The organism is Brachybacterium sp. p3-SID957 (assembly GCF_025144775.1).
Lineage (GTDB): Bacteria > Actinomycetota > Actinomycetes > Actinomycetales > Dermabacteraceae > Brachybacterium > Brachybacterium epidermidis.
Genome location: NZ_JALXKT010000018.1, coordinates 1 through 46,638 on the forward strand (window position 1 = coordinate 1; position 46,638 = coordinate 46,638).

The following is a 46,638-nucleotide window of genomic DNA, read 5'->3' on the forward strand; positions in this document are numbered from 1 at the left end:
TCTGACCAGTCTCCCTGCCCGCGACCGCGGGCAACAGGACGACTCTCAAAACGACTGGACCTACGAAACGGGGTCAGCCCACACCTACCGGGTACAGGGCTTCTTGGCAATGCAGTGGAACTCTTGAGCTACCCGGCACTTGCTTTTGCAGCACTGGCCACAGGGGCCACTCTTCCCACGCGACTCGGCCAGAAGAACGACCTTTCTTACGGAGTCTACGTGTACGCCTTTCCAGTACAACAGATTCTGGTCATCATGGGCGTACACCACTACGGGTGGCTGTCGACCGCCTTGGCCTGCCTTGTGTGCACCATCCCATTTGCAGCCGCTTCGTGGTACTTTGTTGAAAAACCCGCCATGTCGCTGAAGCGGCTAATCAGCAGCGGCCATCCCGAGCCATCTTCCGCACCCCAGCAACGGAGAGCGCAATAAGCAATCGCGTTCACACAGTGGAGCGTGGCGTCATCGAAAACTGTGTCAAGCAATCGCTCCAAGCAGCCGCCAGTACACAAATACGTCTCACTCAGAGCAGATCGTCCAGGTCCTCGGCTATGGAGTGCCACATCTGCTGTGTACTGCATTCGCTCTCAACGAATATCCTTGCTCGATTCGCGCGGGCACGGGTCTCCTTTTCATTGCTCAATGCGGCAATGACTGCCTCGCGCCAAGCCGCCGCATCCCCCACAGGCGGGCACAAAGCATTGTGTCCATCGATGAAGTACTCCGACATCGCCTCGGTCCCGGTCACGATGACACCGGCGCCGGCAGCACTCGCTTCCAGCGCCACACTCTGCCCGGTCGGGTAAGCGAGCTCACGCGTGGGCACTGCGACAACACGCGCGCGGTGCAGCAATGATCGATACTTCGTATGAGGCACCTGCCCCAGGAAGTCGACGTTACTGGGAACGCGAAGCCCTTTGATGTTCGCGTGCTTGGCGACCAGCGTCAGCCGCACGTCCAGGCCCTCGATGGCCTCGAACAACGTGCCGTAGTCCCTGCCTCGATCGTGTCCCACAGCAAGCAGGTCGATATCGCGTTCGACCCCTCGGTCACGGTAGAAGTCGACATCGATGCCGTAACGAACCGGGATGACACGGTCCCGATCGATGCCATGTTCCTCGAAGATCCCCACTTGGTTCTCGCTGAACACATACAGCCTGTCGATGCCAGCAAGGCGAGCAACTTCTCGACGAACCTGCTCCGAACCTCCTGACCGCAGAGTCTCCCCTGACCAGCAGGTGAGCGCAACCACCTTCGATCGACGTAGCGGCGGGATCCCTCGGCGACGCAGAGAGGCGACAGCGAATGCCTGTGGCTCAAGCATTCCGATGACTACATCAACAGCCTTCATCTGCTTGACGAACGCGCCCGGAGCAGGGATCGGGTACCCGAGTCGGTGCTCCACCACGTTCCTCAGTTTCGTCCCCACCGGGCCATGGACCGGCCGCTCGAGATGCTTCAGCCGCCATGACTGCTCACGCAGATGCTCAATGCCATAGGGAAGCGCGGACGGGCGAGACCCCGCCTTCCATGCCTCCTCCCATTGGCGGGCCGACTGATCTGTGAGTACGAGGGCGGTGCGAGCCACATTGCTACTCAATCCGACTCCCTCCTCGATCGCAGCGGCCAGCGCTCGACTATCCAACGTCGAACCCGGTAAAGGGTGTCGAGTCTCGCGTCGAGCCAGCCAAATCGCCGCAACAGTTGTCGATTTCGTCGCCGAAGAGTGAGGATCTCATCCCAAAGGACGTCGATGTTCTGGACTGTGAACTCCGGACTGTTCCGCGACAGTTGCGCGTACGTTTCCACCATCTTCGTCATACGAGCACCGAACCCGTGGTTCATAGATCCGCTCGTCTGCCGGTAGAAGAACTGGATCGACTTGTCTTGAGCGAACTTACCGCCATGCGCGGCGATCCTGAGCCAAAGGTCATGGTCCTCTCGACCATGTCGAAACTTCTCGTCATACCCGCCCATCGCGTCAAATGTGCGCGCGCGAACCATGGCTGCGGCGTAGACGCTGTTGTCGAGAACAAGACGACGCGCTTCGAACTCGGGCAGATCCCAAGTTGAGTTCACCAGGCCGAACAGTGCTGCTCGCGTGTAGGCCACGTCAACCTCAGACCTGTGATCGAGAATTCTAGAGGTGAGTTCGATATAGCGTGGCCCCAGAATGTCATCATCATCAAAGAATACAAGATAGTCCGTTGTTGCTGCAGTGCGCCCGCTGTTGCGCGCCCCCGCCAGGCCGCGATTCTCGATGCGATGGAGTGTAGCCCCGTACTTCTCCGCCAATCCAGGGAGTTCGATCCTCACCTGTTCATCGTCACTGCCGTCATCAACAATGATGACTTCGTCTACCGGCCTCGTCTGACCCGCGATTGACCTCAGGGCGTCTTCGAGAAAACTAATCCTGTTGTGTACACAGACTATGACTCCGATGCGCGTAGCGACATTGTGCACGCTTTCCGCCTTCCGCCAGTTTGATCAAGCTTTATCTGATTACAGCCCTTAGCCCTGATCCCGTTGCTTCCTCTGAAGAATGAACCGCACCCCCGCCTGGGCATCGCGTCGAATAGGGGGGATCACGAGCGTCGCTCCACAGAGCACTCCAAACACTGCAATCAACATGAGCATTGATGCAAACTGGTTGGTCGGCACACCGATCAACTCCGCGATGATGAACGTCAGAGTGATGCAGACCAGGCCTGCGAGCCCAGCACGGGCACTCCCCCACAATAGTTTCCCGACCGGGATCCCCGTGGAGCGACGCAGCCACCAGAATGTCAGCGGCCATACGATTGCAGTGAGCGCGGCATTGACGGTAAGGACGGCAAGTATGGAGAACTGGACGGCCACGATGATGAGAATCGTCCTTACAATTGCTACCACAAGATTGAACTTCATGATAGCGTCCGGCCGTCCCTGGCTATTGAAAAGCCAGCCATGACTTGCGGGAAGGAAGCCGAGAACAGACCCCACCGCAATGAGCCGGACATAGACGGCGGTCTGTGACCAATCGGAGCCCAGAGCGATGCCAACGATTGGACCCGCGGCAACGATGAAGATGCCGCCAACGAATACCACTACGTAGGCGATCATCTGCTGGCCAACCAAGGCATAGGAGATCAGCCTATTGGTATCTGACTTGACCTTGGACAGTACCGATAGGGCGAGGGAAGCGAATGGTGCACTGATAGTCCCTACGGGCGTATTCACGAGCTGGTTCGCTCGCGTCAAGTACCCCGTCTCCGTCGCCCCGAAGGACCGCCCGATGAGCGAGGTAGAGATGTTGTTCGCCACGTAGAAGATGATTGAGTTCCCGAACACGGACAGGCCGAAACGGAGGTAGTTCCGGACCCCGGAATCTCGTTGCCACCAGGTTGGAACCCACCGACACAGCCAGGCCGAAGCAATCAGCGACCACAGCGCCACGACGAGGGCTTGCAGCACTAGGGACACGGGCCCGAGACCGTTGAGTGCGGCCACGACACACACCACCAGTCCTGCGAGAGAAGCCGGTACATCCACCGCCAACTGCGCACCATAACGGAGGTCCCGTACTAGTGAGGCTGAATACTGTGCCGTCATGCCATTCAGCAAGAACGTGGGCGCGAGTCCCATGATGATGCCTGCTGCTTGGGGTTCGTTAAGGAATCCTGCGAGCAAGGGGGCTGCCGCCAGGACTACAGCCATGACAACAGCGCCGAGTCCCGTATTGATCCACCAGAGGTTCGACCGTGCCCCGGCCGACAGTTCCGTAGCTTGGATGGCTGCCGAACCAAGGCCTACGTCCTTGATGATGAAGCCTACGCCGATCGTTGCGATCACCATCCCATAGACACCGAAGTCCTCCGGGGATAGCACTCGCGCAAGGATGACCACGGACGCTATCTGGATCAGCGCTTTGACTGCCTGAGCCATAAGAGCAAATCCAACGGCTGATCGTGTTCTCTGGCCGAGTGATCGCTGCATCGAAGTGGTGTCGCCAAGGGCCTGGTTCATCATTGGCCGGACCGATGAGTGGCGCTGGCTAGCCCCTGGAGTCGATCTTCGAACGACGCTTCCGAGAATGCGGCTACTGCCTGCTTCACCTCGTCACGGTGCCACGGCCCTCTGTCCGCGCATTCCTGGATGCCGCCCTGAATGCTCTGAGGGGTGACCTTGTCGAAGAAAACTCCGTTCCTTCCTTCGGTGATGGTGTCGAGGTAGCCACCCGCCCGCAGTGCAATGGTGGGAACACCATGTGCTCCTGCTTCCAGCGGCGTGAGGCCGAAGTCCTCGTGGCTGGCGCAGATCAACGCGGTGGCGTGCGCATACGCCCACCGCATCTGCGCATCGGAGAGGCCCTCAACCAGCCTGACGTTGCCGGAGGCCATCTCGCGGAGACGGCTCCGCTCTGGCCCCTTCCCAATCACGATCAGTCGCTTCTCCGGCAAGCTCCGGAAAGCTTCAATGACCACATCCACATGCTTGTATGGTTGCAGGCGCGAGACCACGAGATAGTACCCAGGGTCATCTGCCCAGGCACTGAGTTCCGCGTCTATCGGGTCTTGCCGCCCTTCCGCGACATCGGTGGAGAACGGTGGGAATAGAGTCTGGGCCTCGATACCGTACACGTTCTCGATGCGTTGCTGAACAACGGTGGAGTTCGCAAGATAAGTGTCGGCGTCCATCGCAGCGCGTCGATCCCAGCGGCGCAGAGCCGGCCCCAGCACCGTGAGGGCCAAGCGCTTCACGTCGAAGCGTCCGGCGTCGCCCAGGTAGTCCTCGGGAAGGTACAGCCACCGTGCCGGAGAATGGCAGTACACGATCTTCTTGCCGGTGGTGGGGAAGGCATGCGCCCAGCCGGAGGAGGACGCGACCACCACATCGGCGTCGATCCGCATGCTGGAGGCGAACGGTGCCAGGAGCGGCAAGGCCTTGCGGGGGTCGCGGCGCAGCACACCGATGCGGTTCAGCGGCGAGGTGCGGATCCTCGCGTCGCGATACTCGGGGTAGATCTGGTCAGGTTCGTAGAAGAGGGTGTGGATCTCGGCGTCGGGGAAGGCCTTCAGGATCGACAGCACCAGGCGCTCGGCTCCCCCGCGCTGGGTGAGGTAGTCGTGGGCGATCGCAACCCGGGGACGACCGGCAGCCGCTGTCCTCCGGGTAGCCGCTGTCCTCCCGGAGGTCGGTTCCGTGGCGGCACCTCTGGAGCTCTCTGCACCCAATGCAGCTCCCTCCACGGCCAGCGCCACCAACTTGCGGCCCACGGCGTTGGGAACCAGGGGGAGCACCTGATCGACAATGCCCGCCACGCGACGCACGCGGTCACCGGTGGAGAGCACATGTGAAGCGATTCCCACGGCCTTCCCCCAGATGCCCTTGCCAGGACCCGCCGCTGGGAGCAGCGCCCCGGGGTGCAGTTGCCTGAACATGGCGCGAGCGGCTCCTGACTCGAATGCCTTGTGCGCGCGGGATGCCGCGGTGCGCGCCGGCCCGTGATGCGCAGCTTCAGCTGCATCTGCGATCACGAGATCGAGCCCGGCCTCGGCAAGGCGGTAGCCGTAGTCGACGTCCTCCCACCCGTAAGCGCGGTATCGGGTGTCGTAGGGGCCCACCTGTTCCCAGGTGTCCCGCGTGATGGAGCAGTTCGCGGCCCACAGCCGCCAGCGCTCCTCAGCGGTCCGGTTCCGGGCAGCGCGGTGAGCACGGTCACCAGCATCGGTGCCATAGGCCCGAGCGTAGGCCGAGTCCCGGTGGATGTCCCGGGTGAGCCCGATGACCCCGACCGCGGGGCCCTGATGGGCGGAGACATGAGCAGAGACGAACGTGGGCGGCACCACCAGGTCGTCGTCGCAGCGGATCAGTACGCGGCCTCGAGCATCGTCGAAGCCGGCGTTGAGCGCCGCCACGCGGCCCCTGTTCTCGGGGAACTCGACGGAGCGCACAGCAATCCGGTTCTCGGCGTCGACCACCGCGGCGGATCCGTCATCCACCCCGTCGATCACCACGATCACCTCGAAGTCAGGGGTGCCCTCCTCCTGCGCAGCGAGTGAATCGAGCAGGGCAGGCAACCGGGCGGCACCTCGATACGAAGGGATCACGACCGAGGCAGCGGGCTCGCCAGCAGTCTTTGGCACCGATACGACGTCGAGCTCGCTCATCGGGCCTCCTTCCTGTCGTCCTGTGCAAGTCCCTGGAGCAGCGATGCGACCCTTCGCCTTCCCGCGGCAGGGGAGTAGTTCTGCTCCCAACGCTGTCGCGAACCCTCGATGACGAGGTCACGGGCAGGCTGCTCCGTCGTGACTGCTTCCACGATCACCCGGGCCAGGTCCTCCGCGTCCCCGGATCGCGCGATCCACGGGTGCTCCGGTCCCGCTACGTCGGGAAGTGCGCCGGCATCGGAGATGACGAAGGGGACCCCGCCCGCCATCGCCTCGGCGACGACGAGCCCGAAGGGCTCGCCCCAGACGGACGGGAAGACTGCGATGTCGACTTGGTCGAAGAACTCCTCGCGCTGCACCCAGCCCCAGCGCTCGACGTGGTCCTCGATCGGCGCGAGCGCCGCCGAGATCTCGCGATCGTCGTCGACGTCGCCGAATCGGTTCTCGCCCGCGAGGACAAGACGGATCTCGCTCTCCGTCGAAGCGATCACCTGTCGCATCGCCCGGGCCAGGACGTGCACGCCCTTGTCCCGCGTGAGCCGGCCGAGAAAGCCGACGCGCAAGGGTCCGGAGCGCTCCGGGCAACGAGGCCGGAACGCGATGTCCTCAGTCCAGTTCTCGAGCACCGTGGTCCCGGGGATTATCGAGGCGAGGTACGGCGAGGGGGCGAGGACACGGCGAGCACCCATCCGTCCGATCCGCGCGGCGAGCGCGTTGACCCCCGTGGGGAGGATGTGCAGGTGAGCGAGGCGCGGCCCCATCGCGGTGGTCGCGACGGTGGGCACCAGACCGTTACACCACAACGGGATCCCGAGGTGGCGGAGCCGCCAGCGAGCGAGGGCGAGCATGTATCCGGCACGGTGCGAGGCATGCAACGGCACGGTCGCGACGCCGCGCGACCGGGCCTCCTCGAGCAGGCCGCCCGGGGATGTCGGCGCCAGCACGTGCACCTCAAGCCCCAGCTCTTGCAGCGCAGACGCGATACTCAGGAGCATCACCTCGCCGCCGCCGATGTCACCGTTGTTGGTGGCGATCGCGATTCGACGCTGTGATGCGCCGCGTGCTGAGGCGTGCTTCTCATCGAGAACCAGCCGCCGAGAGGGAAAACCCTGGATCCGGTACTGGGCCACCGCAGTGACCCGGCCCAGTCCAGCCACGAGTCGAGACGCGGCGCCTTTGGCTGCGGGCCGGTCACGCGGAACCGAGCGGAGAAGCGCGAGTGCATCGTCCGCCACGCCACGGAGGGTCGACGTGAGTGTGTACTGGGTCGAGTCGTATGCGGGGAACCTCTTAGCCATCAGTACCCGGCCCTTGCCCAGGAGGTACCGCTTCCGTATGGACGCCCGATTGCCACTGACGGTGAAGCGCACTCGGGCACCGGGTACGTAGATGAGGGGGAACCCGGCTTCCTGCACACGCCAGGACAGGTCCACATCCTCGAAGCCGTACCGCGGAAGGGATTCGTCATAGCCGCCGACGGCGAAGAACAGGTTCCGTGAGATCGCGCAGTTGCAGTTCCCCACATGCGGGAGGTACGGGGTGGCGACGAGTTCTTCTCCGAAGATGTCCGGTCGGGGCTCGCCGTTCTCGCTGCACGCGATGATCCTCCCGCCGGCCAGCTGATCACCGTCAATGGCCGTGACGAACGCCGAGACCCACTGTGGTTCCACCACATCGTCTGCATCGCAGAACGCGAGCACACGGCCGCGAGCCAGAGAGGCCCCCAGGTTCCGGACCCGTGGGATCCCGGGCTCTGTGCCACCGTCCACCAGCCGGGCTGCCACGTGCGCGTGCTCCGGCTCCTCGATCCATTCGCGGACGAGGTCAGCGGTGGAATCGGTCGATCCGTTGTCGATGACCAGGACCTCGAACGTGGCCTCGCCCTGCTGTGCGTCCAGGGCGTCGAGCTGGCGACGCAGGGTGGCCTCACCGTTGCGGACGCAGATGATCACGCTGACATCGGGTGCTTCGGTGTTGGAGGTGGTCACGAGTGAGCCCCGGCTGCTTCCAGAGCGCCGCCCAGCCACGACAGGCTCGACTCCCGCGCGGCCTGGCTGATGGCCTCCGGTTCGCGAACCAGCGGCTGGTCCACGGGGTCCGATGCCGCCCCGAAGGCGGTATCCGCATCGGCACCGAAGGTATGGAGCAGTGTCTCCAGCCGGGCGTCCTGCCCAGGGCCCCGGCGCAGGACCCGCACTGGGGTCTCGAACATGATCGCGAACAAGGTGGCGTGGAAGGAGTCGGTGATGACCTGCTCCGAGTCCCGGATCACCCGCAGGAAGTTCGCTATCCCGTACCAGCGGGACGACAGGGCGAAGGGGGAGATGAGGTCGGCGACCTTCAGCCTCTTCGCCCGTGCGACGGCTCGGACTCCGGAGCGGGTGCTGCCTCCGCTGGACACCAGCAGATAGGTTCCCAGCGTTGGCGACGTGAGTGCAGGCGCCTGATCAGCGATCCGGCTCCATTCCTCGACGCTCAGCAGCAGCGTGGGATCCAGGACCACGGGGACTTCCCGGCCGGTGATCTCGGAGATCAGCCGGGACCCTTCGGACTCTCGGACCGAGATGTGCTCGAATCCCTCCAACATGCGCGCGTAATGGGCCCGGTACTCATCGCTGAGCTGAGCCGTGCCAAGACTTGCTGCGTAGGAGATCCGCTGATGCGGGTGCGCGAAGCGAAGGAAGTCGGTCGGACACCCGCCCCGATACGCCGGGTTCCACACCTGATCAGAGCCCACGATGAAGGAGCCGTAGCGATCCTTCAGAGGTGCAGCGTCACCTGGGCCGCGCGCATGGGTGCTCTCGAGGCGCATCCGCGACAGTGTGAACTCCGTCAGGGGGCTGCGCCGACGTTCCTTGGTCGCGCGGGCCGGAACAGTTCTCAGCTCACCGTCGCTCACCGCTTTGAGCACCTTCGCCCCGAGGTCGGTGCCACGCCGAGCTGCTTTGAGAACGACAGAACGATGGCCCTGCCTCGCCGGGGATTCGACGGCCTCCTCCCCGGGGGCGACGGGCTCCGCCTCCCGGGGAGCGACCGTCTCCGTCCCTTCCCGCGAGTAGTGGTAGGGCTCGTTCGGGATGACGAAGGGTTCGTGGCCGAGGTCCTCCAGGGCCCGGTACAGCGCAAAGTTCTGCAGCCGGTTGCCCACGTTGGCCATGTCGTGGATGGTGACGATGCCAACCTTCATCAGCAGCTCTCCCTCAGCAGATCAGCCATCAACGTCCACGCACCTTCTTCACCCATCGCGTCAAGCCCGGCAGCCTCGTCCTGACGAACCGCTTGGCACGGGGAACGAGCCCCGCACTGTAGATCTCGCGATACCGCTGGATCTCCGGGGTGATGCGAGAGCGGAACACCTCGAAGCTGCGGGCTCGGAGCGCATCGTCGTACGCTTCGTCGCCAAGGACCACGAAGCGTCGGCGCGCATCGTAGATGCGCTTGCGCTTCGCAGGGATGTTCGAGTTCGGCTGCACTCGCTTGGTCGGCACCGGCTTCCCGGCCTCGATGTCCTGGGCCAGACGGTACGAGAGCCCTTCCCTGCGATGCCGGAGGCCGGCCTCCTGCGACTTCGCAGCGGAATCGGCAGTGATATCGGTAAGGGTCAGCTGCTCCCGCCCGCTGTCGAAGATCGCCGCTGCGTGCGGCGACCGGGTGATGACGATGTTGTCGCCTGCGGGATCGGGGGTGAACTGCGAGAGCCAGGCATCGCCGAAAGTGATGTCGGCAGTCTCGTTCATTACGTCATCGCAGTAGTCACAGGCGTTGTACTTGAAGAGTCCCACTCCCCAGTCCGTAGCCAGGTAGTCGTCCTTCGACTCCGTCCTCGTGGTCCCCCCGCCGGACACCGATACGTCGTAGAGGTCGGCGCGAACATCCCCTTCGACGCGGAAGTCGATCTTCTCGAGCTTTCCCGGCTGGATTCCCTTCTCCCAGCCGAGGCTCTCTGCGAATCGGGCCGACTTGAAGTGACCGCAGACGATACCGACGCAGTAGCGCACCCGCTCGCGGAACACAGGGTCCTCGAGCTGAAGCAGGCGGGCTTCCTTGATGAAGCAAGGAACACCCACCACCGCGTAGCGGCCGGGATTCTCCCGTACGTGGGACAGCACCCCACTCATCTCGACCGGGTAGTACCGGGTTCCAGCGCCTCCCGCGGCCGACTCGCGGCTGGTGGACACGGAGTACTTGAAGAGCGGACCCGCCGCCCCTCCGCGCGGGGTCACGTGGAGGACACCGTCTATCTCGTCCTCGGCGAGCAGACGGTCCAGGAACCAGCTGGTCATGCCGCCTGAACTGCCATCGCCTCGAAAGCTCCCCGCGTGGACATGGCCTGCGGCCACTGTTTGGTGAACACCCACCTCGGGGTGCTGCTGAGCAGCGGTCGGCTGGATGAAGGCACGTGCGAGGGCGTCCTCGTCGACCTCCGACGAGAACGGACACACCTTCAGGAATGCCCCCTCGGTATCGAGATCGCCGTCTGCAGGCGGGGCTTCCTGGTACCGCCCTTCCGCGTTCATCCGGACCGTGAGGGGCGAGCCCGGGAGCACGGCACATGCACCGCAGCCGATGCAGAGACCGGGCTCGACCACCTTCTCAAGCAGTTGCCTGGCCGTACTCATCGCTCAACCCCTTCTGTCGATCTGTCACGTCAGCGCCCGGCGCGCTTCGCACCTTCGGACTGGAATGGACCTGCAGGGCGAATCCGATTGCTATCGCCCAGGAGAGAGTGAGGAACACTTCCCCGAGGCGCAGCGCACACAGCAGCAGCACCAGACCAAGAGCTTGACCGATGATCTGACCGTGAGTGAGCTCGGACTTCCAGGGGCGCACCATGACAGCCACGGTCAACCCGACGATGACAGCGGCCCAGATCCACCCGCCCTCCACCAGCAGCGTCCAATACGAGTTGTGGAAGAACCACACCCTGTACGGCTCATCCGTGAAGGTGATGTACGCCTCCCCCAGTCCGGAACCGAAGAATCCGGCGTCCTGCACCTTGATCTCAGAAGCGGCATCGATGCGCTCTCGGAGCAGGTCCGAACCCTCCCGGTCAGAGAAGGCACCGATCTGCGAGTAGTCCTCCTGCAGCAGTTCTACGAGCCAGTAGATCGCGATCGCAAGGAGGACCCGACCCAGAGCTTTCAGATGAGGGGCGGCAAGCGACCACACGATCGCTGCGCCCAGTGCAGCGATCGAGGTCCGAGATCCAGTCAGCCACACGGAGTAGGCCAGGAATGAGAAGAGGCCGTACTTGAACCAGGGATTTCTCACGAGGTACAGGACAAGCACGCCTGCGACCGCATAGATGAGGCCCGCAACGTTCTTGTCTCCGATCATGCCCGTCAAGTACTCGCCATACGGGGCCGGCAGCAGCCCGGCCAGGAAGAGCGGCACGTTGACCACCAGGGCAAGGACGAAGCCCCAGAGGCCCGACCTCAGATCAATACGCCCCGACGCGATGACCATCGCGAACGCGAAGGTGACGGTGAGTCGGATGACCCTGCCCTGCCAGTCCGCGGCGAGTTCTGTCGGCTCCTGGAAGACAGAAAGCGTAGCGACGTAGAACAATCCCAGCGCAAAAACGGGGATGACCCACTGATTGGAACGCAATTCGAAGGTGGGGCGCCTGAACACCGCCAGACCAACGACCGCCGCCATAATGAGATTGCTGATCGGAAAACCGATGGACGGCAACGGGAGCACGGAGTGCGCGATGAGGAGGAAGAACAGCGCGAACTCAAGGATCTTGATCGAGGAGATCTCGTCGACCGCGCTGCGTGCGCTGTCGCGAAGCCGTGCCCCCAAAGCATCCGTGCGATAGTCGGAGGTCGCGCTCACGCCCCCACCTCCTGGTACACCCTCGCAATTCCCTGACACATGTCTCGGACCGATTGTCCGGTACGCCCCGCCTCCGGTCGAGCCTCCAGCTGCGTGCCTTGCGACATGATCGCGCTGGCCACGGCGTCGGGATCCGCTGCATCGACAAGGCAACGGGCGGGCACGATCTCGCCGTTGCCGCCCACGTCGGTGGCGACCACGCCGAGGCCGTGGGCCAGGGCGTCCAGCAGCGTGTAGGAGAGGTTCTCCCACGCGGAGAGCTGGACGACCACGTCGTGGGCGCGAAGTGCCTCGCCCGCGTCCACGTGGCCGGGGAAGTCGATCCGGTCCTCGAGATGGAGGGAGTAGGCGAGGGAGCGCAGCGCGCCCTCCTCCAGTCCGCGGCCGGCGATCGTGAGTCGGGCCTCGGGGTGCTCGCGGGCGACGTGGGCGAAGGCCTGCATCAGCTGGTCGATGTTCTTCTCCGGGGCGAGGCGCGCGAGGGACAGCACGCGCAGGCCCGCGCGGGGCTGCGGGGTGGGCTGCGGGGCGTCGACGCCGTTGCGGATCACAGTGAGCTTCTGCCCGCTCCCCCACTGCGCCGCGACCTGCGCGGCGGTGGAGTCGCTGACCGCGATCACCCGGTCGGTGCGCAGCAGGCGGGCGCGGTGCGCGCCGGCCTTCACTCGGGCCTGCAGGTCGCCGGCCTGGTAATAGCCGCGCACCCCGGAGATCCCGTGCTCGGTGGAGACCAGGCGGATCCGCTCCCCGCGGCCCGCACGCAGCCCGGTCACCGCCGCGACCCCGGCGAGGTCCGCGAAGGCGAGATGGGTGTGCAGCAGGTCGGGGCGCAGGCGCTGCAGGGTGCGGCGGATCGTGCGCACCGCGACGGCGGTGCCGTCGGCGGGGGAGACGGTCCCGGTCACCACGGGCGTGCCCTGAGCGCGCAGTGCCTCGGCAAGAGGCCCCTCGGGGCACAGCACCACGAGCCGCCAGCCGGGGATCCCGGCACGGGCGGCGTCGAGCACATGGCGGGCCACGCCGCCGAGGTCGGCGACGGGCACGCACCACAGCGCAAGCGCCTCCTCGACGAGCCCTCCGCTCAGAACCATTCCTGCAGCCGATCCAGGGCCACGAAGAAGCCCTCTCCGTTGTTGACGTGGCCCTGCCAGATCTCCGGGATGAACGGGGCGTTCGGTGCCAGGCGGTCCAGGCGCTCGGCGAGGTCACGGAAGTCCACCTCGCCCTCGCCCACCTGCACGCCCTCGCCGTCCACACCCACGGCGTCCACGATGTGCAGGTGCTCGATGTGCGGGCCCATCAGGTCGATGTACTCGCTGAAGGGCCGCTTGGCGAAGTTCGCGGCGAGCTTGGTGTGGGACACGTCCAGGGTGAGGCGGCGCCCGTAGGTCTCGCAGAACCAGGCGGTGTCCTCCGGGTCCATGAACAGGTTGTGGAACTGCTGGCCGCCCATCAGCCACGGGAACGGCGGGAGGGTCTGGGCGGTGAGCCGCACACCGGCCTCGTCCACCTGCTCCAGGGCCTTCTGCACCCGCTCGTACATGGGCCGGCGCTCCTCGGGGCGCACGTGCCGGTCCGGCAGGAAGCCGCCCATGGTGACCACCACGATCGGGTCCTGCTCGCAGGTGTAGTGCTCGCGCAGCTGCCGGGTGATGTCCACGACGTTCTGCACCTCGCGGATGGACCGCTCCCAGATCGCGTCGTCGGGGCTGGCCAGGTCGATCAGGAAGTCGCCGGCGTACAGGTCAGGAGCATGGGTGGTGAAGAACTGCGGCAGGCGCTCACCCTTGTCGAAGAACGAGTGCGGGTCCAGCTCCACGTCCTTGTAGGAGAAGTGGTACTCCAGGAAGTCCGGGTCCGACACCTCCAGCAGCGGTCGCACGTCGTGGTACCGCACCGGCAGGCCCCAGGGGCGACGGAACGTGTAGTCGTGGTGCGTCTGTGCCTCACCGGCCAGGTCGCCGGGGTAGAAGAAGTCACCGGCGGCCACGGCGCGGTGCAGCACCCGGCCCACCAGGTCGTCCAGGCGGTTGGGCTGCAGGCCGCGACCGGGGCTCTTGACCTCCACGTCCTCCGCGCGCACGGTGTCGCCGGGCAGCAGGTCCTTCGCCGCCACCAGGGACTTCGCCAGGTTCACGCGGTTCATCAGCTCACCGGTGGAGACCTCGCGGGGCCGGTCGCTGCCCAGCGCCTCCTCCACCTCACGGATCTCCCGCACCATCTGCGCGAGCTCCCCGGGCAGCAGGGACACCTTGTGGTCGTTGCCCTCCAGGGACTTGTCCACCGTCACGTGCTTCTCGATCACATGGGCGCCGCGGGCAGCGGCCGCCACCGCCACGTGCCAGCCGCGCTCGTGGCCGCTGTACCCCACGGGTGATTCGCCGATGCGGGCCAGGCGGTCCATGTACCGCAGGTTCACGTCCTTGTAGGGGGCGGGGTAGGTGGACTGGCACTGCAACAGCACGTACGGGGTGCCGTGCGAGCGGATCACCTGGACCGCACCCCGGATCTCCTGTTCGGTGCTCATGCCGGTGGAGACGATCATCGGGTCGCCGAAGGCCGCCACGTGGTGCAGCAGTTCATCGTTGGTGAGATCGGCGGAGGCGATCTTGTACCCGGGCACGCCGTACTCGTGCAGGACGTCCGCGCTCGAGAGATCCCAGGGTGTGCAGATGGCGTCCAGGCCACGCTCGGCGCAGTAGTCCAGCGCCCGCAGCATGTCGTCCGCACTCAAGGAGAACTTGGCCAGCAGGTTCATCGTGTATTGCGGGCCCAAATCCTCCCCGGCGCTCTCGCTGGAGCCGGAGCGGTACAGGGAGGCCATGTCGCGCAGCTGGAACTTCACGCAGTCCACACCCGCGTCCACGCAGTGGTCCACCAGGGCCTTGGCGAGCTGCAGGTCGCCCTGATGGTTGTTGCCGATCTCGCCGATGATGTACGAGGGTTGCGCCTCGCCGATCACCCGGTCCCCGATGCGCACCGTGGCCATACCGGGGGTCGCGATCGCGACCAGTCGGCCACGCTCGTCCACCACCGGGATGCGGTCCACACCCGGACGGATCAGGGTGCTCACCTCCGACAGCGGAGTGCCCTCGGAGACCGAGAGGAAGGAGCGGTTGGCGATCGAGCCGGCAGCACGGGTCATGTCCGGTGCGGTCTCGGAGATCAGCCAGCGGCGCACGTCCCCGTCGGACAGGGATCCGGTGACGGTGCCGTGCTCGTCCACCAGGAAGACGATGCGGGACTGGTTGGCGCTGATCTTCTGCAGCGCGGCCAGGATCGAGTCCTGATCGGAGGCGACGAAGCCTGCGGGGTGACGGTCAAGGATCATGCGGTGGTGCTCCATCCGGTGCGTGCGAGCATGCGCTCGGCTGCCGCGACGTCCGCCTCGGTGTCGATATCGACCCCTTCGAGCTCGTCGAGCACGAACAGGGAGATGCGGCCGCCAATACGGTTTCGGGTCTCTCGGTACACGTGGGGGGCCGTGACGTACAGGCTCCCGTTCTCGAAGTAGTGGTGCTGGCCGACGGTGAGGTCCTGCCGGCGTGGGCGCGCCGTCCAGTCGTAGTCAGCCCGGGGCTGCTCACCGTCCGTCTGCGGCAGGTGCCAAAAGAACGGCGACTGCGGCAGCACGCCGATCAGGGAATCGCAGCCGCTGTCGCGGAACTGCGCGACGGCCCGGTCCAGGGTGCCGGGCAGGCGCACGGGTGAGGTGGCCTGCAGCAGCATCACGGCCTCCAAGTCGATCCCCTGCGCTTCGGCGACGTCCATGGCGTGCAGCAGCACCGGCTCGGTAGCGGTGGTGTCCTGTGCCAGTTCAACGGGTCGCTCGATCACGCGGGCGCCGTGTTCACGGGCCACGCGGCCGATCTCCTCGTCCTCCGTGGAGACCGCGACGATCAGGTCCGACTCCTCGGTGGTGGCCAGGGCCTGGGCGATCGTCCAGGCAATCAGTGGCTTGCCACCCACGGGCAACAGGTTCTTGCGGGGGATCCCCTTGGAACCGCCGCGCGCCGGGATCACGCACAGCACACTCACTCAGCACCTCCGGGTCCGGCCGACGGGACAGGGCCGGCCGACGGGCCCGGCTCCTCACCCGGGAGTGGATCGACCAGACCCGCAATAGCGACGGCCGGCTCCCCGGTGCCGATGGGCAGGGCCGGGGTGGGGTCTCCGCCGTAGGGCTTCATGCCGTAGCGCTCCCAGAACTCGTGCACCCAGCGTGGGGCGCGCGGCGCGTAGGCCCAGGCTGGCCCGCCGCGGGCTGCGGCCTCGAGGATGCCGGTGGAGAACACCGCGACTACCGGCTCCGCCACCTGCCGCAGCGGCACATCGGTGGGAGCGAACTCGATGCCTCGCCTCTGCCACACCTGATGCTGCAGGCGCGAGAGCACGTCCGTCTCGGAGGGGTGGGGACGGTACATCGCATCGTGCTGGAGGCAGAACTTCTGTGCTGCCCCGCCGGTCACCCAGCGCGGCAGCTCTGCACCGTGCAGCTGGCCCAGGAACACGGGAGTGGCGTCGGCCGGGACCGCGGTGGTCTCGTGCCCGGCTCGCCACAGCAGCTGGGAGCCCACCACGGTGGTCTGCACGTCGTCGCGCCCAGACCTCCAGAAGTCGGCGTCGGCCTGGGTCCAGGCCAGCAGGTGCGCGTTCTCCGGCAGCGGCGGGGCGTACGGGGTGAGCGCGCCGTGCTGGACCACGTAGTGCGGCACGTCCAGCTTCCGGGCGATGCCGTCGGCCAGGGCGCCGGCGCGCAGGTGCGCACCCAGGCTCATCACGGCGTACGGGTCCACGGAGGTGAGCACGGCGCCCACATCGGCGGGGAGATCACGCCGGGACCAGTCCTCCGCACCGGGCAGTTCCACCTCCACACCCTTGGGGGCCAGCACCGCCACGTCACCGCGGGTATAGGGGATCACATCGGCCACGGAGGCGACCGAGGTGGGTGAGGCGGAGTCCAGGGCGATCAGCAGGGGCTTGGTGCGGCCGTCCTCCACCAGCAGGTCCCCGTCGGCCGAGACCCGGCGGTACAGGGTGACGCGGGGGATCTCCGGCTCGGCGCCGCGCAGACTGTCCACTGCTCCGACCACTCGGTGCTTGGTGCGGCGCAGCCGCTGCCGGGAGGCCTGCCAAGCCGCCCAGTCCTCCATCGATCGTGGGTACCTCAGCGCCATAGTGCGTCCACCTCCGTGATCCGATGGTCGAACGTGTGCTCCGCCAGAGTGCGAGCCCTGCCCTTCTCCCGCAGCCCTTCGGACCATACGCGGTCCTTCCGGGAGCGTTCACACAGCTCAGCGAGGTGATCGACGTCGGTCCACACCTCCACCTCAGACCCCACATCGTAGAACCGGGCCACCGATGCACGGTCCTCGAGGGACACCCCGGCCATGCCAGGCACCTCGAACGTGCGCATCGGGTGGTCAGTCTGCGGGCCGTGGATGTTCACCGAGGCCGACGACTCCCCCACCACCAGGTATGCCTCGGTGAGCGGGATGTCGCGGGACGCGGGGATCAAGGGGCGCTTCCAGCCCCAGGTGCGCAGCCGGTCCACGGGGTGGTGCGAGAAGTCCCGGCCCCAGGCATGCACCGGCAGGCCGCGATCGGTGAGATCCTGCAGGATCCGCACCCTGTCGGCGTGGGCAGCGCCCACGAAAGCGATCCGGTCGACTCGGCGACCGGTGGGCTGTGCACGGTGCGGGTCGAAGGCATCCGGCACCCAGGTGGCATCGACCCCGTGCTGCTCCCGCAGCATCGCAGCCTCGGACTCGGAGTAGGAGACCACCGGCCCGAGCTGTGCCAGGAACTCAGGGCTGTACGGGTGGCGGTGCAGGTCGTCGTACAGCCACAGGATCCGCGGGACGCGGTGGGCATCGAGGTGGGACCAGAAGCGGTCGTCCAGCATGTCCCCCTTGATCACCACCACACCGTCCGGGCGGGCGGCGGTGAGGTCGCTCAGCACGGAGTCCGTGACCCGGCGGCGTTCGCGGCCGGCATGGTCACCGGGCAGGCGCAGCTTGCTGGGCAGCTCCACTGTGGCCTTCAGGCGCGCCTTGTCCGTCACGGTCACATAAGCGTCATAGCGCAGGGTCACCACCTCATGCCCCGCCCGCTCGAAGGCCTGCGCGATGCTGGTGGCGTAGTCGTGGAAGGTGGGGGTGACCAGAACGATCTTCCGGGGAACGGTGGCGCTGGTCCTGCTGGTTGCATTCATCGTCGGTTCCTCTCGGCGACGGTGCCTCGGGCCGCATCGGAGATGACGCCCCACTGCTCGCGGAACGCAGCCAAGGGAGCGACGTCCCGCCCAGCCACTCGGCGGCCGGTGTTCCAGGCGAGATTGGCGAGGGTGGCGGCACGCAGACCCGTACGAAGGGTGCGGGGGCGCCCGTGCACCCGCGCGTAGCGATCGCGGCCAGCCACGAGCCACTGCCGCCGCCGGCCCTCCCCACCGGAGGAGCCGCCGCCCACGTGAGTGACGGTGAGGTCAGCGTCGTAGAGCGAAGGCACCCCGACCGCGCGAAGGCGGCGCTGGAGGTCGACCTCCTCGGCATACATGAAGTACAGCTCGTCCAAGCCCCCCACCTCACGCACCTGGGTCAGTGGCAGCAGCATCACGGCTCCGCTCACCCAGTCCACAGGGATCATGCCCGTGCCGCGCTCGGCGGCCATGTCGTGGCCCACCGCGCGGTGCAGCACGTCGCGGTGACGCTGGGAGGCCAGCGGTACCAGCCACTCGATGATCTGGTGGGAGGCGGTAGGGAAATACCGTGCGGAGTGACCGGAGATCCCGTCGGGCCCCTCGGCACGGCAGCCGACGACGGCCGGCTGCCACGGCTGGGCATGGGCAACCAGGTCACGAACGAAGCCGTCGGGGACCCGCAGATCGGAGTTCAACACCAGGGCCAGGTCCAGGCCCTCCCGGGCGAGCCGGTCAAGACCGGTGTTGACAGCGGCCCCGAAGCCCCCGTTGGTGGCGCGGCGCACCAGCTCCACGCCCGGGGGAAGGGCATTGGGGTCCACCGGCTCGGCGGTGGCATCATCCACGACCACCACCAGGGCGGGCCTTCCATCTGACGGCGTGCTCCCGCCTACCAGGGAGTTAAGTAGAGGCAGGACAGGCTCGATCGGCCCGTGCACGGGGATCACCGCACCGAGCCGGGAGGTCACTTCCGGCCGTCCTGCCCGGTGCTGCCGTCACCGGCTGCAGGCCAGCGGCGCGCGGTGCTGGCCCCGTGGCCGGGCAGCTGGGTGGTCTCCTCCGGGGGGACGGAGCGTCGGCCCCCGCGATGGCGCGACCTGGCCGGGGCGGCCGGGGTCTCCCCGGCCTCGACGACGAGGGCCTCGGGAACCGGCGCAGTCACTACATCATCGGGGACCTCCAGCTCGGCCTGCGGCCCGGTCTCCCATCCGTTGGCGGAGCCGTAGGCGTACCGCTTGGAGCCGTCGCCGTAAGGGGAGTAGCCGTACTCGGCGTCTCCGTAGGCGATGCGCTTCAGGCGGCTGGTGGAGGCACGGTTCAGCACCACGCCGAAGACGGTGCCGGCGACCTTCTCGATCGCCTCGACGGCCCGGCTCAGGCCTTCGACGCGGGTGCGGCCAGCGACGGCCACCAGCACCGCACCGTCGGCGTGGCGGGTGAGCAGCTGGGCGTCCGTCACCGCGAGCACCGGCGGGGCGTCGATCACCACGAAGTAGTGGCGGCCGAGCTCGCGGATCATGTCCTGCATGCGTCGCGATCCCAACAGCTCCGAGGGGTTCGGCGGGATCTGCCCGGCCGGCAGCACCGACAGCAGGCTCCCGGGCACCTCATGGATCACGTCATCGAGGGAGACGGCCCCGGCCAGCAGCTGGGACAGGCCCACGCCGCCGTCGATCCCGAACTCCTTGGCCACCTGGGGGCGGCGCAGGTCTGCGTCGATCAGCAGGGTGGGCTGCCCGGTCCCGGCGATCACCCGGGCGAGGTTCGCCGAGACCACCGACTTGCCCTCGGCGGGCGCGCTGGAGGTGATGACGATGGAGCGGGGAGGGTTGTCGACGTCCACGAACCGCAGGTTGGTGCGCAGCTTTCGCAGTGCCTCACGGGACTGGAAGGTCTTGGGTTCCGGCAGCGTGCCGGACTTGGACCGGGTGAAGTCCTTCATGTCGGGCAGAACGCCGAGGACGGGAACGTGCAACTGATCGGTGAGCTGGTCCACCGTGCGCAGGCGCGAGTCGTTGCGGCTGCGCAGTACAGCCAGTGCCATCGCGGCGAGCAGGCCGGCTGCGGCCCCCACCATCAGGTACTTCTCACGGTCGGGGGACGACGGGGCACCGGGGGTGATGGCCGATTGGTACGGCACCAGCCGGTCACCGTTGCCGGGCTCGAGCATCTCGGCTTCCGCGGCCACCGCCTCGATGGACGCATTGGCGATGGCGCTGGCGTCCTCCGGGCTGGCGGCCGAGGCGGTCACGGTGATGATCGGCGCGTTCGGGTCCAGCGAGGTGGCCAGAGACCCGGCCACCGCATCGGGGCTCGCGTCCATGCCGAGTTCGTCGACAATGGTCTGGCCCACTGCGCGGGTCTGGAACAGCGGCAGGTAGAACTGGGCCTTGGAGTACTGCCCCTGAGTGGAGTTCATCGGATCGTTGCCAGCGCCGGAGGCACCCCGAACGAAGCCGAGTGCGCTGGCCTGGTAGACCGGCGCCTTCGTGTAGGAGAAGCCGTAACCGGCCGCCGCACCCAGCACAGTCAGCAGGATCAGCAGCACCGCATTGCGCAGCAGTAGACGCAGGAAGTCCTCGATCGTCACGCCATGGCCCTTTCCTCGCATCTCTGACGTACCTTCGCACCGTCTGCATGGCGGGGCGCGCAACGGCCCGCCATCATTGAACAAGCAGACGGTTCGCCCTCTTTATCCTAGGGCGTGCAGGTGCGCCGGAGTGCAAGGTCCACCACAGAGGGCGCTTACTCACCCCCGCCGGCTGTGCTGATCAGCGCGGGATGTTGCGGATATTGCTGGCTGCCATGTCCACCATCCTGCCCACGCCACCGCCGAGGACGACCTTGGTGGAGGCGGTGGCGAAGCCGCGGATCTGCTCCGCGGTGATCTTCGGCGGCATCGAGAGGGCGTCGGGATCGGTGACCACGTCGATCAGCATCGGCCCGGGGGTGGCCAGCGCCGCCGCGAGCTCCTTCTTCAGCTTCTTCGGGTCGGTGATCCGCACCGAGGGGATCCCTGCGCCCTGGGCGATGGCGGCGAAGTCGACGTGCTCGTGGTCGGTCTCGAAGTCAGGAATGCCCCCCACCAGCATCTCCAGCTTCACCATGCCCAGACTGGAGTTGTTGAACACCAGGATCTTGGTGTTCAGCTGGTGCAGCTTCACGGTGAGCAGCTCACCCATCAGCATGCTCAGGCCGCCGTCGCCGCTCATGGAGATCACCTGGCGGTCCGGGAACGCGGCGGAGGCGCCGATGGCCTGCGGGAGGGCGTTGGCCATGGTGCCGTGGTGCCAGGAGCCGAACAGCCGGCGCTTGCCGTTGGGGGTGATGTAGCGGGCGCCCCATACGTTGCACATCCCGGTGTCCACGGTGAAGATCGCATCATCATCGGCGACCTCGTCCAGCACGGAGGCCACGTACTCGGGGTGGATCGGGGTCATCTTCTCGACGTTCCTGGTGTACGCCGCGACCGCCCCGGTGAGGGCCTTGTGGTGCTGCTTGAGCATCTTGGAGAGGAACCGCTTGCTCTTCTTCACCTTGATCAACGGCATCAAGGCCTGGATGGTGAGGGCCACGTCGCCGTGCAGGGCGAGGTCCAGGGGCGCGCGGCGGCCCAGGCGGGTGGCGTCGGCGTCGATCTGGACCAGCTTGGCGTCGTCGGGCTCGGGCAGGAACTCGCTGTAGGGGAAGTCGGTGCCCAGCAGGATCACCAGATCGGCCTCGTGCATGGCCTCGTAGCAGGCGCCGTAGCCCAGCAGGCCGCTCATCCCCACGTCGTAGGGGTTGTCGTACTGGATGATCTCCTTGCCGCCGAAGGCGTGACCGATCGGCGCCTTCAGCGCCCCGGCCAGCGCGAGCACCTCCTCGCGGGCGTCCTTCACCCCGGCGCCGACGAACAGGGTGACCTTGTCGGCCTGGTCGATCAGCTCGGCCAGACGGCCGACCGGCCCGGGTGCGGGCTGCACGGCGCCGAACTCGGTGGCCAGGTCGCGGGTGAGGGGGCCGGAGACCTCCTCGTCGGCGATGTCGCCGGGCAGCACCAGCACCGAGACGCCCTGCTTGGCGAGGGCGGTCTGGGCGGCGATGTGCAGCAGGGTGGCGCCGTGCTGGCCGGAGTTGATCATCTCGCAGTAGTGGGAGCACTCGCGGAACAGGGTCTCCGGATGGGTCTCCTGGAAGAAGCCGGTGCCGATCTTGGCGCTGGGGATGTGGGAGGCGATCGCGAGGACGGGAGCGTTGTCGCGGTGGGCGTCGAACAGACCCTGGACCAGGTGGGTGTTGCCCGGCCCACAGGAGCCGGCGCACACGGCGAGCTTCCCGGTCACGCGGGCCTCGGCGCCGGCGGCGAAGGCTCCGGCCTCCTCGTTGCGCACGTGCACCCAGTCGATGCCTTTGGTCTTGCGCACCGCGTCCACCACAGGGTTCAGCGAGTCGCCCACCACTCCGTAGATGCGCTCCACCCCCATGTCCCGCAGCTGGGTGACGAGAAGTTCGGCGAAGGTGGTGGTGCGTGCCATGGAGAGCCTCCTGGAAGTCGACGGGGGGATGCATCGAGCATAACGCCGTGACCTGGTCACGCCCCGACCGGGTGGTCCCAGAGGGGGATAACGTGCGGCACCGGCCTGGAGTGCCCCGCCGACGGCAAGTCAATAGCAATTGCTATACTTCGTTCATGTCGTCCTTGGCTGAGATCGCCCGCGAGAGTGACGAGGCGGTGCGCGCCGCACGCCAGCGTCTGGTCGCAGCCGTCCGCGAGGCATCGCGCAACGGCATGACCCAGTCGCAGATCTCGAAAGAGACCGGCCGGAGCCAACCGGAGATCTCACGACTTCTGCGATTCCATGGAACGAGCCCTCTCGCGCGCCGGCTTCGCAACTCTCGCCCTGAGATCCAGAGGATCCTTTCAGAGGTCGGTGGCACCGACATCCGCGTGTTCGGCTCGGTGGCCACCGGGAGGGAGGACCAGGATTCCGACGTCGATCTGCTGTTCACGATGGCAACCCCGCTCAGTCTGATGCAGCTCAGTCGGCTCGAGGGGGAGATCAGTGCACTGATCGGGGCATCCACCGATCTGACCCCCGACTCAGCCCTACCCCCTCACCTGAAGGAGCGCGTTCTCGAAGAGGCGGTACCACTGTGAAGCGCGAGCGCCGCAGAACGACCGCGGAAATACTCGGGGATGCGCTGTACCACCTGCGGCTCGTCAGCAGATACGCCACCCGCGATCTCGATGACCAGGTGACCATCGATGCCATCTGCACGCGGTTGTCGGCCGCCATCGAAACACTGGAGCGGCTCGAGCCGGACTCGCGTCGTGCGCTGTTCGGATCCGATTGGTCGGCGATGTGGGGAATGAGGAACCGCATCGCCCACGGTTACATGCTGATCAACGGGGATGTAATTCGTGCCACCGTGCGAGAAGACGTCCCTGTGCTCATCGGGAGCATCGAGGCTCATCTTCGCTCGGCCTGACGTGATGCTCCCGTAGCCTCTCGGCTCCTGGCTCAGGCCCCCGGATGCTCCCCGGCGCTACCCCCATCTCCATGCCGGGGGGCGGCATCTCCGCCCTCGCGGCGCAGCCGCACTGTCTTCACACGTCGGTCGTCCATCGCCGTGACGCGGATGCGAGCCCCATCGGCCCCGGCTCCGACCTCGACCTCGTCGCCCACGGCGGCGATGCGGCCCAGCTGCGCCATGACGTAGCCGCCCACGGTCTCGTAGCCGCCGGTGTCGGGCAGGGCGATGCCCGTCTGCGACTCGAACTCCTGCAGGATCAGGCCGCCGTCGATGTCCCCTCCGGGCACAGCCAGGCGGTCCGGGTTGCTGGGGGACCAGGCGTCGGCGTCGAACTCGTCGTAGATCTCCCCCACCAGCTCCTCGAGCAGGTCCTCGAGGGTGACGATCCCGTCGGTCCCGCCGTACTCGTCGACGACCACGGCGATCTGCTGGGCCTGGGCCCGCATCCGGTTGAGGGCTCGCAGCACCTCGACGGTGCCGGGGATGTGCTCGATGGGCCGGGCCAGGTCCCGCAGGCGCACGGCGCTCGGGTCGTCCACCAGCATCATGTCGCGCACGTGGGCGAAGCCCAGCACGTCGTCCACGTCCTCCCCGGTGACCGGGTAGCGGGAGTAGCTGGTGGAGCGGATCTCCTCGCGCACCTCGGCCACGGTGTCGCCGCCGTTCAGGAAGTGCACCTGCGGGCGGGGCCGCATCACCTCCACCACGGTGCGCTCGGAGGCGTCGAACACATCGGCCAGCACCCGCGACTCGGCCTGGTCCAGGGCGTCGGAGGTGCGCACCATGGAGCGGATCTCCTCGGCGGAGACGGCCTCGCGGTCGGCATCCGGGTCACCGCCCAGGATCCGCACCACCAGGTTGGTGGAGGCCGACAGCAGCCAGATCACCGGGCGCATCAGCCTGCCGAACACGCTCAGCGGCGGGCCCACGATCCGGGTCATCGCCAGGGCGTTCTGCATGGCCAGCCGCTTGGGCACCAGTTCCCCGAACACCAGCGACAGGAACGCGATCACCAGCGTCATGCCGATCAGGGCGACCGTGCTCGCGGTGGATTCGCTCAGGCCCGCGCCCACCAGGGGCGGCACCAGGGAGGGGGCGATGGTGGAGGCGCCGTAGGCGGAGGAGAAGAATCCGGCCACCGTCACGCCGATCTGCACGGCGGAGAGGAACAGGTTGGGGTTGCGCACCAGGCGGGCGGTGCCCTCCCCGCGCGGACCGCTCTCCTCCAGCTGCTTGATCTGCGATTCGCGCAGGTTCACGATCGCCATCTCGGTGCCGGCGAACACGCCGCCGATCACCACGAACAGCAGCACGAGGGCGAAGTTAGCGAGAGCGGACCAGTCCATGCCTCAACCGTAGTCCCGCCGGATCCGTGCTCCCTCCAGGATCACCCCTTGATCGCCCCGAAGATGACGCCCTTGGTGAAGTGCTTCTGCACGAACGGGTAGACCATCAGGATCGGCACCAGCGCGAAGACCACGATCGCCATCTTCACCGCGAGGCTGGAGGGACGCTGCGCACTGCCCACGCCGGCCGGGGTGAGCTCGGAGCCGGGCAGCTCCACGCCCTCCAGCACGTAGGAGCGCAGCACCATCTGCAGGGGCCACTTGCCGCTGTCCTGCAGGTACAGCATGGCGCTGAAGAACGCGTTCCAGTAGCCCACGCCGTAGAACAGCGCCACCACGGCGATCACGGCGGTGGACATGGGGAGCACGATGGTGGCGAGGATGCGGAACTCGCCCGCACCGTCGATGCGCGCGGCCTCCAGGATCCCGGGGTCGATGCCCATGAAGAAGGCACGCAGGATCAGGATGTTGAAGGCCGAGACCGCGCCAGGCAGGATCAGCGCCAGGTAGGAGTCGATGAGCCCCAGGCCGGAGACCACCAGGTAGGTGGGGATCATGCCGGCCGAGAAGAACATCGTGATGATGAACAGGAACAGGATCGGCCGGTGAAGCAGGGAGTCGGTGCGGCTGAGCCCGTAGGCCGCCATCACCGAGACCACGGTGGACAGCAGCGTGCCGACGGCGGTCACACCGATGCTCACCAGGATCGACTTGGTGACCACCCCGCCGGAGAGGATGGAGCTGTAGGCCGCGAGGGTGAGTTCCCCGGGGATCAGCACCATGCCGCCGGCCTGGTTGATGGTGGCATCGCTGGACAGGGACGTGAGCACCACGGTGTACAGCGGCAGCAGCACGGCCAGCACGATCAGCCCCAGGACCAGCACCTTGCCGACCTTCTCCAGGATCGTGGGCTCCTCGTCCCAGGCGGGGCGCAGCGCCTTGCCGGGGCCCTTCTTCATGGGGCCGCCGCGCCGTCCCAGCCAGCCGCCCGTGGTGGGCGCGGTGGTGCGGCCGTCGGCCTCCTGTGCGAGAGGCGGGGACTGGTCGGCGAAGCCGGAACCGGGCGAGGTGGCAGTCATTTCGTCTCCCTCCGGTAGACGCCCGCCTCGCCGAAGGCGTGGGCGAGCTTGTTGGCACCCAGCACCAGCAGCAGCGAGACGACGCCCTTGATCAGGCCGGCGGCAGCCGCGTAGGACCAGTCACCGCCGATGACGCCCTGGTAGTACACGTAGGTGTCCAGCACCTCGGCCGCTCCGGGGCCGACGGCGCCGCGCTGGAGGATCAGCTGCTCGAAGCCGACGGTGAGGGCATCGCCCAAGCGCAGGATCAGCAGCAGGATGATGGTGGGCCGGATGGCCGGCAGGGTGATCGACCACATGCGGCGCCACTTGCCCGCGCCGTCCACCGCAGCCGCCTCGTACTGCGAGGGGTCGATGGTGCTGAGCGCGGCCAGGAAGATGATCATGCCCCAGCCGGCGTCCTTCCACACGGCCTGGGAGGTGACCAGCAGCAGGAAGGTGTCCGGGTTGGTCATGATCTCGATCGGCTCCATGCCGTTGGCGCGCAGGAGCCGGTTGATCAGGCCCGCCCCGCCGAGGATCTGCTGGAAGATCGTCACCACCAGCACCCATGAGAAGAAGTGGGGCAGGTACACGATGGACTGGATGGTGGTGCGGATCCACGGGGTCAGCACCGAGTTCAGCAGCAGGGCCAGAGCGATCGGCACCGGGAAGAAGAAGACCAGCTGGAAGCCGGTGATCATCAGGGTGTTGACCACCGCGTCCCAGAAGGCGGGGGTGCGGAACACGCGCGTGAAGTTGTCCCAGCCCGCCCAGGGGTTCTCGAACAGCGCCACGTACGGCGAGTAGTGCTGCCAGGCGATGATGTTGCCGAACATCGGCACATACATGAACACGACCATCAGCGCGACGGCGGGCAGCACCATCACCAGCAGCGGCCAGTCCCGTCGCAGCCGCTTGGACAGCGGGATCTTCCGACGCTCCACCCCGCTGGAGGCCCCGCGGCGCGCCGAGCCGCGGCCGCCGCTGGCGGCTCGGCGGGCACTCGCCCCGCCGGGCCCCGGCGGGGCGGCCCCCGCCGGGGCACCGTGCGCGGTGCTCACTTGTCCAGCTCGTCGTAGATGCCCTGGTAGTACTCGCGCATCCTGTCACCGCCGTTGCTGCGCCAGGTCTCCACCGCGGCGTCGAAGTCGTCCATGGTCTTGCGGCCGCGCACGATGTCCTTCTCCAGGTCGTACATCGGCTGGTCCAGGGAGGCGTACTCGGCGGGCTTGGGGACCTGGTGGCCGTAGAAGGGTCCCTCGACCATGTACTGGGTCTCGCCCTTCATCCACTCGCAGTACTCCTCCACGTGCCCCGGATCGGCGAAGTCGTACTTCGCGAGCGGCCCGGTGACCAGGGTGGACAGCACGCCGGGGTGCTCGGCGGCGAGCGCCTCGGTGGCCTCGGGGACGCCGCCGTCACCGCGCTCGAAGTGCACACCCTCCTTGCCGAAGTTCACCAGTTCCCACTCCTTCGTGCCGAAGGGCGCGGCCAGGTAGTCGGCGATGCCCAGCAGCTCCTCGATGCGGGCCTCGTCGTCGGACTTCTTGAGGAAGCTGAAGAAGTTGGCGGCGCTGCCGGTGTAGCGGATCGGGTCCCCGCCCTTGGCGGACAGCCCGCTCATCGGCACCTGCCGGTAGTCGGGGTTGGAGGCCTGGACGCGCTTGGTGGCCTCACCCCACGCGCCGACGCCGTCGTAGTGGATGGCCACCTGGCCGGATTCGAAGCGCTGCTTGGCGTCCCCGGTGTCAGCGGCGACGTCCGGGTGGACCAGGCCCTTCTCGAACAGCTGGATCTGGAACTCCAGCGCATCGCGGTACTCCTGGGTCTCCCAGCGGTAGATGAGCTGGCCGTCATCGACGCGCCAGTCCGGTGGGGCACCGAACATCAGGTTCGGGGCGCCGGTGTTGAGGTCGTTGGTGGCCCAGCGGTTGGCACCGGGGTCGGTGAGCTCCTCGCACACCGCCAGGAACTCCTCGGCGTTGGTGGGCGCCTCCAGGCCCAGCTCCTCGAAGATGTCACCGCGGTAGAAGATCGCGTCGGTGACGATCTCGCCGGGCACCGGGATGCCGTAGAGCTTGCCCTTGAACACGCCGAACTGCCAGGCGGCGGTGGGGAGGTTGGCGAGGTTCTTCCACTTGGAGATCTTGTCCCCGCCGATGAAGGGCGTCAGGTCCTGGAACACGGACTCGACGGCCTGGTCGAACCGGGCCGGCGGGTTCCAGCCGAAGACCGAGACCCAGTCGGCCACGTCGTCCGGGGAGGCGAACACCGCGGCCTGCTTGTCGCGGTAGTCGTTGCCGGTGGTCATCTGGTACTCGAGCTTCGACCCGAGCGCTTCGTCCAGGGCCTGCGTGTACGCGTTGTTCAGCCCCGACTGCACCGCACTCCAGGTGGGCACCATCAGGGTGAAGGTGTTGCCGGAGCCCGGGGGCGCATCGACCGTCTGCGGGAGATCCTCCGGATAGGAGGTGTAGCCCGGGGTGGAGCCGTTCTCACCGGGGATGTCGGGCTCGACGGCCGTCTGCTCGGTGTAGGTGGGCAGCTCCACCTCGGCGTTGGAGGCGACGTCCTCCGCCGCCTTCTCCGCCGGGTCGCCGCCGCCACAGGCCGCGAGCGCGGGGAACGCCGCCGAGACGCCGAGGGCCCCCAGGAGCGCGCGCCGCGACGGGGTGAATCGTTCAGGGTCGACCAGATGGTTCATGGGAAGCTCCTCCGTCACAGCCGCGGAACGGGCAACTCCGCCCGCTCCGGAGACCAGCAGAAACGCGGGGATGGGAACCCCCGCAGGTCACACCGTTGTTTACCGGTCCACGACTTCGTAGGCTAGGCGCAGGGCACACGGATGGTCAAGGATGGGCCTACCGGGGGGTCGAGCGGCGCCACCCCCGGGGCCGATGGGAGGGACCAGCCCCATGAGCAGCATTCGCGATGTGGCAGCGGCCGCGGGCGTGAGCCGGATGACCGTGTCCAATGTGATCAACGGTCGTCACCACAAGGCCTCCGCGGAGACGGTGGCCCGGGTGCTGAGGGCCATCGAGGAGCTCGACTACGTGCCGGACGCCCCGGCCCGCTCCCTGGCCGCCAACCGTTCCCGCATGATCGGCCTGGTGCTCCACCACCCCAGCCAGTCGCGCGCTCTGCTGGAGAACCCGCACGACGCCCTGCTGCTGGGGGCGGTGGGCCAGGCCGTGACCCGGGCGGGGTTCTCGTTCATCCCGGCAGCCAGCCGGGACGTGGTCCGGGCCGCCCGGCGATTGGGCTCGTGGCGGGTGGACGGGCTGATCGTCTACGGCTCGGTGGCCGACGAGATCAACGACCTCACCCGCACCCATCCCCGGCCGCTGGTGTTCCTGGACAACTACTCGCGCCGTTCCGAGGTCCCGGTGGTGGGAGTGGACGACGCGGGCGGGGGTCTCGCGGTGGGGCGGCACTTGATCGAGCACGGTCACCGGGCGATCGCCTTCGCAGGCCCGTTGACCGATGCCCCGGGCGTGGTGGCGCGCCGCTACGAGGGTGTGCAGCGGGCGATCCTGGAGCACGCCGCGACGGGCGGCGGGCTGCAGGGCGCCGCCCATCTGATCGCGGTCCACGCCGACCACCACCCGGGCTCCGCGGTACGCGCGGTGGATGAGATCCTCGCGCATCCGGAGCGGCCCACGGCCGTCGTGGCCTCCAGCGACGTGCTCGCGGCGGAGATCCTGGGCGAGCTGCTGGACCGCGGCATCGCCGTACCGGGACAGATGTCGGTGGGGGGTTTCGACGACTCCCCCGTCGCCCGGTGGGTGAGGCCGCAGCTGACCAGCGTCGCCCAGGACATCGAGGCCAAGGCGAGGGCAGCGGTGGCGATGCTGGCGCGTCTGATCGACGGTGAGCAGGGCGAGCGCCCCGGCGGTGGGCCTCCCATGGTGGAGCGACTGCCCATGCGGCTGATGGTGCGGGAGAGCACGGGGCCGGCGCCGCGCCACTGACCCCGCTCAGCAGCGGGTCACATATCCCCACTCACAGCAGCGGCAGCAGCTCCTCCCACACGGCCCGCAGGATCTCGGAGCCGGGCTTGCCCTCGAGGTGCGAGGTGATCGCCACGCAGGCCTCCTGCTCCGGCAGCACCACCAGGAACTGGCCGAAGGCGCCGTCGGCCCGCCAGGACTCCCCCACCGAGCACTTCCACACCCCGAAGCCGTACTTCCCGCTCTCGGGGTCCTCCTCGCCGGTGGGGACCCAGGCGTCTGCGGCGTGCATGGCGCGGATCCACTCGCCGGGCACCAGGCGCGTGCCCGGCTCGGCGGCCCCCTCGGGGGCCATGCCCTCGCCCAGCAGCAGCCCGCCGATCCGGGCCACCTGCGCGCTGGTCAGGTGCAGGCCGGTGGCGCCCCAGGTGAATCCCTGGCGGTCGGTGAACCACTGGGGGTTGAGGATCCCCAGCGGCTCGAACAGGCGCGGCATCAGCCAGTCGCGCAGGCTCTGCCCGGTGCGCTCGCTGATCACGCGGGCCAGCATGAAGGTGGAGCCGTTGGAGTAGACGAAGCCGTCCCCGGGCTGGGCGGAGAGGTCGGTGCCCAGGAAGTGATCGGTGAGGCCGGGGTGCTCGCGCTCCTCGTCGGAAAAGGCGGTGACCGGGGAGCCCGAGGTCATGGTGAGCAGGTGCCGCAGGCGCACCTGGTCGATCCCCTCGCCGTACCCGCGGGTGGCGGCCCCGTCCGGCCCGGCGCCTCCGGTGGGGGCCGGCAGGTGGTCGACGAGTCGGTCGTCCAGATCCAGCAGGCCCTCTTCCCGGGCCAGGCCCACGGCCAGGGTGGTGACCGTCTTGGAGATCGAGTAGAGGTTCTCCGGGGTGTCGGACCGGAACAGGTGGGTGACGTCGGGCCTGCCGGGGCGGATCACGTGGACAGCACGCACGCCCAGCTGCTGCTCGACGATGCGCTGGCGCAGCGGCAGCAGCAGCAGCGGATCGGGGACGGAGTCGGAGGAGCTCATGGATACGAGACTAGGGCGCGATCACGGACCTTGGTACGGGAAGGAGTGCACGAACTCCCTACTTCGGTCTGATGCCCGTGGCACCGGCCGAGGGCCACACTGGCCGCAGCACACTCACGTGTCCCTTCCCCGAACGGTGCGCAGCGATGCGCCCCGAAGAACGAAAGGTGCCAGATGGAGACCCTCCGCCGGTACGTGTTCCCGATCGTCTGGATGATGATCTTCGCGGTGATCGCGCTGGCCCTGGCCAATATGGCGTTCTTCCCGACCGGAGCGACGGTCACCGAGGAGGACCCGCTCACCCCCACCGCCGATTTCGACCAGTACGCGACCGTGGTCCCCGAGACCGGCGACATCACCTCCACCCTGAGTCTGGACGCCGTGGTGCAGCCCGATGCCGGCACGCCGGTGCTGGCCAAGCACTCCGGGGAGATCACCAAGATCTGGGTGAAGAACGGGGACATGGTCGCCAAGGGCGACCGGATCCTGCAGGTGCGGGTGCCGCAGGATCCGGTCGCGGTGGAGTCCGCGTCGGGGGACCCGGCGGCACCGGGGCCCGACGGAGAGCCCCTGCCCGCCCCGGCGCCGGACCCGGCTCCCGCCCAGGAGTATCTCTACCTGAACCTCACCGCCCCCGAGGCCGGCCGGATCACCGGGCTCACCCTGGCGGAGTGGCAGAGCACCACCGCAGGCCAGACGGTGGCGACCCTGTCGCCGGGCACCTACTCGATCGTCGCCGGTCTCAGCCCGGAGGAGCAGCTGCAGCTGCTGGACCTGGACATCGAGGCCACGGCGGAGCTTCCCACCGCGGCGGAGCCGGTGCCCTGCACAGCCCCGACGATCACCGAGGACGCCACCGTGCAGGAGCCCACGTCGCCCTCGGAGCCCGAGGCACCCCCGGGTGTCTTCGATGAGTACCCCGGGATGGAGCAGGAGCAGAGCTCGGGCACCTCCGCGGCCCAGCTGCGCTGTCCCGTCCCCGAGGGAATCAAGATCGTGCCCGGGCTGTCGGTGAAGGTGTCGGTGGACCTGGGCTCCGCCAGCGGTGTGATGACCGTGCCCACCACCGCGGTGGAGGGCAACGGCACCGACGGCACCGTGTACGTGATGGACGAGGCCACGGGCGAGCCCACCCCGGTTCCGGTCACGCTTGGCCTGCGTGGCGAGGGCGTGGTGGAGATCGTCGAGGGCCTGGAGGAGGGCCAGGAGATCCTGCAGTTCGTCCCGGGGGTGGACAATCCCGAGGGCGCCATGGTCGGCGGTGAGATGTGGTGACCGCACCCCACGAGGGACGCATACCGCTGCTGGAGCTGCGGGACCTGACCCGCTCGGTGCGCCTGCCCAGCCGGGACATGCTGCACATCCTCCAGGGCATCGACCTGACAGTGGAGGCCGGGGACCATGTGGCCGTCGTCGGTCGCTCCGGGTCCGGCAAGACGACCCTGCTGAACCTGCTGGGGCTGATCGACCGCCAGACCGGCGGCGAGCTGCTGTTCGACGGCAAGGACGTCTCCCGGTTGTCCGACGCCCGCCGTGCCCGCCTGCGCGGGGCCTCCATCGGGTTTGTGTTCCAGCAGTTCAACCTGCTGGAGCGGCGCACCGCGCTGGAGAACGTGATGATGCCGATGATGTACGGCACCGCCCGGCAGTTCTGGCGCCGCGAGCGTTCGGCGATGGAGATGCTGGACCGGGTGGGTCTGGCCGACCGCGCCCACCAGCTGCCCACCCGGCTCTCCGGCGGTGAGCAGCAGCGGGTGGCGGTGGCCCGAGCGCTGGTGCGCCGGCCGCGCCTGATCCTGGCCGATGAGCCCACCGGCGCGCTCGACGTCACGACCGGCGAGGCCGTGATGGCGCTGCTGGACGAGATCGCCCGCGACTCCGATGCCGCCCTGGTCACCATCACCCATGACCTGCAGGTCGCCGCGCTCTCCCAGCGCGCGTACCTGCTGGACGAGGGCGTGCTGCACCCGGTCACCAGCAACCATGCCCGCGAGGCACTGTCGGCCACCGTGGGCATCCGCTCCGGCCGCCGCGAGGTGGAGGACCTGGCCGAAGCGGGTGTCGGAGCGTCGGCCCCAGCGAGCGCCGGGACGTCAGCCCCTGCCGTCGAGGCCAGCCCGCGCGCGAGCGGTGACGCGGCATGACCGGTCTGATCGCCCCCATCGTCGAGGCCTACGGCGAACTGCGGGTCAACAAGGGCCGCATCATGCTGGCGCTGATCGGCGTGGCGCTGTCGGTGTTCATCCTGACCGGCGTGATGGGCGCCGGCGGCATGCTGGGCAGCGCCCTGGAGCAATCGGTGGAGAAGTCTGCCGGCCGTGCCTCCGTGGTGGGTGTGTACCACGTGGGAGGAGGTGGGCCGGAACTCACGGCCGACGAGCGTGACGAGATCGTGCTGGAGCAGATCGACCGCCTGGGGATCGAGCACCGTACCCGCGTCATCAACACCCTCGTAAGGGCACAGACCCGCCAGGGCGTGCAGACGATCGAGCTGCAAGGCGTGGACCCGGGCTACGCCGACATCTACCGGGTGCGCCCCGAGTCCGGACGGTGGATCGCCGACTCCGACCAGAACCGTCTGGCCCCCGCGATCGTGGTCAACCAACCGGCGTACGAGCTGCTGGGCCGCCCCGCCATGGGAACTGAGCCCATCACCCTCTACGGGCAGGCAGGGAACCAGCAGGCCGTGCAGGCGGTCGTGATCGGGGTGCTCCCCGCTGATCCCACCACGGACTGGGGCCCCACCGCCTACACCGCTGCGGGCAGCATCGACGAGATGCCGGGGATGGACCAGCCTGGGGCCATCACCGCGGAGTACCGAGCATGGGTGCCCCCGGAGCAGGCCCAGGCCGTGTCGAACCGGCTCTCCCAGGTGCTGGCCGACACCCCGGCGGGGAGCTTCGAGGCGGCCCAGTACTCCGCCCCCATGGAGGGTTTCGAGGTGCTGCAGCGGGCGCTGATCGCGGTGGCGCTGGCGATCCTGGTGCTGGGTGCGATGGGCCTGGTGAACATCTCTCTGGTGACCGTGCGGTACCGGGTGCGGGAGATCGGCATCCGCCGCTCCTACGGCGCGACCGGCGGGCGGATCTTCTTCGGGGTGCTGATGGAGTCGGTGGTGGCCACCGTGGTGGCCGGCGCGGTCGGCGTGATGGGGGCCGTGGCCCTGGTCAAGGCCCCCTTCGTCACCGACTACTTCCGAGGCATCGGCCTGGTGGACCTGCCGCCGTTCCCCGTGGGCGCGGTGGTGGCCGGTCTTGCGGCGGCAACCCTGGTGGGCGTCCTGGCCGGTGCCCTGCCCGCGATCATCGCCACCCGCATCAAGGTGATCGACGCGATCCGGAGCTGAGGCGATCCCCCGCTGAGCCGTGCCGCCGCGTCGTACCGAGGCGGGGCAGAGGGGCCGGGGCCGATGACGGGCAACGGGCAACGGGCAACGGCCGACGGGCGACGGGCGACGGCCGACGGGCGACGGCCGACGGGCGATAAATCATGTGGCCGTGGCGGCCACAGCTGGCTACGGTCGACGCATGGCGAATTCCCTGATGGTCCGTGAGCACAGGGCCGATCCGACGGAACTGTTCCACCTGCCCCAGCCGGTCGACCTTCGCGAGCTTCGGGAGCAGGACCTCGACGCGGCCGCAGAGGCATACTGGCTCAGCCATCACGGCTCCTCGTCCCAGATGACGATCGAAGAGGCCACAGCCGACGTGCGCGCTGCCTGGCAGGGGGAGTACGGGCTGTGGTTGCCGGACGCCTCGCTCGGGGCGTGGCGGGGGGACGAACTGCTCGGCGCGGTCCTCACCGTCAGGGACGCCCCCTGGGACGATGCACCACCCGGACCGTTCATCGTTGACCTGTTCGTGATCCCCGCCGCGCGTCGACAGGGGATTGCCCGCGCTCTCGTCACTGCCGCGGTCGGTGCCGTACGCGAGCCGGTGGCCCTCCGAGTGGACGACACCGCGCCCGCAGCGCGTGCCCTCTACCTGCACCTCGGGTTCCGCGAGGTGGGGTGAGGCTGCGCGTCCGTGGGGCGACGACGCGCGCCCCAGCGCAGCTCGGCGGGCCGGCTCAGACCGCGACGATCGGCGGCAGCGGCTCGTCGGCCGCTCGGGTGACCGGCTCGGCGAGGGTGAGCCCGTCGCGTCGGCCGATGAGCACGCAGGCCACCGCGGTGCCCACGACCAGGGCCACGGCCCCAGCGATTCCACCGGCGAGCGCCGCGGAGGCGGGCGCGCCGCCGGCCAGGGCCGCGTTCGAACTGCCCGGGGCGGCCGAGGCGGCGACCATCGCCGCGGCGCCCGAACCGATACCGGTGCCCACCGCGAGGCCGGAGGTGAGGATGCCGACGACGGTCGTCGTGAGGCTGAGCAAGAAGGGCAGTTCGAGGCCGCCGCTCTTCCAGGCGAGGATGCCGGCGCAGGCGGCCAGGGTGAGGGCGGGAATCAGCACGGCGGCGCTCCATTCACGCCCGATCAGCACGATGCCCATCGCCGCGAGGATCGGGAGGACGGGGCTGCGCAGCCAGGTGCCGAGGGCCTGCATCACCAGTCCGCGCATCGTCAGTTCCAGGCCCGCCACCTGCAGGGGCGCAAGCACGGCGGTGACCAGTACCAGTGCGAGCACGGCACCGGTCGACGGGCCGGGCGCGTCAGGGCCCGCCTCCACCGGTGCGAGGGACCCGGCCAGCGCGGCCACGCCCACCGTGATCACGCCACCGGCGATGACGGCCAGCGCTGCAGGGGTCGAAAGGACGCTGCGGCGGTGGGCGGCCACCGAGAACGCGGTGCCGATGGGACGCCACCCGCCCGCGCGCACGCCGATCAGACCGGCCGGCAGCCACAGCGCACCCATCGCCAGAGCGAGGCCCACGTCCAGCGGGCTGGCGGGGTCACCGCTGGTCACACCCAGGGCGACGTTGACCCCGGGCACCAGGGCCAGCAGCAGCACCACGGTGACCAGCAGCGCGGACGCCATGATCACGTACGACGCGAAGGCGGCGAACACTGTCAGCAAAGGCTTGGACCATGCCGACCAGGGCTCGCGCAGGGTGGCCATGCGGTGGTACGCGGTCATGCTGCGCGCCGCGATGCGAGACGCTGGCGGCGCTGCTCGTGCTCACGGGCCTGGGCGGCGTGCGCCTGGGAGGCCGCGGCCGACAGGCCGAGGTCATCGATGGTGAGCGCCTGGGCCAGGGGTCCGAAGGGATGCTCGCTGGTCATGGTCGCGCCGGGGCCGACGTGGATCAGCTCGCCCGGGTCCATCAGGCGCCAGCCTGCGTCGTCGTCCATCGGCTCGCTGGCAATCACCACGGAGCGCACGTCCTGCAGGTCCTCGCTGTCCACGCGCAGGGGGTCGGAGGACTGCTCGAGGGGCTCTCGGGGATCAGCCGCGGTGGCGGAGCGCTCCAGCACCCACAGCTCGTTGGTGGCGGGAAGCCGCACGGCGATCAGTTCGTCCCCGCGCATGGCGAGCAGGTTCACGGAGTACACGGGCACGTTGCGGGCGATCCAGTCCAGCGCTGCCACCACCCCGTCGTGCAGGTCGTCGCCGTGGGCGGCGACCTCACCGGTGACCAGGGCGGCCATCCATTCGCTGTCGGTGGTGCCGTGCACGTGGTGGGCCGTGCCCAGCTGCCGCACGCGCTGCTTCATGCCGGAGGTGACCTCGAGGACCCCGTTGTGCGCGGAGACAATGCCGTCCTGCACGAAGGGGTGGGTGTTCTCAGTGGTGTGCTGGGTGCCGCTGGACAGTCGCACGTGCGCGATCATCGAGCGGGTGCGCACCTGCTGCGCGATCCGGCCGAAGCGCTCGGAGCGGTAGGCGGCGATGGGCCGCTTCCTGACCTGCACCTGCCCCGTTGCCTCGTCCACCCAGGCGAGACCGGTGCCGTCGGCGTTGAAGCGGGACTGGGTCACCAGGGAGTAGGGGGCATCCATCAGCCACATCTGGGCGGTGACGGGCTGGTCGGCGTGGAGAGCGAAGAGTCGGCACATGTCGGCGTCGAGTGTAGGCCGGGTGGCGGCGATCTGCAGTGGGCCGTGAGACAGACGGGACGAAGTGCCTCACAGGTCACGTGGGCACCCGGGCCATCCGGGCTGCAGCTTCCGTTGCCCCGCACCGACGCCCCTCGCCACCTCGCCCACACCGACACCCCTCACCGACGCGTCACACCCGGGAAGGAACCGGGGCCGGCGCACGTTGAGCAGTGGTCGTGAGCGAGAGAACCAACCGCACCATCGGCATCCTGGGCGCGGGCAAGGTCGGCACCGTCCTGGCACGCCTGGCCGTCGCCGCAGGCCATGACGTCCTCATCGCCGGCTCCGGTGACCCCGGGAAGATCGAGCTGATCGTGCAGATCCTGGCCCCGGGAGCGCGCGCCACCACCGCCCGGGAGGCCGCCGCCCAGGCCGACATCGTGGTCCTCGCCCTGCCCCTGGGCAAGCACGCCACCATCCCAGCCGACGCCCTGGACGGCAAGCTCGTCATCGACGCCATGAACTACTGGTGGGAGACGGACGGTGAGCACGAGGAGTTCTCCGCCCCCGCCGCCTCCACCAGCGAGTTCATCCAGCGCCAGCTGCCGGGTGCCACCGTGGTGAAGGCGCTGAACCACATGGGCTACCACGATCTGGAGGACCTGGCTCGGCCGCGCAGTAGGAGGGTTCCAGGTGCGGGCGGTGCGACCCCGCGCGCAGCCATCGCGATCGCAGGTCCCTCGCCGCAGGTGGATGAGGTCGCGGAGTTCGTCGACGAGCTGGGCTTCGACCCGGTGCTGATCGGGGGTCTGTCCGACGGGGTGCGTCTGCAGCCGTTCACCGAGGCCTTCGGCGCGACCATCGATGCTGCGGAGCTGCGCGCCATGGTGGCGCGATTCCCGGAGACGGACCGCGGCCGCGAGGTGCTCGCGGCACGCGAAGCCCGCACCGACGACCCGAGGCGCGCTGCCGTTCACGAGGCTGCCGACTGATCCGGCGCCTCGGGAAGCGATCCCCTGGCGGTTCAGTCCCCTGATCCGGCACGGGCCCGCCCTGAGCCGCGCAGTCGCTGACCGGTGCCCCTGGCCGGTTCCCACAGCCCCAGACCCTCGCGGCGGGAGTACCACCACCACAGTCCGGCGGTGATCAGCAGCGTGGGCAGGGTCGAGGTGAGCAGCGCGATCGGTGGGACGGCGCCCTGCTCGAGCGGGCTCACCATCGTCGGTGCCAGCAGTAACAGGGACCAGTTGTTGGCCGCGTGCAGCATGATCGGCAACTCCAGCCCGCCGGTCTTCCAGGCCAGCAGGCCCATCGCTAGCGCGAACACCGCGAGCAGGTGTTCCTCAGCTGGCCATCAGGGTGCTGGAGCTGGGAGGCTGAGGCCATGACCCCCAATCCCTCCATGGAGCTCCATGCCGCTCTGAGCCGCGCCCGGATGCTGTTCTCGATGCTCTCCTCCCCGAAGCTGCGCGCCGCCCTCGGTGCACGGCTCACCGGACGGGAGCAGATCGACATCGCGGATCGTCCCACCGGTGCGGAGCATCGCAACGGCACCAGGGATGCCGCCCACACGCGGAGCAGCAGCACCGACGCTCCTCTGGACCGCATCGACTGGTTGCGGGCCGACGGTCAGGTCGATGCCCCGATGCTGCGCGAGGTGGTCGATGCCCTCAGCCTGATGCGCTCCTCGGACGCCATCCTGGAGGTGCCCCGGCTGGAATCCCTCCCTCCACGGGAGGTCGACCGGATCGCAGCCTCGGGCCGCATCGCCCGCATGGTGTTCGAGCGACTCGGAGCCGACGGTGCACTCAGCGAGGCGGAGCTGAACGCAGGGATCTCGATGATCGCGCCGGACCCGGCGCTGGTGCGGCGGGATGCGGTGGACTCCGGGGTGCTGGAGCGGACGGCCGACGGGAGCCGCTACCGCCTCGCGCAACTCCTGCAGCCCCCGGTCCCGCTGCCCCCGGGGAGCCCGGCCCTCACCAGCCCAGGGGCTCGCTGAACGCCTTCGCCAGGGCGATCATCCGCCCGTGGAAGTGCGCCGCGGCGGGGAACTGCGCAGCCCACGCGGCGTTCACGGTGAGCCGCACCAGGGTCCAGGCCTGCACCCGGTCCAGGTCGAGGCCGGCCTCATCGGCCACCACCTCGGCCCGCAGCCGCACATGGGTGCGGAAGGAGTGGGCGCGTTCGGCGGCGTCCTCGCGGTTCCACACGATCGGTGCCACCGCATACGCCCATTCACCTGCCACGGGCTTGGGGTCGATGGCGAGCCAGTCCCCTCGCTGCGGATCGAGAGGGGCGAGCACGTTCATGTCGTGCAGGTCCTCGTGCACCATCCGGGCCTGCGGAGCATCGACCAGCAGGTCATCGAGGACGGACAGGGCCTGCTCGGTGAGCCGGCGCGGCACTGTGGGCCGGGCCTGCGCGAGCTCCCTGCGCCACTGCTCCGCCTTGGCTGCGACGGTGTCCAGCTGCGGCAGGGCCGGATGGTCCAACACCCTGAACAGGCGGCCGATCTCCTCGCACGCCTCGAGTATCGGGACGGTGGTGAGGTCGCGGTCGCCGTCCAGTCGCTCCAGCAGCAGTGCACGGTCTGCGGGGGATGCGGCCAGCATCCTGACGGCGCCGCGCCCGGCCCAGGCTCGCAGCGCCAGGTGCTCGGTGGTGGCCTCACGGTGCGGCCAGGTGAGCTTCAGTGCGGCCCGCTCGCCGTCGTGCCGGCGGACCGGGAGGACCAGCGCGTTCTCCCCGTACCAGGAGTCGCCGTCGAGTCGCAGGTCCCAGCAGTCCAGGCAGCGGTCGACCAACGCCGGCAGGTGGGCGAGCCAGGTGTCCCCGTCGATGCCGTCGGAGCCGCTGCGGTCATCGGCCGGGCGTCGAGCGATGCGGGTGTTGAAGCCTTCGGGGATGCGCATGATCGGCCCAGCCTACGGGCTCGTCTTCGGGCCACGGCCGGGAGCTGCCCCCCTTGGGGCACGCCGTTCAGCGCGAGGGGCAGGCGTCCCTCATCGTCGCAGGGAGCGCAGGATGGACCGCACCATCTTCACCACGGTGGTGACCACGAAGACGCCGAAGACCAGCATGAAGACCGAGGGGGCGCCACCGACCCCGCCCGACGTGCCCAGGATGCCGAAGAAGGTGATCGCGACGTAGCCCAGGACCACCAGTGAGATCACACTGGTGACGATCCCCCCGATGGAGGTGGCCCCGCCCCGGGATCGGCCCTCCTCGGCATCGGCAGTGCCGAAGCTGCGTCGCCAGTCGGTGCTGGGCCCGGACTCTGCACCGGAGCCGAACTGCGGGCCGAACGACGAGGGATCCCGGCCCGCGTCCCGCGGGACGTCCGCAGGTTCACCATGGTCGAAGTCGGCGGACCACCCCTCGCCCCTGCCGCCGGCGCCACCGGTTCCAGCGCCGCCGGGGTCGTCCCACCGTCGGTCGCTCCCGCGGTCGTCCGCGCCCCGCATCCAGGACGGGTCCCCCTGCGGTCCGTGCGCTCCGGACCCGAATACACCGCTCATGGTGCCGAGTGTAGGGGCAGCGGCGGGAGCGGACACGTTACCGTCGAGGCATGATCCATCTGCGCGACGATCAGGTCCGTGACCTCCTGCCCTCCCCCACGGACGCTGTGGCCCTCATGCGCGAGACGCTGCTCGCGCTCGCCGACGGCTCGGCCTCGGTGACCCCGAAGTCGCAGGTGGTGCACGAGGAGGGCGGCTTCGCCAACGCCATGCCCGCCGCCTGGCCGGAGCGCGGCCTGCTGGGCATCAAGTGGGTGACGATCACCCCGTCGAACCGTGCGCACGGCAAGGAGATGATCGACGGCCTGATGGTGCTCTCGGGCGCTGACGGCTCCACCCGCGCCGTGATGGACGCCGCCGAGCTGACCGCCCTTCGCACCGCCGCCGTCACCGGTGCCTCCCTGGCGCTGGACAACCGCCCGATCGCCTTCCTGGGAACCGGGGTGCAGGCGCGCTCGCACGCCCGCGTCATCGAGGCGCTGGGACGCGGCCCGCTCTCCGTGTGGGGGCGCCGGGCCGGGGCACTCGAGGACCTGGTCACCTGGGGCAGGGACAACACGCCGAACCTGGAGATCCGCACCACGACCGACCGGGCCGAGGCGCTCGCAGGCGCGGGGGTCGTGATCAGCGGCCTGCCGATCGGGCTGAGTGGCAGCGAGCTCGCACCGGGCGAGGTCACCGCCGATGCGACCCTGCTGCCGCTGGACTACGCCTCGGTGGCCGGTGCCGAGCTGGCCAGCACCGGCACCGTGGTGGCCGACGACCCCGAGCAGTACGAGATGCTGCGTCCTCTCAAGCACGGCGAGGACTACCCGCGCGCCACCGGGGCCACCGGTGACCTGCTGCGCGAGGGGCGCCCGGATGGCCTGGTGGTCGCTCAGAACCTGGGCAGCGGCCTGGGTGACGTGGTCCTCGCCGATGCCGTGGTGCGCAACGCCGGCTGCTGATCAGGGCTCGGCGGTCTGCGGCCGCTCAGGAGCACTTCCGGATGCCTCCCCTCGTATCCACGGAACTCTGATCTGCACGTGGTCTACTTCCCCGCATGTCCAGAGCCATCGCAGTGCCGCTCAGCTGCTCCGTCGTGGTCCCGGTGAAGGACGATGCCGAGGAGCTGGGCGGGCTGCTCAAGGCACTCGGCCGCCAGACCGAGCCGCCGCTGGAGATCATCGTGGTGGACAACGGATCGAGCGACGACAGCGCCCGCATCGCCGCCGGGGCCGGCTGCCGCGTGCTGCACGAACCCGTTGCCGGCATCCCCGCTGCGGTCGCGGCCGGCTACGACGCGGCTGTGGGCGACCTGATCCTGCGCTGCGACGCGGACTCCCGACCCCGCCCCACCTGGGTGGCCGCTCACCGCCGGGCCCATGCCACCGCTGCACAGGCCACCGGGGGCACATCCGTCTGCACCCGACCCCGGGTCGTGGCGGTGACCGGTCCGGCGAGATTCCGACTGCCCGCGCCGCTGGACCTGGTCACCTCGGCGATGTACCTGGGCGGGTACGTACTGGCCGTGGGTTCGGCCCTCGGGCACCCGCCGCTGTTCGGCACCACCATGTCCCTGCGCCGCGAGTGGTGGCAGGACGTGCGCGACAGCGTCTCCCGCAGCGCCGACGTGCACGACGACATGGACCTCTCCTTCAGCGTGCTCCCCCATCAGACAGTCCGCGTCGCCTGGGACGTCGCCGTGGACATGTCGCCGCGGGCCCTGCGCTGGGGCCGCCCGGCGGATGTCCGTGCGCGTCGTGCGTTCGTCACCCTGGCCCGAGCCTGGCAGCGGCAGGCCCCGTGGGACCGCTGGGCCGACCGGCTCGCCCACCGCGGCCTGGACCCGAGACGGCTAGGCCGACGACGGCAGGAGACCGAGCATCGGACCAGCACGCGCAAGACCGAAGCCAGGCGTGCGCCGCACACCTCCTCGCAGCGACCGCGGTGAGGGCAGTCGGGCGTGCCGTGCTGCGCCTGGCCGTGCGCTGGTCGGGCCTGCTGATGGCGGCCGGGCTCGCCCTGGCCGGACTGTGGGTCGAGGCGGCCGTGGCGATGCTCGTCGCACTGGGGCAGGTGCTGGCCTGGCGGATGCGACTGCCCCGGGGCTGGGAGGCAGCGGCATCGATCACCGCCATGGTCGCGGCCCTCAGCTCCTACCTGCACCTGTACGAAAGATGGACCTGGTGGGACCTGCCGGTCCACGCCGCCCTGACCGCGGTGGTCTCCGTGATGGCGGCCTGGATGGTCGATGTGCGCTGGTGTCGGCGCGCCTCCCCCCGCCCCTGGCTGATGGTCATCAGCGGTTTCCTGCTGGCCCTGGTGTGGGAGGTGCTGGAGTGGTGGGGGCACCAGGTGGTGGATCCGCGCGTGCACATCGCTCCGGCCGACACCGCCGGCGACGTGATCGCCGGGGTGCTCGGTGCCTCCGCGGCCGCGTGGTGGTGGCACCGTCGGTCGGCTGCGGGACCGTCCGGGCCGGTCCGATCGCCGTCCCGGTCTGCCCGGGCCTCGTCAGACTCTGCGTCGACCCGCCTCGGGGCCGGCAGGTCCGTACGATGAACCCATGGATCCCCGTCGACTGCTGATCTTCCGCACCGTGGTGCGCAACGGCTCCATCGGCGCCGGTGCGCGGGAGCTGGGGTGGACGCAGCCCGCGGTCTCCCAGCATCTGGCCGCGCTCGAGAAGGAAGTGGGCACCCAGCTGCTGCTGCGCTCCTTCTCCGGTGTGACCACCACCGAGGCCGGCACGCGCCTGGCCGCCCACGCCGAGGCCATCGCCGCCCAGCTGCACGCCGCCGAGGAGGAGCTGGCCGACATCACCGCACTGCGCCGCGGCACCGTGCGCTTCGCGACATTCCCCTCGGCCGCCGCCGTGCTGCTGCCGCCCGCCCTCGCCCTCCTGCACCGCACCAGCCCGGACCTCGACGTCACCTTCTCCGAGCTGGAACCGCCGGATGCGGTGGCGGCCGTGCGCGAGGGGGAGGTGGACCTGGCCCTGGTGTTCCGGTACCCCGGGTCCGACGTCGACGCCGAGGGCACGCTGGAGTGGACCGGTCTGATGGAGGACCGCGTGCTCGCTGTACTGCCCAAGGACCATCCGCGCGCAGACGATCCCGACCTCCGCCTCGCGGATCTCGCCGAGGAGCAGTGGATCGCGGGTTGCGAGCGGTGCCGGGCGAACCTCCTGGCCAACGCACGCCGCGCCGGGTACGAACCGCGGGTGCGGCACTCCACCGACGACGCCACCGTGGTGCAGCGCCTGATCGTGCATGGGGCAGGGGTGGCACTGCTGCCGGAGACGGCACTGGAGGCGTACCCCTCCGACGATGTGGTCTCCCGTGCCTTGCCGGATCTGGACGACCGCACCATCGGCATGATCAACCGCAAGGGCGCCCAGTCGATCCCTTCGGTCGCAGCGCTGCGCGATGCGCTGGTGTCCGTGGCCGACGAGCGCTCCGTCTGCGCCGCGCACATCTGAGGCCGGCGCGTGCGATCAGTGCCCGGCGGGGCTCCCCCTGAACCCACCGTGCACATCTGATGCGCCCCCGGGGTCCCGCCGGGCTCGCTCCCGGTCAGCTCCGCCGAGCGAACTCCCCGATCACCACGTTCCAGGTGCGCATCGTGGCCTCGGCGATCAGTCCTTCCCGGCGGAAGGGGTCGTCGGCCAGCACGCCCTGGGCGTCCTGAACGTCATCACCGCGCACGATCAGCAGGGCGCCCGGGTCACCGTCGGCCAGCGGCCCGGACAGCAGCAGGCGGCCGGCCTCGTACTGCTCCCGCAGGAAGGCGCGGTGCTCGGGCCGGACCTCGTCGAGACGGGCGGCATCGTCGACGTAGCGGTAGGTGACGGCGTAGGTGGCCATGGATGCTCCTTCACTGGGATGCGGGACAACGACGTGGGGCACGGAACTCACGACCGACGCTACCTGCTCCTGGGTGGGTGCGCCGGGCTGGGCCTGACCGGAGATCGCCCCCACGGCCGCGGATCAGCCGCGCCTGATGCACCGCCTGGCCGGTCAGGGACGCAGTGGGAAGGGCGGCTTCGATCCGCTGCCGCTGCTGGCCTTGGAACCAGGCCCCGGCCCCACCGGGCCCCGTATCCTGACCCGGCCAGCACACCTGCAGCCCGAACGGCCCCGGGCCGCCCTTCCCGAAAGGCCTGCCATGCCGCGCATCAATGCCCCCTCCGTGGCAGAGCATCGCGCCGCCCAGGAGCGGGCTCTGCTCGATGCCGCTCACGCGATCCTCGAGGAGACCGGAGAGGCACCCACCATGGCGCAGGTGGCGGCGCGTGCGGGCCTGGCCCGCCCCAGCGTCTACCAGTACTTCTCCTCCCACAAGGCGCTGCTGCAGGCACTGGTGCGGGACGTGTTCCCCCGCTGGACCGAACGGATCGCCACCGCCATGCGCACCGCCCCCACGCCGGGTGATCGGATCCTCGCGTACGCAGCCGCGAACATCGAGCTGGTCGCTGAGGGCTCCCACGCCATCGGCTCCGCGCTGGCCGCCATGGCCCCGGGGGAGGACGTGGGCGAGCAGGCCGATCAGATGCACCGTGCCGTGCAGGAGCCGCTGGTGGCGACGCTGGTGGAGATCGGTGTCCCCGCACCGGAGGACGTGGCCGAGCTGATCAACGCGATGGTCCACAGCGGCACCCGCATGCTCGATGCCGGCCAGAGCGCCCCGCAGGTCATCGCCCACCTGGAGACCGTGCTGCGCCCCTTGGCGGAGGCGTACCAGCCCCCCGGCACGGTGACACCGCCCGCCTGTGGCAGTCCCCACCCGGCCACACCCGTGATGGGGGAAAGAAGGGTCGGGACGCGCTAGCTGGCTTCCTGGGTGCGGCTACCGTCGGAGGGGGCGAGGGCGCGATGGATGGTCGACTTGCTGACCTCGAGGGCACTGGCAATCTGTGCGAGGCTCTGGCCGCTATTACGTAGGCGCATGGCGGCCTCGATCTTCTCGGGGGTCATGGCCGGCGGCCGGCCGGAGGGGGTTGTGGATCGTTCACGGTTTCGGAACAGGTTCTGCGACGGGTGCTCCTGTGGCTTCGTTCGCTTGGTGGCGGGGTTTTTGCAGCGCTCCGTGGCGGTCTTGTTGCCGCGATCACGCAGGACTGGCTGCAGGTAGGTGTCGCGGTCTGAACCGAGAGGGGTGCGCCCGGTCGGGGCCGTTTGGATCGCTGCCGCTACGTCAGAGTCCGAAGGCTCCGCCGCTGACGAGGATCACGATGCCGAGGCCGATGAGAACGATGGGGAAGAGGATGTGCTCCCAGCGTTCGAGCACTTCGGCGATCGGGGGGCGGGTGGCGACGAACTTTGCCAGGGCCACCAGGACCGCGACGAGCGCGAGGAAGACGATGCAGTAGGCGACTACTGCGAGAGGTTCCACGCTGAGGAAGACAGGGGTGTAGACGCCGATGTTGTCGCCGCCGTTGGCAAGGGTGACGCCTGCGACTGTCCACACGCCGACCTTCTTGCCGGCAACCTTGGCCTCGTCGTCATCGTCGTCATCGTCTCCGCGCCAGGCCTGCCATGCGGCCCAGAGGCCGAGGCCCAGAGGGATGAGACCGAAGTACGGGATGGCTGCCGAGGGCAGGAATGCTCCGGCGCCGATGGTCACCAGGACCGCGGCACCGAGGATGCCGGCGAATCCGAGGTACTGGCCGGCCAGAATGCGGGCGGTAGTGCCGCGCTGGCCTGCCCCTCGCGCGAAGAAGAGGGAGAGCACGATGATGTCGTCGATGTTGGTCGCTGCGAACAGGCCCATCGCCTGCAAGACCGAGGTGAGGATCATGCGCCCTCCCCAGCTGCGTCGCATCCGGGAAGCGAGCAGGCGGGATCGATGCACGGGGCGTCTTCGTCCACTGCCAGGGTGGCATCGACCAGTGCCGTCAGCGCCTGCGCCAGGTGCGAATCGGCGATCTCATATCGTGTCCGACGACCCTCGGGCTCGGAGACGACGATCCCGCAATCGCGCAGGCATGCCAGGTGGTTGGACACGTTCGGGCGTGTCAGGTCCAGATCTCGGGCCAGTTCCGCCGGGTAAGCGGGATGGTCGAGCAGGGTCA

At 68.7% G+C, this 46,638-nt stretch carries 44 protein-coding genes; 14 read left to right on the forward strand and 30 right to left on the reverse strand.

Going from position 1 to position 46,638, the window contains the following annotated elements:
* Positions 1-523 precede the first annotated feature (523 nt).
* The 16 genes from M3B01_RS05745 to M3B01_RS05820 all read right to left on the reverse strand — a co-directional run bounded on the left by M3B01_RS05745 (position 524) and on the right by M3B01_RS05820 (position 22,703).
* Positions 524-1,588 (reverse strand): glycosyltransferase family 4 protein, encoded by a 1,065-nt coding sequence (locus M3B01_RS05745; protein ID WP_259790153.1) that lies wholly within the window; start codon positions 1,586-1,588, stop codon positions 524-526.
* Positions 1,589-1,596: 8 nt separating this feature from the next.
* The gene (locus tag M3B01_RS05750; RefSeq protein WP_259790154.1) at positions 1,597-2,463 is read right to left on the reverse strand and encodes a glycosyltransferase family 2 protein; all 867 of its coding nucleotides are present in this window, start codon (positions 2,461-2,463) and stop codon (positions 1,597-1,599) included.
* Between the two features lie 48 nt (positions 2,464-2,511).
* Complete coding sequence (locus M3B01_RS05755; RefSeq protein WP_259790155.1) at positions 2,512-3,924, reverse strand: lipopolysaccharide biosynthesis protein; 1,413 nt, start codon at positions 3,922-3,924, stop codon at positions 2,512-2,514.
* A gap of 80 nt (positions 3,925-4,004) precedes the next feature.
* Complete coding sequence (locus M3B01_RS05760) at positions 4,005-6,149, reverse strand: glycosyltransferase (RefSeq protein WP_259790157.1); 2,145 nt, start codon at positions 6,147-6,149, stop codon at positions 4,005-4,007.
* Positions 6,146-8,137: a glycosyltransferase gene (locus tag M3B01_RS05765; RefSeq protein ID WP_259790159.1), complete on the reverse strand. Its 1,992-nt coding sequence runs from the start codon at positions 8,135-8,137 to the stop codon at positions 6,146-6,148. The genes M3B01_RS05760 and M3B01_RS05765 overlap by 4 nt, the downstream gene beginning before the upstream one ends.
* Entirely contained in the window at positions 8,134-9,336 is a 1,203-nt protein-coding gene (locus tag M3B01_RS05770) for a polysaccharide pyruvyl transferase family protein (RefSeq protein ID WP_259790160.1), read from the reverse strand. Before M3B01_RS05770 ends, M3B01_RS05765 begins: the two co-directional genes overlap by 4 nt.
* Before the next feature lie 28 nt (positions 9,337-9,364).
* Positions 9,365-10,738, reverse strand: a complete 1,374-nt coding sequence (locus M3B01_RS05775; protein ID WP_259790162.1) for a Coenzyme F420 hydrogenase/dehydrogenase, beta subunit C-terminal domain — start codon at positions 10,736-10,738, stop codon at positions 9,365-9,367.
* 4 nt (positions 10,739-10,742) lie between these two features.
* Positions 10,743-11,987: an ABC transporter permease gene (locus tag M3B01_RS05780; RefSeq protein ID WP_259790164.1), complete on the reverse strand. Its 1,245-nt coding sequence runs from the start codon at positions 11,985-11,987 to the stop codon at positions 10,743-10,745.
* Positions 11,984-13,078, reverse strand: a complete 1,095-nt coding sequence (locus M3B01_RS05785) for a glycosyltransferase family 4 protein (protein WP_259790166.1) — start codon at positions 13,076-13,078, stop codon at positions 11,984-11,986. Before M3B01_RS05785 ends, M3B01_RS05780 begins: the two co-directional genes overlap by 4 nt.
* A complete protein-coding gene (locus M3B01_RS05790; RefSeq protein WP_259790167.1) occupies positions 13,069-15,318 on the reverse strand; it encodes an N-acetylneuraminate synthase family protein in 2,250 nt (749 codons plus the stop codon). Before M3B01_RS05790 ends, M3B01_RS05785 begins: the two co-directional genes overlap by 10 nt.
* Positions 15,315-16,025 (reverse strand): cytidylyltransferase domain-containing protein, encoded by a 711-nt coding sequence (locus M3B01_RS05795; protein ID WP_259790169.1) that lies wholly within the window; start codon positions 16,023-16,025, stop codon positions 15,315-15,317. Before M3B01_RS05795 ends, M3B01_RS05790 begins: the two co-directional genes overlap by 4 nt.
* Positions 16,022-17,164 carry a hypothetical protein gene (locus tag M3B01_RS05800; protein WP_259790170.1) on the reverse strand — a complete coding sequence of 381 codons (1,143 nt, stop codon included), beginning with the start codon at positions 17,162-17,164 and terminating at the stop codon, positions 16,022-16,024. Before M3B01_RS05800 ends, M3B01_RS05795 begins: the two co-directional genes overlap by 4 nt.
* A complete protein-coding gene (locus M3B01_RS05805) occupies positions 17,155-18,201 on the reverse strand; it encodes a glycosyltransferase (RefSeq protein WP_259790172.1) in 1,047 nt (348 codons plus the stop codon). Before M3B01_RS05805 ends, M3B01_RS05800 begins: the two co-directional genes overlap by 10 nt.
* The gene (locus M3B01_RS05810) at positions 18,198-19,154 is read right to left on the reverse strand and encodes a glycosyltransferase family 2 protein (protein WP_259790174.1); all 957 of its coding nucleotides are present in this window, start codon (positions 19,152-19,154) and stop codon (positions 18,198-18,200) included. Before M3B01_RS05810 ends, M3B01_RS05805 begins: the two co-directional genes overlap by 4 nt.
* On the reverse strand, positions 19,151-20,776 hold the full coding sequence (locus tag M3B01_RS05815; protein WP_259790175.1) for a polysaccharide biosynthesis tyrosine autokinase: 1,626 nt from the start codon (positions 20,774-20,776) through the stop codon (positions 19,151-19,153). Before M3B01_RS05815 ends, M3B01_RS05810 begins: the two co-directional genes overlap by 4 nt.
* Positions 20,777-20,957: 181 nt before the next feature.
* A complete protein-coding gene (locus M3B01_RS05820) occupies positions 20,958-22,703 on the reverse strand; it encodes a pyruvate dehydrogenase (protein WP_259790177.1) in 1,746 nt (581 codons plus the stop codon).
* A 155-nt stretch (positions 22,704-22,858) separates the two neighbouring features.
* On the opposite strand from M3B01_RS05820, the gene M3B01_RS05825 reads away from it, so the two are divergent.
* Together M3B01_RS05825 and M3B01_RS05830 are read left to right on the forward strand one after the other, a co-directional pair.
* Positions 22,859-23,326, forward strand: a complete 468-nt coding sequence (locus M3B01_RS05825; RefSeq protein ID WP_193865122.1) for a nucleotidyltransferase domain-containing protein — start codon at positions 22,859-22,861, stop codon at positions 23,324-23,326.
* Positions 23,323-23,658 carry a DUF86 domain-containing protein gene (locus tag M3B01_RS05830; protein WP_259790178.1) on the forward strand — a complete coding sequence of 112 codons (336 nt, stop codon included), beginning with the start codon at positions 23,323-23,325 and terminating at the stop codon, positions 23,656-23,658. The genes M3B01_RS05825 and M3B01_RS05830 overlap by 4 nt, the downstream gene beginning before the upstream one ends.
* Positions 23,659-23,690: 32 nt before the next feature.
* On the opposite strand, the gene M3B01_RS05835 is transcribed toward M3B01_RS05830, so the two are convergent.
* Genes M3B01_RS05835 through M3B01_RS05850 form a run of 4 tightly spaced genes read right to left on the reverse strand, consistent with a single transcriptional unit; the run spans position 23,691 to position 28,814 of the window.
* Positions 23,691-25,049 carry a hemolysin family protein gene (locus M3B01_RS05835; RefSeq protein ID WP_259790179.1) on the reverse strand — a complete coding sequence of 453 codons (1,359 nt, stop codon included), beginning with the start codon at positions 25,047-25,049 and terminating at the stop codon, positions 23,691-23,693.
* Between the two features lie 41 nt (positions 25,050-25,090).
* Positions 25,091-26,128, reverse strand: a complete 1,038-nt coding sequence (locus M3B01_RS05840) for a carbohydrate ABC transporter permease (RefSeq protein ID WP_259790181.1) — start codon at positions 26,126-26,128, stop codon at positions 25,091-25,093.
* Positions 26,125-27,171 (reverse strand): ABC transporter permease, encoded by a 1,047-nt coding sequence (locus M3B01_RS05845; protein ID WP_396123337.1) that lies wholly within the window; start codon positions 27,169-27,171, stop codon positions 26,125-26,127. The genes M3B01_RS05840 and M3B01_RS05845 overlap by 4 nt, the downstream gene beginning before the upstream one ends.
* Positions 27,168-28,814: an extracellular solute-binding protein gene (locus M3B01_RS05850; protein ID WP_259790182.1), complete on the reverse strand. Its 1,647-nt coding sequence runs from the start codon at positions 28,812-28,814 to the stop codon at positions 27,168-27,170. Before M3B01_RS05850 ends, M3B01_RS05845 begins: the two co-directional genes overlap by 4 nt.
* A 211-nt stretch (positions 28,815-29,025) precedes the next feature.
* Between M3B01_RS05850 and M3B01_RS05855 the strand changes: the two genes are divergently transcribed.
* Positions 29,026-30,081 (forward strand): LacI family DNA-binding transcriptional regulator, encoded by a 1,056-nt coding sequence (locus M3B01_RS05855; RefSeq protein ID WP_259790184.1) that lies wholly within the window; start codon positions 29,026-29,028, stop codon positions 30,079-30,081.
* Between the two features lie 31 nt (positions 30,082-30,112).
* Here the strand turns inward: M3B01_RS05855 and M3B01_RS05860 are convergent, their stop codons facing one another.
* Positions 30,113-31,087: a serine hydrolase gene (locus tag M3B01_RS05860; RefSeq protein WP_259790186.1), complete on the reverse strand. Its 975-nt coding sequence runs from the start codon at positions 31,085-31,087 to the stop codon at positions 30,113-30,115.
* Positions 31,088-31,261: 174 nt separating this feature from the next.
* Between M3B01_RS05860 and M3B01_RS05865 the strand changes: the two genes are divergently transcribed.
* The 4 genes from M3B01_RS05865 (at position 31,262) to M3B01_RS05880 (ending at position 35,100) form a co-directional block, all read left to right on the forward strand.
* A complete protein-coding gene (locus tag M3B01_RS05865) occupies positions 31,262-32,362 on the forward strand; it encodes an efflux RND transporter periplasmic adaptor subunit (protein ID WP_259790188.1) in 1,101 nt (366 codons plus the stop codon).
* Positions 32,359-33,231: an ABC transporter ATP-binding protein gene (locus tag M3B01_RS05870; RefSeq protein WP_396123338.1), complete on the forward strand. Its 873-nt coding sequence runs from the start codon at positions 32,359-32,361 to the stop codon at positions 33,229-33,231. Before M3B01_RS05865 ends, M3B01_RS05870 begins: the two co-directional genes overlap by 4 nt.
* A complete protein-coding gene (locus M3B01_RS05875; RefSeq protein WP_259790190.1) occupies positions 33,228-34,433 on the forward strand; it encodes an ABC transporter permease in 1,206 nt (401 codons plus the stop codon). The genes M3B01_RS05870 and M3B01_RS05875 overlap by 4 nt, the downstream gene beginning before the upstream one ends.
* 181 nt (positions 34,434-34,614) lie before the next feature.
* Complete coding sequence (locus tag M3B01_RS05880) at positions 34,615-35,100, forward strand: GNAT family N-acetyltransferase (protein ID WP_259790191.1); 486 nt, start codon at positions 34,615-34,617, stop codon at positions 35,098-35,100.
* A gap of 55 nt (positions 35,101-35,155) precedes the next feature.
* Here M3B01_RS05880 and M3B01_RS05885 read toward each other — a convergent pair whose 3' ends face one another.
* Complete coding sequence (locus tag M3B01_RS05885) at positions 35,156-36,160, reverse strand: CAAX protease (protein WP_259790193.1); 1,005 nt, start codon at positions 36,158-36,160, stop codon at positions 35,156-35,158.
* Positions 36,157-37,080: a class II glutamine amidotransferase gene (locus M3B01_RS05890; protein ID WP_259790195.1), complete on the reverse strand. Its 924-nt coding sequence runs from the start codon at positions 37,078-37,080 to the stop codon at positions 36,157-36,159. Before M3B01_RS05890 ends, M3B01_RS05885 begins: the two co-directional genes overlap by 4 nt.
* A gap of 218 nt (positions 37,081-37,298) precedes the next feature.
* Between M3B01_RS05890 and M3B01_RS05895 the strand changes: the two genes are divergently transcribed.
* On the forward strand, positions 37,299-38,054 hold the full coding sequence (locus tag M3B01_RS05895; RefSeq protein WP_259790197.1) for an NADPH-dependent F420 reductase: 756 nt from the start codon (positions 37,299-37,301) through the stop codon (positions 38,052-38,054).
* 32 nt (positions 38,055-38,086) lie between these two features.
* Here the strand turns inward: M3B01_RS05895 and M3B01_RS05900 are convergent, their stop codons facing one another.
* Positions 38,087-38,389 (reverse strand): hypothetical protein, encoded by a 303-nt coding sequence (locus tag M3B01_RS05900; protein ID WP_259790198.1) that lies wholly within the window; start codon positions 38,387-38,389, stop codon positions 38,087-38,089.
* Positions 38,390-38,446: 57 nt separating this feature from the next.
* Between M3B01_RS05900 and M3B01_RS05905 the strand changes: the two genes are divergently transcribed.
* A complete protein-coding gene (locus tag M3B01_RS05905; RefSeq protein WP_259790200.1) occupies positions 38,447-39,064 on the forward strand; it encodes a DUF2087 domain-containing protein in 618 nt (205 codons plus the stop codon).
* On the opposite strand, the gene M3B01_RS05910 is transcribed toward M3B01_RS05905, so the two are convergent.
* Entirely contained in the window at positions 39,042-39,977 is a 936-nt protein-coding gene (locus M3B01_RS05910) for an aminoglycoside phosphotransferase family protein (RefSeq protein ID WP_259790202.1), read from the reverse strand. The genes M3B01_RS05905 and M3B01_RS05910 overlap by 23 nt on opposite strands.
* A 90-nt stretch (positions 39,978-40,067) precedes the next feature.
* Positions 40,068-40,583, reverse strand: coding sequence for a hypothetical protein (locus M3B01_RS05915; protein ID WP_259790204.1), 516 nt, complete (start codon positions 40,581-40,583; stop codon positions 40,068-40,070).
* Positions 40,584-40,633: 50 nt separating this feature from the next.
* On the opposite strand from M3B01_RS05915, the gene M3B01_RS05920 reads away from it, so the two are divergent.
* The 4 genes from M3B01_RS05920 to M3B01_RS05935 all read left to right on the forward strand — a co-directional run bounded on the left by M3B01_RS05920 (position 40,634) and on the right by M3B01_RS05935 (position 44,046).
* Positions 40,634-41,530, forward strand: coding sequence for an ornithine cyclodeaminase (locus M3B01_RS05920; protein ID WP_259790206.1), 897 nt, complete (start codon positions 40,634-40,636; stop codon positions 41,528-41,530).
* A 95-nt stretch (positions 41,531-41,625) separates the two neighbouring features.
* On the forward strand, positions 41,626-42,516 hold the full coding sequence (locus M3B01_RS05925) for a glycosyltransferase family A protein (RefSeq protein ID WP_259790208.1): 891 nt from the start codon (positions 41,626-41,628) through the stop codon (positions 42,514-42,516).
* On the forward strand, positions 42,513-43,127 hold the full coding sequence (locus M3B01_RS05930) for a hypothetical protein (protein WP_259790210.1): 615 nt from the start codon (positions 42,513-42,515) through the stop codon (positions 43,125-43,127). The genes M3B01_RS05925 and M3B01_RS05930 overlap by 4 nt, the downstream gene beginning before the upstream one ends.
* A gap of 4 nt (positions 43,128-43,131) precedes the next feature.
* Positions 43,132-44,046: a LysR family transcriptional regulator gene (locus tag M3B01_RS05935; RefSeq protein ID WP_259790211.1), complete on the forward strand. Its 915-nt coding sequence runs from the start codon at positions 43,132-43,134 to the stop codon at positions 44,044-44,046.
* 94 nt (positions 44,047-44,140) lie between these two features.
* Here the strand turns inward: M3B01_RS05935 and M3B01_RS05940 are convergent, their stop codons facing one another.
* Positions 44,141-44,431, reverse strand: a complete 291-nt coding sequence (locus tag M3B01_RS05940; RefSeq protein ID WP_193865101.1) for a YciI family protein — start codon at positions 44,429-44,431, stop codon at positions 44,141-44,143.
* A gap of 136 nt (positions 44,432-44,567) precedes the next feature.
* Here M3B01_RS05940 and M3B01_RS05945 point away from each other — a divergent pair, with 136 nt between their 5' ends.
* Positions 44,568-45,395, forward strand: coding sequence for a TetR/AcrR family transcriptional regulator (locus M3B01_RS05945; RefSeq protein ID WP_259790213.1), 828 nt, complete (start codon positions 44,568-44,570; stop codon positions 45,393-45,395).
* Here M3B01_RS05945 and M3B01_RS14705 read toward each other — a convergent pair.
* From M3B01_RS14705 to M3B01_RS05955, 3 genes are all read right to left on the reverse strand, one after another.
* Complete coding sequence (locus M3B01_RS14705; RefSeq protein ID WP_396123339.1) at positions 45,392-45,748, reverse strand: helix-turn-helix domain-containing protein; 357 nt, start codon at positions 45,746-45,748, stop codon at positions 45,392-45,394. The two genes, M3B01_RS05945 and M3B01_RS14705, sit on opposite strands and share 4 nt — an antisense overlap.
* A gap of 13 nt (positions 45,749-45,761) precedes the next feature.
* Positions 45,762-46,364 carry a cadmium resistance transporter gene (locus tag M3B01_RS05950; RefSeq protein ID WP_016997609.1) on the reverse strand — a complete coding sequence of 201 codons (603 nt, stop codon included), beginning with the start codon at positions 46,362-46,364 and terminating at the stop codon, positions 45,762-45,764.
* A partial coding sequence (locus tag M3B01_RS05955; protein ID WP_259790225.1) for a helix-turn-helix domain-containing protein occupies positions 46,361-46,638 on the reverse strand: 278 nt, incomplete at its 5' end. The genes M3B01_RS05955 and M3B01_RS05950, both read right to left, overlap by 4 nt.

Coding starts and splice junctions, on each gene's coding strand:
- M3B01_RS05755 (WP_259790155.1), bottom strand. CDS start 3,924: ATGGCTCAGGCAGTCAAAGCGCTGATCCAGATAGCGTCCGTGGTCATC.
- M3B01_RS05760 (WP_259790157.1), bottom strand. CDS start 6,149: ATGAGCGAGCTCGACGTCGTATCGGTGCCAAAGACTGCTGGCGAGCCC.
- M3B01_RS05770 (WP_259790160.1), bottom strand. CDS start 9,336: ATGAAGGTTGGCATCGTCACCATCCACGACATGGCCAACGTGGGCAAC.
- M3B01_RS05785 (WP_259790166.1), bottom strand. CDS start 13,078: ATGGTTCTGAGCGGAGGGCTCGTCGAGGAGGCGCTTGCGCTGTGGTGC.
- M3B01_RS05790 (WP_259790167.1), bottom strand. CDS start 15,318: ATGATCCTTGACCGTCACCCCGCAGGCTTCGTCGCCTCCGATCAGGAC.
- M3B01_RS05800 (WP_259790170.1), bottom strand. CDS start 17,164: ATGGCGCTGAGGTACCCACGATCGATGGAGGACTGGGCGGCTTGGCAG.
- M3B01_RS05805 (WP_259790172.1), bottom strand. CDS start 18,201: ATGAATGCAACCAGCAGGACCAGCGCCACCGTTCCCCGGAAGATCGTT.
- M3B01_RS05820 (WP_259790177.1), bottom strand. CDS start 22,703: ATGGCACGCACCACCACCTTCGCCGAACTTCTCGTCACCCAGCTGCGG.
- M3B01_RS05825 (WP_193865122.1), top strand. CDS start 22,859: ATGTCGTCCTTGGCTGAGATCGCCCGCGAGAGTGACGAGGCGGTGCGC.
- M3B01_RS05835 (WP_259790179.1), bottom strand. CDS start 25,049: ATGGACTGGTCCGCTCTCGCTAACTTCGCCCTCGTGCTGCTGTTCGTG.
- M3B01_RS05840 (WP_259790181.1), bottom strand. CDS start 26,128: ATGACTGCCACCTCGCCCGGTTCCGGCTTCGCCGACCAGTCCCCGCCT.
- M3B01_RS05850 (WP_259790182.1), bottom strand. CDS start 28,814: ATGAACCATCTGGTCGACCCTGAACGATTCACCCCGTCGCGGCGCGCG.
- M3B01_RS05855 (WP_259790184.1), top strand. CDS start 29,026: ATGAGCAGCATTCGCGATGTGGCAGCGGCCGCGGGCGTGAGCCGGATG.
- M3B01_RS05860 (WP_259790186.1), bottom strand. CDS start 31,087: ATGAGCTCCTCCGACTCCGTCCCCGATCCGCTGCTGCTGCTGCCGCTG.
- M3B01_RS05865 (WP_259790188.1), top strand. CDS start 31,262: ATGGAGACCCTCCGCCGGTACGTGTTCCCGATCGTCTGGATGATGATC.
- M3B01_RS05875 (WP_259790190.1), top strand. CDS start 33,228: ATGACCGGTCTGATCGCCCCCATCGTCGAGGCCTACGGCGAACTGCGG.
- M3B01_RS05880 (WP_259790191.1), top strand. CDS start 34,615: ATGGCGAATTCCCTGATGGTCCGTGAGCACAGGGCCGATCCGACGGAA.
- M3B01_RS05885 (WP_259790193.1), bottom strand. CDS start 36,160: ATGACCGCGTACCACCGCATGGCCACCCTGCGCGAGCCCTGGTCGGCA.
- M3B01_RS05890 (WP_259790195.1), bottom strand. CDS start 37,080: ATGTGCCGACTCTTCGCTCTCCACGCCGACCAGCCCGTCACCGCCCAG.
- M3B01_RS05905 (WP_259790200.1), top strand. CDS start 38,447: ATGACCCCCAATCCCTCCATGGAGCTCCATGCCGCTCTGAGCCGCGCC.
- M3B01_RS05910 (WP_259790202.1), bottom strand. CDS start 39,977: ATGCGCATCCCCGAAGGCTTCAACACCCGCATCGCTCGACGCCCGGCC.
- M3B01_RS05915 (WP_259790204.1), bottom strand. CDS start 40,583: ATGAGCGGTGTATTCGGGTCCGGAGCGCACGGACCGCAGGGGGACCCG.
- M3B01_RS05920 (WP_259790206.1), top strand. CDS start 40,634: ATGATCCATCTGCGCGACGATCAGGTCCGTGACCTCCTGCCCTCCCCC.
- M3B01_RS05925 (WP_259790208.1), top strand. CDS start 41,626: ATGTCCAGAGCCATCGCAGTGCCGCTCAGCTGCTCCGTCGTGGTCCCG.
- M3B01_RS05935 (WP_259790211.1), top strand. CDS start 43,132: ATGGATCCCCGTCGACTGCTGATCTTCCGCACCGTGGTGCGCAACGGC.
- M3B01_RS05940 (WP_193865101.1), bottom strand. CDS start 44,431: ATGGCCACCTACGCCGTCACCTACCGCTACGTCGACGATGCCGCCCGT.
- M3B01_RS05945 (WP_259790213.1), top strand. CDS start 44,568: ATGCACCGCCTGGCCGGTCAGGGACGCAGTGGGAAGGGCGGCTTCGAT.
- M3B01_RS05950 (WP_016997609.1), bottom strand. CDS start 46,364: ATGATCCTCACCTCGGTCTTGCAGGCGATGGGCCTGTTCGCAGCGACC.